This window comes from Streptomyces sp. NPDC029956, assembly GCF_055574655.1.
In genome coordinates this window covers 1-54,464 of record NZ_JBVHZJ010000003.1, presented here as the reverse complement: position 1 = coordinate 54,464, position 54,464 = coordinate 1, and the positions used below count along the sequence as shown (strand labels likewise).

The 54,464-nt window shown below is 71.0% G+C and carries 58 protein-coding genes and 1 tRNA gene (1 of these 59 running past the window's edge); 33 read left to right on the top strand and 26 right to left on the bottom strand.

The annotated features are described in order from the left end of the window. Positions 1-477, bottom strand: partial view of a DUF2617 family protein gene (locus ACZ4XX_RS02745; protein WP_468506197.1) — the 5' portion only. The gene continues 42 nt to the left of window position 1, outside the view; the window shows 477 of its 519 coding nt (coding positions 1-477); the start codon lies at positions 475-477; the stop codon falls past the left edge of the window. A 288-nt stretch (positions 478-765) separates the two neighbouring features. Then, positions 766-1,008 carry a hypothetical protein gene (locus tag ACZ4XX_RS02740; protein ID WP_468506196.1) on the bottom strand — a complete coding sequence of 81 codons (243 nt, stop codon included), beginning with the start codon at positions 1,006-1,008 and terminating at the stop codon, positions 766-768. Positions 1,009-1,108: 100 nt separating this feature from the next. Between ACZ4XX_RS02740 and ACZ4XX_RS02735 the strand changes: the two genes are divergently transcribed. Beyond that, entirely contained in the window at positions 1,109-2,278 is a 1,170-nt protein-coding gene (locus ACZ4XX_RS02735; protein ID WP_468506195.1) for a pyridoxal phosphate-dependent aminotransferase, read from the top strand. A gap of 78 nt (positions 2,279-2,356) precedes the next feature. On the opposite strand, the gene ACZ4XX_RS02730 is transcribed toward ACZ4XX_RS02735, so the two are convergent. Then, complete coding sequence (locus tag ACZ4XX_RS02730) at positions 2,357-2,893, bottom strand: type III secretion system chaperone family protein (RefSeq protein WP_073908242.1); 537 nt, start codon at positions 2,891-2,893, stop codon at positions 2,357-2,359. A 140-nt stretch (positions 2,894-3,033) separates the two neighbouring features. Here ACZ4XX_RS02730 and ACZ4XX_RS02725 point away from each other — a divergent pair, with 140 nt between their 5' ends. After that, on the top strand, positions 3,034-3,453 hold the full coding sequence (locus tag ACZ4XX_RS02725; RefSeq protein ID WP_468506194.1) for a hypothetical protein: 420 nt from the start codon (positions 3,034-3,036) through the stop codon (positions 3,451-3,453). 109 nt (positions 3,454-3,562) lie between these two features. On the opposite strand, the gene clpB is transcribed toward ACZ4XX_RS02725, so the two are convergent. Next, positions 3,563-6,163 (bottom strand): ATP-dependent chaperone ClpB, encoded by a 2,601-nt coding sequence (clpB, locus tag ACZ4XX_RS02720; RefSeq protein WP_468506193.1) that lies wholly within the window; start codon positions 6,161-6,163, stop codon positions 3,563-3,565. A gap of 122 nt (positions 6,164-6,285) precedes the next feature. Between clpB and ACZ4XX_RS02715 the strand changes: the two genes are divergently transcribed. Further along, complete coding sequence (locus ACZ4XX_RS02715; protein ID WP_468506192.1) at positions 6,286-6,690, top strand: pyridoxamine 5'-phosphate oxidase family protein; 405 nt, start codon at positions 6,286-6,288, stop codon at positions 6,688-6,690. A gap of 168 nt (positions 6,691-6,858) precedes the next feature. Here the strand turns inward: ACZ4XX_RS02715 and ACZ4XX_RS02710 are convergent, their stop codons facing one another. Next, entirely contained in the window at positions 6,859-7,179 is a 321-nt protein-coding gene (locus ACZ4XX_RS02710) for a Rieske (2Fe-2S) protein (protein WP_030323603.1), read from the bottom strand. After that, positions 7,176-7,439, bottom strand: a complete 264-nt coding sequence (locus ACZ4XX_RS02705; RefSeq protein ID WP_468506191.1) for a hypothetical protein — start codon at positions 7,437-7,439, stop codon at positions 7,176-7,178. The genes ACZ4XX_RS02710 and ACZ4XX_RS02705 overlap by 4 nt, the downstream gene beginning before the upstream one ends. A 107-nt stretch (positions 7,440-7,546) precedes the next feature. On the opposite strand from ACZ4XX_RS02705, the gene ACZ4XX_RS02700 reads away from it, so the two are divergent. Both ACZ4XX_RS02700 and ACZ4XX_RS02695 read left to right on the top strand, forming a co-directional pair. Further along, entirely contained in the window at positions 7,547-8,551 is a 1,005-nt protein-coding gene (locus ACZ4XX_RS02700) for a hypothetical protein (protein ID WP_030323607.1), read from the top strand. 44 nt (positions 8,552-8,595) lie between these two features. Further along, positions 8,596-9,069, top strand: coding sequence for a hypothetical protein (locus tag ACZ4XX_RS02695; RefSeq protein WP_468506190.1), 474 nt, complete (start codon positions 8,596-8,598; stop codon positions 9,067-9,069). Positions 9,070-9,168: 99 nt separating this feature from the next. Here ACZ4XX_RS02695 and ACZ4XX_RS02690 read toward each other — a convergent pair whose 3' ends face one another. From ACZ4XX_RS02690 to dnaK, 4 genes are read right to left on the bottom strand one after another with little or no spacing between them, the layout of a single operon-like run. Next, positions 9,169-9,612 (bottom strand): heat shock protein transcriptional repressor HspR, encoded by a 444-nt coding sequence (locus tag ACZ4XX_RS02690; protein WP_015034631.1) that lies wholly within the window; start codon positions 9,610-9,612, stop codon positions 9,169-9,171. A 4-nt stretch (positions 9,613-9,616) separates the two neighbouring features. Further along, complete coding sequence (gene dnaJ / locus ACZ4XX_RS02685) at positions 9,617-10,798, bottom strand: molecular chaperone DnaJ (protein WP_468506189.1); 1,182 nt, start codon at positions 10,796-10,798, stop codon at positions 9,617-9,619. 57 nt (positions 10,799-10,855) lie between these two features. Further along, a complete protein-coding gene (gene grpE, locus ACZ4XX_RS02680) occupies positions 10,856-11,503 on the bottom strand; it encodes a nucleotide exchange factor GrpE (protein WP_468506188.1) in 648 nt (215 codons plus the stop codon). Then, positions 11,503-13,347 (bottom strand): molecular chaperone DnaK, encoded by a 1,845-nt coding sequence (gene dnaK, locus ACZ4XX_RS02675; protein ID WP_397998709.1) that lies wholly within the window; start codon positions 13,345-13,347, stop codon positions 11,503-11,505. The genes grpE and dnaK overlap by 1 nt, the downstream gene beginning before the upstream one ends. Positions 13,348-13,621: 274 nt before the next feature. Between dnaK and ACZ4XX_RS02670 the strand changes: the two genes are divergently transcribed. The 3 genes from ACZ4XX_RS02670 (at position 13,622) to ACZ4XX_RS02660 (ending at position 17,585) form a co-directional block, all read left to right on the top strand. Further along, positions 13,622-14,110, top strand: coding sequence for a sugar transferase (locus ACZ4XX_RS02670; protein WP_468506187.1), 489 nt, complete (start codon positions 13,622-13,624; stop codon positions 14,108-14,110). Between the two features lie 107 nt (positions 14,111-14,217). Then, entirely contained in the window at positions 14,218-16,479 is a 2,262-nt protein-coding gene (locus tag ACZ4XX_RS02665) for a (Fe-S)-binding protein (RefSeq protein ID WP_468506186.1), read from the top strand. A gap of 215 nt (positions 16,480-16,694) precedes the next feature. After that, positions 16,695-17,585 carry a Yip1 family protein gene (locus ACZ4XX_RS02660; RefSeq protein WP_468506185.1) on the top strand — a complete coding sequence of 297 codons (891 nt, stop codon included), beginning with the start codon at positions 16,695-16,697 and terminating at the stop codon, positions 17,583-17,585. Between the two features lie 70 nt (positions 17,586-17,655). Here the strand turns inward: ACZ4XX_RS02660 and ACZ4XX_RS02655 are convergent, their stop codons facing one another. Both ACZ4XX_RS02655 and dcd read right to left on the bottom strand, forming a co-directional pair. Beyond that, positions 17,656-18,153 (bottom strand): phosphoribosyltransferase, encoded by a 498-nt coding sequence (locus ACZ4XX_RS02655; protein WP_030323619.1) that lies wholly within the window; start codon positions 18,151-18,153, stop codon positions 17,656-17,658. Between the two features lie 13 nt (positions 18,154-18,166). Next, positions 18,167-18,742 (bottom strand): dCTP deaminase, encoded by a 576-nt coding sequence (gene dcd / locus ACZ4XX_RS02650; protein WP_056653242.1) that lies wholly within the window; start codon positions 18,740-18,742, stop codon positions 18,167-18,169. Between the two features lie 402 nt (positions 18,743-19,144). Between dcd and ACZ4XX_RS02645 the strand changes: the two genes are divergently transcribed. Further along, positions 19,145-19,215: transfer RNA gene (locus tag ACZ4XX_RS02645), tRNA-Gly, on the top strand. A gap of 363 nt (positions 19,216-19,578) precedes the next feature. Here the strand turns inward: ACZ4XX_RS02645 and ACZ4XX_RS02640 are convergent. Further along, positions 19,579-19,938 (bottom strand): hypothetical protein, encoded by a 360-nt coding sequence (locus tag ACZ4XX_RS02640; protein WP_468506184.1) that lies wholly within the window; start codon positions 19,936-19,938, stop codon positions 19,579-19,581. A 1,142-nt stretch (positions 19,939-21,080) separates the two neighbouring features. Between ACZ4XX_RS02640 and ACZ4XX_RS02635 the strand changes: the two genes are divergently transcribed. Next, entirely contained in the window at positions 21,081-21,419 is a 339-nt protein-coding gene (locus ACZ4XX_RS02635; protein WP_468506183.1) for a MerR family transcriptional regulator, read from the top strand. 482 nt (positions 21,420-21,901) lie between these two features. Here ACZ4XX_RS02635 and trhA read toward each other — a convergent pair whose 3' ends face one another. Further along, positions 21,902-22,732 carry a PAQR family membrane homeostasis protein TrhA gene (gene trhA, locus ACZ4XX_RS02630; protein ID WP_468506182.1) on the bottom strand — a complete coding sequence of 277 codons (831 nt, stop codon included), beginning with the start codon at positions 22,730-22,732 and terminating at the stop codon, positions 21,902-21,904. A gap of 278 nt (positions 22,733-23,010) precedes the next feature. Between trhA and ACZ4XX_RS02625 the strand changes: the two genes are divergently transcribed. The 5 genes from ACZ4XX_RS02625 to ACZ4XX_RS02605 all read left to right on the top strand — a co-directional run bounded on the left by ACZ4XX_RS02625 (position 23,011) and on the right by ACZ4XX_RS02605 (position 26,002). Further along, positions 23,011-24,207: a PP2C family protein-serine/threonine phosphatase gene (locus ACZ4XX_RS02625; RefSeq protein WP_468506181.1), complete on the top strand. Its 1,197-nt coding sequence runs from the start codon at positions 23,011-23,013 to the stop codon at positions 24,205-24,207. A gap of 342 nt (positions 24,208-24,549) precedes the next feature. Then, a complete protein-coding gene (locus ACZ4XX_RS02620; RefSeq protein WP_468506180.1) occupies positions 24,550-25,104 on the top strand; it encodes a DUF5994 family protein in 555 nt (184 codons plus the stop codon). A gap of 4 nt (positions 25,105-25,108) precedes the next feature. Then, positions 25,109-25,318, top strand: a complete 210-nt coding sequence (locus ACZ4XX_RS02615) for a hypothetical protein (protein ID WP_037639349.1) — start codon at positions 25,109-25,111, stop codon at positions 25,316-25,318. A gap of 104 nt (positions 25,319-25,422) precedes the next feature. Further along, entirely contained in the window at positions 25,423-25,689 is a 267-nt protein-coding gene (locus ACZ4XX_RS02610) for a hypothetical protein (RefSeq protein ID WP_468506179.1), read from the top strand. Between the two features lie 40 nt (positions 25,690-25,729). Beyond that, entirely contained in the window at positions 25,730-26,002 is a 273-nt protein-coding gene (locus tag ACZ4XX_RS02605; RefSeq protein WP_468506178.1) for a hypothetical protein, read from the top strand. Between the two features lie 171 nt (positions 26,003-26,173). Here the strand turns inward: ACZ4XX_RS02605 and ACZ4XX_RS02600 are convergent, their stop codons facing one another. Continuing rightward, the gene (locus ACZ4XX_RS02600) at positions 26,174-27,004 is read right to left on the bottom strand and encodes a hypothetical protein (protein WP_468506177.1); all 831 of its coding nucleotides are present in this window, start codon (positions 27,002-27,004) and stop codon (positions 26,174-26,176) included. Between the two features lie 299 nt (positions 27,005-27,303). Here ACZ4XX_RS02600 and ACZ4XX_RS02595 point away from each other — a divergent pair, with 299 nt between their 5' ends. From ACZ4XX_RS02595 to ACZ4XX_RS02565, 7 genes are all read left to right on the top strand, one after another. Then, positions 27,304-27,852: a GNAT family N-acetyltransferase gene (locus tag ACZ4XX_RS02595; RefSeq protein WP_468506176.1), complete on the top strand. Its 549-nt coding sequence runs from the start codon at positions 27,304-27,306 to the stop codon at positions 27,850-27,852. Between the two features lie 11 nt (positions 27,853-27,863). Beyond that, positions 27,864-28,526, top strand: a complete 663-nt coding sequence (locus tag ACZ4XX_RS02590) for a M15 family metallopeptidase (protein ID WP_468506175.1) — start codon at positions 27,864-27,866, stop codon at positions 28,524-28,526. Positions 28,527-28,621: 95 nt separating this feature from the next. Further along, complete coding sequence (locus ACZ4XX_RS02585; RefSeq protein ID WP_468506174.1) at positions 28,622-28,822, top strand: hypothetical protein; 201 nt, start codon at positions 28,622-28,624, stop codon at positions 28,820-28,822. A gap of 679 nt (positions 28,823-29,501) precedes the next feature. Next, the gene (locus tag ACZ4XX_RS02580; protein WP_468506173.1) at positions 29,502-30,206 is read left to right on the top strand and encodes an ABC transporter ATP-binding protein; all 705 of its coding nucleotides are present in this window, start codon (positions 29,502-29,504) and stop codon (positions 30,204-30,206) included. Further along, a complete protein-coding gene (locus ACZ4XX_RS02575; protein WP_468506172.1) occupies positions 30,203-32,452 on the top strand; it encodes an ABC transporter permease in 2,250 nt (749 codons plus the stop codon). The genes ACZ4XX_RS02580 and ACZ4XX_RS02575 overlap by 4 nt, the downstream gene beginning before the upstream one ends. Before the next feature lie 123 nt (positions 32,453-32,575). Beyond that, positions 32,576-33,520, top strand: a complete 945-nt coding sequence (locus tag ACZ4XX_RS02570; protein ID WP_468506171.1) for an RNA polymerase sigma-70 factor — start codon at positions 32,576-32,578, stop codon at positions 33,518-33,520. 81 nt (positions 33,521-33,601) lie between these two features. Then, positions 33,602-34,795 (top strand): NAD(P)/FAD-dependent oxidoreductase, encoded by a 1,194-nt coding sequence (locus ACZ4XX_RS02565; protein ID WP_468506170.1) that lies wholly within the window; start codon positions 33,602-33,604, stop codon positions 34,793-34,795. Between the two features lie 28 nt (positions 34,796-34,823). On the opposite strand, the gene ACZ4XX_RS02560 is transcribed toward ACZ4XX_RS02565, so the two are convergent. The 3 genes from ACZ4XX_RS02560 to sigJ form a co-directional block, all read right to left on the bottom strand. Continuing rightward, complete coding sequence (locus ACZ4XX_RS02560; RefSeq protein WP_468506169.1) at positions 34,824-37,136, bottom strand: hypothetical protein; 2,313 nt, start codon at positions 37,134-37,136, stop codon at positions 34,824-34,826. Between the two features lie 53 nt (positions 37,137-37,189). After that, the gene (locus ACZ4XX_RS02555; protein WP_468506168.1) at positions 37,190-39,484 is read right to left on the bottom strand and encodes an FG-GAP-like repeat-containing protein; all 2,295 of its coding nucleotides are present in this window, start codon (positions 39,482-39,484) and stop codon (positions 37,190-37,192) included. A 320-nt stretch (positions 39,485-39,804) separates the two neighbouring features. Then, entirely contained in the window at positions 39,805-40,737 is a 933-nt protein-coding gene (gene sigJ, locus ACZ4XX_RS02550; protein ID WP_468506167.1) for an RNA polymerase sigma factor SigJ, read from the bottom strand. A gap of 150 nt (positions 40,738-40,887) precedes the next feature. Between sigJ and ACZ4XX_RS02545 the strand changes: the two genes are divergently transcribed. After that, positions 40,888-41,355, top strand: a complete 468-nt coding sequence (locus ACZ4XX_RS02545; protein WP_468506166.1) for a hypothetical protein — start codon at positions 40,888-40,890, stop codon at positions 41,353-41,355. Here ACZ4XX_RS02545 and ACZ4XX_RS02540 read toward each other — a convergent pair. Together ACZ4XX_RS02540 and ACZ4XX_RS02535 are read right to left on the bottom strand one after the other, a co-directional pair. Continuing rightward, the gene (locus ACZ4XX_RS02540) at positions 41,334-41,591 is read right to left on the bottom strand and encodes an LmrA/YxaF family transcription factor (RefSeq protein ID WP_468506165.1); all 258 of its coding nucleotides are present in this window, start codon (positions 41,589-41,591) and stop codon (positions 41,334-41,336) included. The two genes, ACZ4XX_RS02545 and ACZ4XX_RS02540, sit on opposite strands and share 22 nt — an antisense overlap. A 6-nt stretch (positions 41,592-41,597) precedes the next feature. Further along, positions 41,598-42,212: a DM13 domain-containing protein gene (locus tag ACZ4XX_RS02535; RefSeq protein ID WP_468506164.1), complete on the bottom strand. Its 615-nt coding sequence runs from the start codon at positions 42,210-42,212 to the stop codon at positions 41,598-41,600. 157 nt (positions 42,213-42,369) lie between these two features. Here ACZ4XX_RS02535 and ACZ4XX_RS02530 point away from each other — a divergent pair, with 157 nt between their 5' ends. The 4 genes from ACZ4XX_RS02530 (at position 42,370) to ACZ4XX_RS02515 (ending at position 44,537) form a co-directional block, all read left to right on the top strand. After that, the gene (locus tag ACZ4XX_RS02530) at positions 42,370-42,780 is read left to right on the top strand and encodes a VOC family protein (protein ID WP_468506163.1); all 411 of its coding nucleotides are present in this window, start codon (positions 42,370-42,372) and stop codon (positions 42,778-42,780) included. Between the two features lie 31 nt (positions 42,781-42,811). Then, complete coding sequence (locus ACZ4XX_RS02525) at positions 42,812-43,258, top strand: helix-turn-helix transcriptional regulator (protein ID WP_468506162.1); 447 nt, start codon at positions 42,812-42,814, stop codon at positions 43,256-43,258. 5 nt (positions 43,259-43,263) lie between these two features. Further along, entirely contained in the window at positions 43,264-43,893 is a 630-nt protein-coding gene (locus ACZ4XX_RS02520; protein ID WP_468506161.1) for a glyoxalase, read from the top strand. 143 nt (positions 43,894-44,036) lie between these two features. Then, positions 44,037-44,537, top strand: a complete 501-nt coding sequence (locus tag ACZ4XX_RS02515) for an iron chaperone (RefSeq protein ID WP_468506160.1) — start codon at positions 44,037-44,039, stop codon at positions 44,535-44,537. 76 nt (positions 44,538-44,613) lie between these two features. Here the strand turns inward: ACZ4XX_RS02515 and ACZ4XX_RS02510 are convergent, their stop codons facing one another. After that, positions 44,614-45,288 carry a DUF998 domain-containing protein gene (locus tag ACZ4XX_RS02510; RefSeq protein WP_468506159.1) on the bottom strand — a complete coding sequence of 225 codons (675 nt, stop codon included), beginning with the start codon at positions 45,286-45,288 and terminating at the stop codon, positions 44,614-44,616. Positions 45,289-45,729: 441 nt separating this feature from the next. On the opposite strand from ACZ4XX_RS02510, the gene ACZ4XX_RS02505 reads away from it, so the two are divergent. Continuing rightward, complete coding sequence (locus ACZ4XX_RS02505; RefSeq protein WP_055598357.1) at positions 45,730-45,933, top strand: cold-shock protein; 204 nt, start codon at positions 45,730-45,732, stop codon at positions 45,931-45,933. A 208-nt stretch (positions 45,934-46,141) separates the two neighbouring features. Then, positions 46,142-46,414 carry an SCO5918 family protein gene (locus ACZ4XX_RS02500; protein WP_383856918.1) on the top strand — a complete coding sequence of 91 codons (273 nt, stop codon included), beginning with the start codon at positions 46,142-46,144 and terminating at the stop codon, positions 46,412-46,414. Positions 46,415-46,542: 128 nt separating this feature from the next. Here ACZ4XX_RS02500 and ACZ4XX_RS02495 read toward each other — a convergent pair whose 3' ends face one another. Together ACZ4XX_RS02495 and ACZ4XX_RS02490 are read right to left on the bottom strand one after the other, a co-directional pair. Next, on the bottom strand, positions 46,543-46,902 hold the full coding sequence (locus tag ACZ4XX_RS02495; RefSeq protein ID WP_468506158.1) for a hypothetical protein: 360 nt from the start codon (positions 46,900-46,902) through the stop codon (positions 46,543-46,545). 161 nt (positions 46,903-47,063) lie between these two features. Then, positions 47,064-47,663, bottom strand: a complete 600-nt coding sequence (locus ACZ4XX_RS02490) for an MBL fold metallo-hydrolase (protein ID WP_468506157.1) — start codon at positions 47,661-47,663, stop codon at positions 47,064-47,066. 82 nt (positions 47,664-47,745) lie between these two features. Here ACZ4XX_RS02490 and ACZ4XX_RS02485 point away from each other — a divergent pair, with 82 nt between their 5' ends. Beyond that, a complete protein-coding gene (locus ACZ4XX_RS02485; protein ID WP_468506156.1) occupies positions 47,746-48,708 on the top strand; it encodes a GlxA family transcriptional regulator in 963 nt (320 codons plus the stop codon). Between the two features lie 48 nt (positions 48,709-48,756). Here ACZ4XX_RS02485 and ACZ4XX_RS02480 read toward each other — a convergent pair whose 3' ends face one another. Then, positions 48,757-48,942, bottom strand: a complete 186-nt coding sequence (locus ACZ4XX_RS02480; protein ID WP_468506155.1) for a hypothetical protein — start codon at positions 48,940-48,942, stop codon at positions 48,757-48,759. Between the two features lie 509 nt (positions 48,943-49,451). On the opposite strand from ACZ4XX_RS02480, the gene ACZ4XX_RS02475 reads away from it, so the two are divergent. From ACZ4XX_RS02475 to ACZ4XX_RS02465, 3 genes are all read left to right on the top strand, one after another. Beyond that, complete coding sequence (locus tag ACZ4XX_RS02475; protein ID WP_468506154.1) at positions 49,452-50,912, top strand: APC family permease; 1,461 nt, start codon at positions 49,452-49,454, stop codon at positions 50,910-50,912. Then, positions 50,909-51,346 (top strand): hypothetical protein, encoded by a 438-nt coding sequence (locus ACZ4XX_RS02470; RefSeq protein ID WP_468506153.1) that lies wholly within the window; start codon positions 50,909-50,911, stop codon positions 51,344-51,346. Before ACZ4XX_RS02475 ends, ACZ4XX_RS02470 begins: the two co-directional genes overlap by 4 nt. A 247-nt stretch (positions 51,347-51,593) precedes the next feature. Next, positions 51,594-52,553, top strand: coding sequence for a D-2-hydroxyacid dehydrogenase family protein (locus ACZ4XX_RS02465; RefSeq protein WP_468506152.1), 960 nt, complete (start codon positions 51,594-51,596; stop codon positions 52,551-52,553). 223 nt (positions 52,554-52,776) lie between these two features. Here the strand turns inward: ACZ4XX_RS02465 and ACZ4XX_RS02460 are convergent, their stop codons facing one another. Both ACZ4XX_RS02460 and ACZ4XX_RS02455 read right to left on the bottom strand, forming a co-directional pair. Further along, positions 52,777-53,133, bottom strand: a complete 357-nt coding sequence (locus ACZ4XX_RS02460; RefSeq protein ID WP_468506151.1) for a GntR family transcriptional regulator — start codon at positions 53,131-53,133, stop codon at positions 52,777-52,779. Positions 53,134-53,135: 2 nt separating this feature from the next. Then, complete coding sequence (locus ACZ4XX_RS02455) at positions 53,136-54,182, bottom strand: hypothetical protein (protein WP_468506150.1); 1,047 nt, start codon at positions 54,180-54,182, stop codon at positions 53,136-53,138. Positions 54,183-54,464: the final 282 nt, after the last annotated feature.

The window sequence follows — 54,464 nt, the reverse complement described above, 5'->3', positions numbered from 1 at the left end:
CACCACCAACTGCCCTTCCTGCGGGTAGGCGTGCCAGGTGCGCCAGCGCACCTGGCCCTCGTGGCGCTGCGCCAGCATCGCCGTGAAGGCGTGCGGGGAGCCGGGAAAGGTCCCCGCGAGCCCGTTGGGATGGTCGGCGACGAGTGCCAGCAACTCCTGCGCCCGGCCCGCGAAGGAGCCGTGCGAGAGCGTCTCGACACGGGCGGCGAATTCGTACTCCCATGCGCCGAAGCGCTTGGAGACACCGAGCGGCAGCGGGGTGCTGCTGCCCGGCATGCAGGCGACGGTCTCCGAGCAGCTGCGGTCCTCCTCTTCCAGGAGGACCTGGTGGGAGGCGCCGAGCAGCCTCAACTGCAGCTTGGCGCCGGAGAGTTCGAGATCGAGCACGGCGAGCGCGGGCAGCGGCTCGCGCCCGAGGGCCCAGGCCAGATCGGCCGCGCGGGTGTCGGTGTAGGAGGTTTTCAGGGTGGTGAGCATGGGTCGGCTCCGCAAACACGGTTTGACGGGTGGGCCGGGGGCGCCCCGGAGAAGGGTTCAACGGGAGTGGGGAATCGCCGACTCGGGTCCACACACGGTCCGAGGGCTGTCTCTGTCAGGAGCGAGAGAACCACGGACGCCGGACGACTCGCAGCGTTTTTACCCAACTTGCTGTGTTTTCCAACCCCTTCGGGGACCCCACAGTTCAATTGTTCAATCAGAAGTGATCGACAAGTCCCTGAAGATTGCCCACGTCACGTGCCACACGGCTGCGGAGCCGATCCGTGGTCAGCTTCCGCCGCCGCAGCCGCCACCGCCGCCACCGCCACCACAGGAGCTGGAGGACCCGCCGCAGGAGCTGGAGCCGCCGCCACCGCAGCTGCTCGCGCTGCCGCCGTCCACCCAGGTGATGCTGCCGTCGCTCGACCGCGAGCCCCGCCGCCGCGGCCCGCTGCTGCGGAACGCGCCCCGGAACATGGAGACGAGCCACATGAACACCGCGATGCCCAGAACGATGAAGAAGATTTCCATCAGTACTACCCCCGTTCTCTTGTGCGAGGGAGATTCCCGCCGCCGCGTCCCGTCAAAGCGCACTTGAGGAAGTCCAGAGCTTCGCCGCAGGATGGCCGTCATGACACGACCGCCGCTCAACCGCCGCCTCGCCGAGTTCGGGACGACGATCTTCGCCGAGATGTCCGCGCTCGCCGCCAGGACCGGGGCGATCAACCTCGGTCAGGGCTTCCCCGACACCGACGGCCCCGAGGAGATCCGGGAAGCGGCGGTCCGCGCGCTGCGGGACGGCCGCGGCAACCAGTACCCGCCCGGCCCCGGCGTCCCCGAGCTGCGGTCGGCCGTCGCCGACCACCAGCGGGACCGGTACGGCCTCGCCTACGACCCGGACACGGAGGTGCTCGTCACCGCGGGCGCCACCGAGGCGATCGCGGCGTCCCTGCTCGCCCTCGTCGAACCTGGCGACGAGGTCATCGCCCTGGAGCCGTACTACGACTCGTACGCCGCCTGTGTCGCGATGGCCGGCGGCACCCGGGTCCCCGTCACCCTCCGCCCCCACGACGGGGCCTACGTCCTCGACCTCGACGAACTGCGGGCCGCCGTCACCGACCGGACCCGGCTGATCCTCCTCAACACCCCGCACAACCCCACCGGCACCGTCCTCACCCGGGCCGAGCTGACCGCCGTCGCCGAGCTCGCCGTCGAGCGGGACCTGCTCGTCGTCACCGACGAGGTGTACGAGCACCTGGTCTTCGACGACGCCGAGCACGTGCCGATCGCGAGCCTGCCGGGGATGCGGGAGCGCACGGTCACCATCGGCTCGGCCGGCAAGACGTTCTCGTTCACCGGCTGGAAGGTCGGCTGGATCACCGCGAGCCCCGAGCTGACCTCCGCGGTCCGCTCGGCCAAGCAGTTCCTCACGTACGTGTCCTCCGGCCCCTTCCAGTACGCGATCGCCGAGGCGCTCCGCCTCCCGGCCTCGTACTTCGACACCCTCCGCGCGGAGCTCTCCGCCAAGCGGGACCTGCTGAGCGAGGGCCTCGCACAGGCGGGCTTCGCCGTCTACAAGCCCGCCGGCACCTACTTCGTCACCACCGACATCCGCCCCCTCGGCGCCGAGGACGGCTTCGCCTTCTGCCGCTCGCTGCCCGAGCGCGCCGGTCTCGTCGCCATCCCGAACGCCGTCTTCTACGACCACCGCGAGGCCGGCGCCCCCTTCGTCCGCTTCGCCTTCTGCAAGAAGACCGAGGTCCTGGAGGAGGCCGTCTCCCGGCTCAAGGGGCTGGCCTGACACCAGGCCGCACCCCCGCACACGACAGGAGCCCGTCCCCTCGGAAGGGGACGGGCTCCTGTCGTGTGCGGGGGAGGCTCAGGCCTCTTCGTCGCCCGCGGCCTTGTCCTCGGGGGACTCCAGGCCGAACTGCTCGACGACCCACTTGTCGAACTCGATGGAGGCACGGACCCAGCTGACCGTGGAGGACACGAAGTGCTCCAGGGCGACGCCGGTGCCGATCAGCATCTGGGCCTCACCGATGAGGCGGAGGGTGGCGGAGCCGTCCTCCTCCTCGTGCAGGTGGGTGTAGACCTTCGGCCACAGGGTGCGGCGGTTCCAGTCGTCGATCGCGTCGAGGATCTTGGCGCGGTCGTCGGCCGAGTGCGGGCGGTCGTAGAACGTCCGCACCGAGAAGACCTGCTGCTCGTCCTCGCCGCGGAACATGAAGTACGTGCGGAATTCCTCCCACGGCGCCGCGAGGTCGCCCTCGTCGTCGATGACGTACTTCAGCTCCATCTGTTCGAGGAGCTGCTTGACGAGGTCCTGGTCGGGGACGACGGGGCCCGCCGGTCCTGCGGCCTGAGGCTGGGGCTGGCCCCCGAAATTCGGAATCGAGGACGGGTCGATGCTCACCGTGTATTTCCCTTCGTACGGATGCTCGCCATCCTCCCCCATGCCGGGCGGTACGTGGCAAGTCCCACCTCCCGCGATCCGCTGCGGGCTGACAAGATCTGGTGCCCATGGGGGAGAAAACGGGGAATGAGCGCGGGCCCGTGAAGCCGCGCCCGTGGACCTGGGTCTGGGTCTCCGTCCTGGTGACCCTGGTCTGCGGCGGTCCGGTGGCCTTCGTGGTGTGGGGCGCGATGGCCTGGAGCGAGATCGGCGAGACGAAACAGGTCGACTGCTCCGAGGTGATGACCTTCGCCCGCGGAGAGCTCCCCGCGGGCGCCCAGGACGCGCGCTGCACGGCGGCCCACTGGCAGGACACCCACGCCACGGCCGACTTCCGGATGCCTCGCGCCGAGGTCGCCACGTGGCTGGAAGCGACCTATCCGACCGGTGAGCCCCCGTACTCCTGCCCGCGGGACCACTGCCTGAACGTGTCGTTCGACGAGGTGCTGTACGTGAAGGTCGAGGTCGCGTACGAGGACGGGGTCACCGCCCGCGTCCACGTGGAGGCCTTCGACACCTGACCGTGCCCCCGGCGGACGCCCGCCGTGACCCACGGCCGGGGGCACCGGCCAGGGGGCACGGCCCGGGGGCACGCCGGGAGCACGGCCCGGGGGGGGCACGGCCGGGCCGTCACGCGTCGGCGGCCGCCGGCCCCACGATCAGACCGTCCTCGAAGCGGTCCACGCGGACCGTGTCGCCGTCCCTGACCTCGCCCGCGAGGATCTCCTTGGCGAGCCGGTCGCCGATCGCCGTCTGGATGAGGCGGCGCAGCGGCCGGGCGCCGTACGCCGGGTCGTTGCCCTCCTCCGCGAGCCACTCCAGTGCCTCCTGGGTGACGTCCAGGGTGAGCCGCCGCTCGGCGAGCCGCTTCGCGAGCCGGTCGATCTGGAGGCTCGCGATCCGGCCCAGCTCGGCCCGGTCGAGGGCGGAGAAGACCACCAGGTCGTCGAGCCGGTTGAGGAACTCCGGCTTGAAGCTCGCCCTGACGACGTCCATGACCTGCTGCTTCTTCACGTCCGCCGGGGTCAGCGGGTCGACCAGGTACTGGCTGCCCAGGTTCGACGTGAGGATCAGGATGGTGTTGCGGAAGTCCACCGTCCGCCCCTGCCCGTCGGTCAGCCGGCCGTCGTCCAGGACCTGGAGCAGGACGTCGAAGACCTCCGGGTGCGCCTTCTCCACCTCGTCGAGCAGGACCACGCTGTACGGGCGGCGGCGGACCGCCTCCGTGAGCTGGCCGCCCTCCTCGTACCCGACGTAGCCGGGAGGCGCGCCGACCAGCCGGGCGACGCTGTGCTTCTCGCCGTACTCCGACATGTCGATGCGGATCATGGCCCGCTCGTCGTCGAAGAGGAAGTCCGCGAGCGCCTTCGCCAGCTCCGTCTTGCCGACGCCCGTGGGGCCGAGGAAGAGGAAGGAACCGGTGGGGCGGTCGGGGTCGGCGATGCCCGCGCGGGTGCGGCGCACGGCGTCGGAGACGGCCTGGACGGCCTCGGACTGGCCGATCAGCCGCCGGCCGAGCTCGTCCTCCATGCGCAGCAGCTTCTGCGTCTCGCCCTCCAGGAGACGCCCGGCGGGGATGCCGGTCCAGGCGCCGACGACGTCCGCGATGTCGTCGGGGCCGACCTCGTCCTTGACCATGCTGTCCTTGGAGGACTCCTGCTGGGCCTCGGCCTCGCTCGCCTCCTCCAGCTCCCGCTCCAGGGCCGGGATCTCCCCGTAGAGCAGCTTGGACGCGGTGTCGAAGTCGCCGTCGCGCTGGGCGCGCTCGGCGCGGCCGCGGGTCTCGTCGAGGCGTTCCTTCAGCTCGCCGACCCGGTTGAGGGACTGCTTCTCCTTCTCCCAGCGGGCGGTCAGGCCGCGCAGCTCCTCCTCGCGGTCGGCGAGGTCGCGCCGCAGCTTCTCCAGGCGCTGCTTGCTCGCCGCGTCCGTCTCGTTCTTGAGGGCCAGCTCCTCCATGCGGAGCCGGTCCACGGAGCGCTGCAGCTCGTCGATCTCGACGGGCGAGGAGTCGATCTCCATCCGGAGCCGGGAGGCGGCCTCGTCGACGAGGTCGATGGCCTTGTCGGGGAGGAAGCGGGAGGTGATGTACCGGTCGGAGAGGGTCGCGGCGGCCACCAGCGCGGAGTCGTTGATCTGCACCTTGTGGTGGGCCTCGTACCGGCCCTTGAGCCCGCGGAGGATCGCGATGGTGTCCTCGACCGTGGGCTCGGCGACCAGGACCTGCTGGAAACGGCGCTCCAGGGCGGGGTCCTTCTCGATCCGCTCGCGGTACTCGTCGAGGGTGGTCGCGCCGACCATCCGCAGCTCGCCGCGGGCCAGCATGGGCTTGAGCATGTTGCCCGCGTCCATGGAGGAGTCGCCGCCGGCGCCTGCGCCGACGACCGTGTGCAGCTCGTCGATGAAGGTGATGATCTGGCCGTCGCTCGCCTTGATCTCGGCGAGGACGGTCTTCAGGCGCTCCTCGAACTCGCCGCGGTACTTGGCTCCGGCGACCATCGCACCGAGGTCGAGCGAGACCAGCCGCTTGTTCTTGAGCGACTCGGGTACGTCGCCCTTCACGATCCGCTGGGCGAGGCCCTCGACGACGGCGGTCTTGCCGACGCCGGGCTCACCGATGAGGACCGGGTTGTTCTTGGTGCGGCGGGACAGCACCTGCACGACGCGGCGGATCTCGTGGTCGCGGCCGATGACCGGGTCCAGCTTGCCCTCGCGCGCGGCGGCCGTGAAGTCCGTACCGAACTTCTCCAGCGCCTTGTACTGCCCCTCCGGGTCGGGTGTGGTCACCCGGCGTCCTCCCCTGCTCTTCTCGAAGGCGTCGAGCAGCTTCGATGCGCTCGCGCCCTGCCCGTCGAGGATCTCACCGGCCGGGCCGCCCTTGGCCGCGATCCCGATGAGGAGGTGCTCGGTGGACAGGAAGTCGTCACCGAGCTCCTTCGCCCGACGGTCGGCGTCGGCGATGACCGCGAGGAAGTCGCGGGTGGGCTGCGGGGGCGCGACCGTGGAGCCGGTGACGCTCGGCAGGGCGGCGAGCAGCCGCTCCGCGCCGGTGCGCACGAACGCCTGGTCGGCCTCGACGGCGGCGAACAGGTCGGTGATGTTCTCGTTGTCCTGACCGGTGAGCAGCGCGAGCAGAAGGTGCGCCGGGGTCAGGTCGGCGTGCCCCTCGGACACGGCGCGGCTGCTCGCCGCGTTGATGGCGTCCCGGCTCCGGTTGGTCAGTTCGGCGTCCACGTGCGGTGCTCCTCCTGGGTTGCTTCGGGTCCTCTCCCTTTATGACTCATCCAGAGTACACAAAGTTGAGTCGATTGCGCTCAAGGTGTCGAAGGGAGCTCCGCCCCGGGTAGTTTCCGTGCATGGCGACCGACCCGAAGAACCCCTCCGACTCGTACCTCGGCTTCTGGCGCGAGTACCACATGTGCACCCTGACCACCCCGCGCCCGGACGGCACTCCGCACGTCGTGGCGGTGGGCGTCACCTACGACCCCGAGGGCGGATACGCCCGGGTCATCACCAACAAGCACAGCCGGAAGGTCGCCAACGTCCTGGCGGCGGGCGCGGACGGCGCGCGGGTGGCGGTCTGCCAGGTCGACAAGGGCCGCTGGGCCACCCTGGAGGGCGTCGCGCACATCCGTACGGAGGCGGAGGTGGTCGCGGACGCGGTGGGGCGCTACGCGGAGCGCTACGGGCGCACGCCGGCGGAGAACCCGGACCGTGTCGTCATCGAGATCGCCCTGACGCGGGCGATGGGACGCGCCTGAGGGACTCGGCCCCGTACGGAACGCACCGGACGGCCCCGTACGGAAACAGCCGGATGTCCCCGTACGAGGGCATCCGGGCAGCACAGCGGCGCCATCGCGTTTCAGGTCCGCGATGGCGCCGCTGTGTGGGGGAAGTGCCGGAGCGATCTACAACGACGGGGGAATCGCTCAGGCACTGCGGGGGGTGGCGGTGATGGTCTCGGGCTCGATCAGCTGGTGGTCCCGCTGGTCGAGGTTGACGAAGATCATGCCGTACCGGATGGCACAGCGGATGGGCTGTGGTGCGCCGCGGGGACGGCGGAGGCAGCGGTAGGCGCGGACATCCTCGTCCTGCTCCCGTGCCACCACGATCGGCTCTCCGAAGAGGGTGATCTTCAGCGCGTCGCCACGGTGGGGGATTGCCGTGGCGAGGTCGACGAAGTGCCACCCGGACCGGTAGGCCGAAGCCATCTCCCGGCGGAACCTGGGGTCGTCCGGCGGCACGGTCACGCCCCGGCGCCCCTGGAATCGATCTCCCAGGACGGCTCGCTGGGAGCGGCGAGCACGGCGTCCCGGGGAGAGCTCTCCCACGAGGGTTCGCCGGGTCCCGCCCACACGTCGTGCGCCGGGTTGCTCTCCCACGAGGGCTCGTCCGGTCCTGCCACGGAATGCGCCGGGGTGCTCTCCCACGAGGGCTCGCCGACGGCGAGTGCGCCGAGAGCAGCCGCCGCAACGGCTATGGCGCTAAGTGCACGAACCATCCTGGTCATGGCCGATCTCCACCTCTTTTGATCACTACCTCCCCCCCGCGAGTAAGACGATGGCTCACTCCCGACCCTTTCCACCAGCCAACCCGGGCATCATGTTCCTGTAATTCATGACCCTGAGGGGGGTGCAAATGAGGCGAGAATGCGACGAGTCCGGTCATAAGCACAGTCACGGTGAACTATGCGACGTGGGCAAGGAGCTCTATGCGAGTGCGCTCCGCACCGGCCGCATAGCCCGCGCAGACGCCGAAGCCGCCCCCTGCCTGAGGGAACTCTCCCTCCTGCACCCGGACCCGGACGACAGCCAGTGCCTGCGCCCCGTGCCGCCGTCGATCGCCCTGAACCAGCTCGTGCACCCCATCGAGCAGGAGATACAGGTCCGGCGGCAGCACGCGATAGCCCTCGCGGACGCTTTCGAGCCGTTCATGGCGATCCACACCCAGGATCCGTCCGGCGCCCAGGCCATCACGGTCCTCGAAGGCCTCAGCGTCATCAACGCCGCCCTCGACCGCGCCATCAACGAGTGCACCGAGGAACTCCTCACCATCCAGCCCGGCAGCGGCCGCCGCCCCGAGACCCTCGAAGCCGCCCTGCGCCGCATGGAACCGCTCCTCGACCGCGGTGTCCGGATGCGGACGCTCTACCAGCACACGGCACGGCACCATCCCGCCACGCTGGCCTACGTCGAACGCGTCGCGCCGTACGGACTCGAACTGCGCACCCTCGAGGAGATCGTCGACCGGCTGATCATCGTCGACCGCAAGGTCGCCTTCGTGCCCGCGCGCAGCGACCGCCAGGTCGCCCTCGAACTCCGCCACGAGGGCCTCGTCCAGTACCTCGTCGGTGTCTTCGACCAGTTCTGGCTGCACGGCGTGCCGTGGGAGGACGAGATCCCGTACAGCCCCTCCGTGGACGGCATAGGCGGCGTCCAGCGCTCCATCGCCAAACTCCTCGTCGAGGGCCACGTCGACGAGGCCATCGCCCGCCGCCTCGGCATGAACGTGCGCACCTGCCGCGCCCACATCGCCAAACTCGCCGCCGCCCTCGGCAGCGGCAGCCGGGCCCAGCTCGGCTACCTGATCGCGCAGTCGGGCATCCTCGAGGGAGACAACTGACCACCCAGACACCCGACCAGCGTCGAACGGGACAACTCACCACCGTGTACGTACAGATCGACCTCGACGGGCCCGCCGGGACCCTCCGCGTCTCCGGGCACGACCTGCCCACCGTGGAGCTCGTACGGGCCCCCGGGACCCGCCCCGACACCCACACGCCGATAGGCACCCGCAAGCCCGACCTGCTCGCGCTGGCGGTGGGCGGGGAACCCGCCGTCATCAGGCCGGCCCGCGCACGACTGCTGCGGCGCTCCTACCGGGTCGACGTCCGCGTCGACGGCGTCCGCTACCGGCTCGTCCCCTGCTCGTACGTGGACAGCCGGCTCACCCGGAACGGGAAGTCGCTCGGCACCCTGGAGTCCTCCGGCGACGGCAGGGTCGACGCCGACTGGAACCCGGCCGCCGCCCTCACCCCGCTCGACCACGCCGTCGGCACCGCCCTCGCCGCCGCGTTCGGCACGGGCGCCGCGCCCTGGTGGGAGACGCTCGGCGACATCGTGGCGGAGCTCACCCCGTAGCCGCCCGCAGGCCCGCGGCCCCGTACGCGCGTGAAGCCCCTTCCACAGCCGTGGAAGGGGCTTCACGCGTTCAGGAACCGCTCACCGCGCGGTCGGGGACTACTCGCCGCGCTTGGGACGCCAGACCACCAGCGCACTCGCCTGCTGCACGTCCTGGTACGGCACCAGATCGCGCCGGTACGAGGCGTGCACCTGGGCCTCGCGCTGCCGCATCGCCGCCGCCGCGCCGTCGACGGCGGCCGACAGCTCCGCGATCCGGCTCTGCAGCGCCGCGACCTGGTTCTCCAGCTCGATGATGCGCTTGATCCCGGCCAGGTTGATGCCCTCGTCCTGCGACAACTGCTGCACCTGACGGAGCAGCTCGATGTCACGGGCGGAGTAGCGCCGGCCACGACCCGCCGTACGGTCCGGGGAGACCAGACCGAGACGGTCGTACTGACGCAGGGTCTGCGGATGCAGACCGGAGAGCTGGGCCGCCACCGAGATGACGTACACCGGCGACTCGTCGGTCAGTTCGTACGGATTGCGTCGGCGTCCGTCCACCGGGTCACGCTCCCTTCGCGGCCTGGAACAGCTCCGCCCGAGGGTCCTCGGAGGCGGTCGCCTCGCGGTAGGTCTCCAGGGCGTCACGTGCCTTGTCGTCCAGCTCCTTCGGCACCGCGACCTCGACCGTCACGAGCAGGTCGCCGCGCGTGCCGTCCTTGCGGACCGCGCCCTTGCCCCGGGCGCGCATGGTCCGGCCGTTCGGAGTGCCCGCGGGCAGCTTGAGGGTGACCGCGGGGCCGCCGAGGGTCGGCACCTTGATCTCGCCGCCGAGCGCCGCCTCCGTGAAGGAGACCGGCACGGTGACGGTGAGGTTGTCGTCCTTGCGACCGAAGACCGGGTGGGTGTCGACGTGCACCACGACGTACAGGTCGCCGTTCTGCCCGCCGCGCTCCCCCGGTGCTCCCTTGCCGCGCAGCCGGATCCTCTGGTTGTCCGAGACACCCGCCGGGATGCGGACCTGCATGGTGCGGGAGGACTTCGCCCGCCCGCTGCCCTTGCAGATCTCGCAGGGGTTCTCGGCGATGAGGCCGCGGCCCTTGCAGTCCACGCACGGGTCGGTGAGCGAGAAACCGCCGCCGCTGCCGCGCGAGACCTGTCCGGTGCCGACGCAGGTCGGGCACACCCTGGGGGTGCCGTTCTTGTCGCCGGTGCCCGAACACGCCGTGCACGGCTGCTGGCTGGACATCCGCAGCGGTACGGTCGCGCCCTCGATGGCCTCGGTGAAGCTGAGCGTCACCTCGGACTCGATGTCCTGACCGCGTCGCGGCTGGGTACGGGGGCCCCCGCCGGCGCCGCGGTTGAACAGGCCGCCGAAGACGTCCCCGATGCCGCCGCCGCCACCGCCGAAGCCGCCGCCCGCGCCGCCCTGGGTGCCTCCGAAGAGGTCACCCAGGTCGAAGTTGAACGAGCCGCCGCCGGGGCCTCCGGGTGACCGGAAGCCGCCGTTCCCGAAGAGGGCGCGGGCCTCGTCGTACTCCTTGCGCTTCTTGGGGTCGCCGAGGATGTCGTTCGCCTCGGAGATCTCCTTGAAGCGCTCCTCGGCCTTGGCGTCGTTCTTGTTGGCGTCCGGGTGGTTCTCGCGGGCGAGCTTCCGGTACGCCTTCTTGATCTCGGCCTCGGTGGCGTCCTTGGGGACGCCGAGAACCTTGTAGTAGTCCTTCTCGACGAAGTCCTTCGTGCTCATCGACGTCCCTCCTTCCGGACTGCTCCGGGGTGTGTCACCGCTGTGCGGTCGGTCGCGCTACCCCTCTTCGGGGGCACCGCTCTCCTCGTCAGTGGACGACTTGGCATCGTCCTTGGCCGGTGCCGCGCCCGGCTGGGGCTCGGCGACGGCCACGCGGGCGGGCCGGATGGTCCGCTCGCCGATCCGGTACCCCGGCTGCAGGATCGCCACGCACGTCGTCTCGGTGACGTCCGGCGCGTACGAGTGCATCAGGGCCTCGTGGATCGTCGGGTCGAAGGGCTCGCCCTCCTTGCCGAACTGCTGCAGACCCATCTTCGCGACGACGGTCTCCAGCGATTCGGCCACCGACTTGAACCCGCCCACGAGCTCGCCGTGGTCCCGGGCCCGGCCGACGTCGTCGAGCACCGGGAGCAGGTCGCTCAGGAGGCCCGCGACGGCGATCTCCTTGACCGTGACCCGGTCCCGCTCCACGCGGCGGCGGTAGTTCTGGTACTCGGCCTGGAGCCGCTGGAGGTCCGCGGTGCGCTCCTCGAGCGCCTTGCGTGCCTGGTCCAGCTGCGCCAGCAGAGCTACGTCAGTTGCGTCCCCGGCCGGGGCCGCCCCCTCCGCCTTGTCGGCGGAGGCAGCGGCGGTCTCGGGCTCCTCGGGCGTGCCGTCGGCGGGGACTTCGGGCTTCTCCTCGAAGCCCGGGGTCTCCTCCGACATCAGGCAGCGCCGCCCTTCGGCTTGTCCTCGTCCACGATCTCGGCGTCGACGACGTCGTCGTCGGCCTGGGCCTGCTGGCCACCTGCATCGCCGCCCGCGGCCTGCGCGCCCTGGGCGTCGGCGTAGAGCGCCTGGCCGAGCTTCTGGGAGACGGCCGCGACCTTCTCGGTGGCGGTGCGGATCTCGGCGGTGTCCTCGCCCTTGAGCTTCTCCTTCAGCTCGACGAGCGAGGCCTCGACCTCGGCCTTGACGTCACCGGGGACCTTGTCCTCGTTGTCCTTGAGGAACTTCTCCGTCTGGTAGACGAGCTGCTCGCCCTGGTTGCGGGACTCGGCGGCCTCGCGGCGACGGTGGTCCTCGTCCGCGTACTGCTCGGCCTCCTGGCGCATCCGGTCGACCTCGTCCTTCGGCAGCGAGGAGCCGCCGGTGACGGTCATCTTCTGCTCCTTGCCCGTGCCGAGGTCCTTCGCGGTCACGTGCATGATGCCGTTGGCGTCGATGTCGAAGGCGACCTCGATCTGCGGGACGCCACGCGGGGCCGGCGGCAGACCGGTCAGCTCGAACATGCCGAGCTTCTTGTTGTACGCCGCGATCTCGCGCTCGCCCTGGTAGACCTGGATCTGCACGGACGGCTGGTTGTCCTCGGCCGTCGTGAAGATCTCGGACCGCTTGGTCGGGATCGTGGTGTTGCGCTCGATGAGCTTGGTCATGATGCCGCCCTTGGTCTCGATACCGAGGGACAGCGGGGTCACGTCGAGGAGCAGGACGTCCTTGACCTCACCCTTGAGGACACCGGCCTGGAGCGCGGCGCCGATGGCGACGACCTCGTCCGGGTTGACGCCCTTGTTGGCGTCCTGACCGCCGGTCAGCTCCTTGACGAGCTCGGCGACGGCCGGCATGCGGGTCGAACCACCGACGAGAACGACGTGGTCGATCTCGGAGAGGTTGATGCCCGCGTCCTTGATGACGTTGTGGAACGGCACCTTGCAGCGGTCGAGCAGGTCCGAGGTGAGCTGCTGGAACTGGGCTCGGGTGAGCTTCTCGTCCAGGTGCAGCGGGCCCTCGGCGGAGGCCGTGATGTACGGCAGGTTGATGGAGGTCTCGGTCGAGGACGAGAGCTCGATCTTCGCCTTCTCCGCGGCCTCGCGGAGACGCTGGAGAGCCATCTTGTCCTTGGCCAGGTCCACGCCGTGGCCGTTCTGGAACTGCGTCACCAGGTAGTCGACGACGCGCTGGTCCCAGTCGTCACCACCGAGGTGGTTGTCACCGTTGGTGGCCTTCACCTCGACGACGCCGTCGCCGATCTCCAGGAGGGACACGTCGAAGGTGCCGCCACCGAGGTCGAAGACGAGGATCGTCTGGTCGTCCTTGTCGAGGCCGTACGCGAGGGCGGCCGCGGTCGGCTCGTTGACGATGCGCAGGACGTTGAGGCCCGCGATCTCACCGGCCTCCTTGGTGGCCTGGCGCTCGGAGTCGTTGAAGTACGCCGGCACGGTGATGACCGCGTCGACGACCTTCTCGCCCAGGTAGGCCTCGGCGTCGCGCTTCAGCTTCTGCAGGATGAAGGCGCTCATCTGCTGCGGGTTGAAGTTCTTGCCGTCGATCTCGATCTTCCAGTCGGTGCCCATGTGGCGCTTGACCGACCGGATGGTCCTGTCGACGTTGGTGACGGCCTGACGCTTGGCCACCTCGCCGACGAGCACCTCGCCGTTCTTCGCGAAGGCGACGACGGACGGCGTGGTCCTGGCGCCCTCGGCGTTGGTGATGACGGTGGGCTCGCCGCCTTCGAGAACGCTGACGACGGAGTTAGTCGTGCCCAGGTCGATGCCGACCGCACGTGCCATTTCGGTTCCTCCAGCTGACGTACTTGAGTGGATCTGACTCAAGGATGCATGACGACGCGGACCGCGTCAACAGACCTGAGTGGAGGGGGCTCAACTCTTCGCCCTTTATCTCGCTCATACGGAGTCGAGCGCGCGTCGATCCCTGGTCGGACCGGGTGTCGCATGAGAGAGTCCGATCGCCCCATGTCGGGCAAACCAGCCATATCCCACGAATATCCCATGATTCTCGTTCGTCGCTCGGAAGGGTGTGGGGAATGCTCGGAAGGGTGCGGGAATGACGGCCAAGCGCACGTTCGACGTCATGGGCGGGCTCGCCCTCCTGGTCGCCCTGTCCCCCCTGCTCGCCGCCGTCGCCCTCTCGGTCGCCCTCGGCTCGGCCACCCCCGGCCGGGGCGTGCTGCGCCGCCGCACGGTGGCAGGCTTGGAGGGAGAACCCTTCACGATGCTGACCTTCCGCACGAAGAGCCCGCTGGCCGCGCTGCCGCTCCTCGTGCACGTCGTCGGCGGCCGGATGTCGCTGGTCGGACCGTGTCCACTGACCCCGGGCCACCGCGAGTGCGCGGGCGAGGGGCGCCGTCGGCTCTCCGTGCGCCCCGGACTGACCGGCCCGTGGCAGATCAGCGGACGCTCGGACCTGCCGTGGGAGGAGCGCGAGCTGCTCGACCTGCACTACGTGGACCACCACTGGCTGGGGATGGACCTGTCGATCCTGGCGCGTACGCTTCCAGCAGTCCGCAGACGGCGCGCGGCAAGGTTTGCCTGAGCGACACAGATCACCGCGAGCGCCGCTACAGCACGGGGCCCCGAACGGGTAATCTCAGCACGGACTCCATAAGTTACCGCTTAGTAGGCCCGCCCGAGGAGCCCCTCATGCAACTCGCCGCGATCATCGTGTCGATCGCCATCACGGTGGTGGCCGTCGCGCTGTTCGGCCGTGCCACCGTGCAGATCTACCGGTTCGTGCGCCTCGGGCAGCCCGTGCCCGCCGGCACCCGCACCGGAGACCCCACCCAGCGCACCGTGACCCTGGTCAAGGAATTCCTCGGCCACACCCGGATGAACCGCTGGGGCATCGTCGGCTTCGCGCACTGGTTCGTCGCGGTGGGCTTCTTCTCGCTGCTCCTGACGATCGTGAACGCCTTCGGCCAGCTCTTCCAGGCCGACTGGCTGATCCCGATCATCGGCGACTGGCTGCCGTACGAGATCTTCACCGAGTTCCTCGGTCTGATGACGGTCCTGGGCATCGTGACCCTCATCGTGATCCGGCAGCTCAGCAAGCCGACCAGGGCGGGCCGCAAGTCCCGCTTCGCGGGCTCCAAGACCGGCCAGGCGTACTTCGTCGAGGCCGTCATCCTGATCGTCGGCCTCTGCATCATGACGCTGCGGGCCCTCGAAGGCGTCCAGCACCACGTGACGAGCTGGGAGCCGGGCTTCTTCGCCTCGTACCCGCTGATCGCGCTGCTCGACAACCTGGACCTGAGCACCATCCAGCACCTGACCTACTTCGTCGCCGCGCTCAAGATCGTCACGTCCTTCACCTGGATGATCACGGTCTCGCTCAACACGAACATGGGCGTCGCCTGGCACCGCTTCCTCGGCTTCCCGAACATCTGGTTCAAGCGGAACGCCGACGGCTCCACCGCGCTGGGCGCGCTCCAGCCGATGACGACGGCGGGCAAGGAGATCGACTGGGAGGACCCGGCCGAGGACGCCGTCTTCGGTGTCTCCCAGGTCGAGCAGTTCTCCTGGAAGGGCATCCTCGACTTCTCCACCTGCACCGAGTGCGGCCGCTGCCAGTCGCAGTGCCCCGCCTGGAACACCGGCAAGCCCCTCTCCCCCAAGCTCCTCATCATGTCGCTGCGCGACCACGCGCACGCCAAGGCGCCGTACCTGCTCGCCGGCGGCGGCAAGGACATGGAGGGCAACGAGAAGGCCACCGAGGAGCAGCTCAAGGACGTCCCCGCGTCGGCGATCGCCGAGGCCGAGCGCCCCCTCATCGGCACCGCCGAGGAGAACGGCGTCATCGACCCGGACGTCCTGTGGTCCTGCACCACCTGCGGCGCCTGCGTCGAACAGTGCCCGGTCGACATCGAGCACATCGACCACATCGTCGACATGCGCCGCTACCAGGTGATGATCGAGTCCGCGTTCCCGTCCGAGGCGGGCACGATGCTCAAGAACCTGGAGAAGAAGGGCAACCCCTGGGGCCTGGCGAAGAAGCAGCGCGTCGAGTGGACCAAGGAGGTCGACTTCGAGGTCCCGATCGTCGGCAAGGACGTCGAAGACCTCTCGGAGTTCGACTACCTCTACTGGGTCGGCTGCGCCGGAGCCCTGGAGGACCGGGCCAAGAAGACCACCAAGGCCTTCGCCGAGCTGCTGCACATGGCGGGCGTCAAGTTCGCGATCATGGGCGGCGACGAGAAGTGCACCGGTGACTCCCCCCGCCGCCTCGGCAACGAGCCGCTGTTCCAGCAGCTCGCCCAGGAGAACGTCGCGATGCTGAACATGGCGTTCGGCGAGGACGACGAGGACGAGTCGACCAGGAAGCCGAAGTCGGCGAAGCGGATCGTCTCGACCTGCCCGCACTGCTTCAACACGATCGCCAACGAGTACCCGCAGCTCGGCGGCGAGTACGAGGTCATCCACCACACCCAGCTGCTCCAGCACCTCATCGACGAGGGCAAGCTGGTCCCGGTGACCCCGGTCGACGGTCTGATCACCTACCACGACCCGTGCTACCTGGGCCGTCACAACAAGGTCTACACGCCGCCGCGCGAGATCATGTCCGCCGTCCCCGGCCTGCGCCAGCAGGAGATGCACCGCCACAAGGAGCGCGGCTTCTGCTGCGGCGCCGGTGGTGCCCGGATGTGGATGGAGGAGCGGATCGGCAAGCGCATCAACAACGAGCGCGTCGAGGAGGCCCTGTCCCTCAACCCGGACATCGTCTCCACCGCCTGCCCGTTCTGCCTGGTCATGCTGACCGACTCGGTCAACGGCAAGAAGAACGAGGGCAAGGCCAAGGAGTCCGTCACCGTCGTGGACGTGGCCCAGCTGCTCCTCGAATCGGTGAAGACCCCGGTGGACCCGGAGCCGGAGCCGGCCGAGGAGCCGGAGCCGGAACCGGCGAAGTAGGACCCGGTACCACCCGGTACATGAGGGAGGGCCGCCCCGCGAGATCGCGGGGCGGCCCTCTTCGTCATGCCGGTCGCGACGACGGCCGCAGCCTGCCCACCGACCGTGTCACAGCCCACAGCGGATCCGCTCAACCCCCTAGGGGATGTCACAGCTCAGTGGCAAGGACAGGTCCGAGGAGCGCCCGCACGGCGGAAGCGGGTACGTTCGACGACGTGGCTGGATTCAGGAACGGACGCGGCCGGGACAACCGCCCCCCGCACAATCAACCGCAGCAGGCGCCGTACGGGCACAACGCGGCCCCGCCGCCGTACCCGCAGCAGCAGTGGCAACAGCAGCCACCGCAGGGGCACCAGGGGCGCCAAGGGCACCAGCAGGGGCACCAGCAGGGGCACCAGGGGCAGCCCTACGGGGAGCCCGAGTACTTCGGCGAGCCGTACGGCCAGCCGCAGCACCCGCACGCGGCGACGGCGAACAACCCGGGCCACACCCAGATGTTCAGCGTCGACGACCCCTACGGCAACGCCGCGACCCACCACGCCGGTGCCGCGCCCGTCCCGACGGGCCCCCGGCTCCCGTGGAAGGCGCTCCTCAGCGGCATCGTGCTGCGCCCGGCGGACACGTTCCTGCGGATGCGGGACCACGCCGTGTGGGGCCCGGCGCTGGTCGTCACCTTCCTCTACGGGCTGCTCGCGATCTTCGGCTTCGACAAGGCGCGCGACGAGGCCATCAACGCGACCCTGTCGACGGCGATCCCGTACGTCCTGATGACCGCCCTCGGCTTCGTCGTCGGCGGTCTGATCCTGGGCTCGGTGACGCACACGCTGGCGCGCCAGCTGGGCGGCGACGGGGCGTGGCAGCCGACGGTCGGCCTGTCGATGCTGATCATGTCGATCACGGACGCGCCGCGGCTCGTCTTCGCGCTCTTCCTGGGCGGCGAGAACGGCCTGGTCCAGGTGATCGGCTGGCTGACCTGGCTGGCGGCCGGGGCGCTCTTCACGATGATGGTGAGCCGCTCGCACGACCTGCCGTGGCCGAAGGCGCTGGGCGCGTCGGCGATCCAGCTGGTGGCGCTGCTGAGCCTGATCAAGCTCGGCACCCTCTGACGGCACGGAACACGACGCGAAGAGGCCCCCACCGCATCCGGTGGGGGCCTCTCTCACGCCGTGACGGGGCTCAGGCGTCGAGGACCTGGCCCTCGCGCTTGACGACGGGCGGCTCGACCGACCAGGGGAAGTTGATCCACTCGTCCGTCTTCTTCCACACGTACTCGCACTTCACGAGGGAGTGGGACTTCTCGTAGATGACGGCGGAGCGGACCTCGGCGACGTGGTCGACGCAGAAGTCGTGGACGAGCTTGAGGGTCTTGCCGGTGTCGGCGACGTCGTCGGTGATGAGCACCTTCTTGTCGCTGAAGTCGATCGCGTCGGGCACGGGCGCCAGCATGACCGGCATCTCCAGCGTGGTGCCCACGCCGGTGTAGAACTCCACGTTCACGAGGTGGATGTTCTTGCAGTCCAGGGCGTAGGCCAGACCGCCGGCGACGAAGACGCCGCCACGGGCGATCGAGAGCACGATGTCGGGCTCGTAGCCGTCGTCGGCGATCGTCTGCGCCAGCTCACGGACGGCGCGTCCGAAACCCTCGTACGTCAGGTTCTCGCGTACCTCACTCATGCCTGCGACCGCCTCACACCTGGGTCCGATGGAAGTTCATGAACGAACGGGAGGCCGTCGGCCCCCGCTGGCCCTGGTACCGGGAGCCGTACCGCTCGCTCCCGTACGGGAACTCGGCGGGCGAGCTCAGCCGGAACATGCACAGCTGCCCGATCTTCATCCCCGGCCAGAGCTTGATCGGCAGGGTGGCGAGGTTCGACAGCTCCAGGGTCACGTGCCCGGAGAAACCGGGGTCGATGAAACCGGCGGTCGAGTGCGTCACGAGCCCGAGCCGCCCGAGGGAACTCTTCCCCTCCAGCCGCGACGCGATGTCGTCCGGAAGGCTGATGACCTCGTAGGTCGAGGCGAGCACGAACTCGCCGGGGTGGAGGATGAACGCCTCGTCACCCTCGGGCTCGACCTCACGGGTCAGGTCGAGTTGCTCGACGGCGGGGTCGATGTGGGGGTAGCGGTGGTTCTCGAACACCCGGAAGAAGCGGTCAAGCCTCACGTCGATGCTCGAGGGCTGCACCATGGATTCGTCGTACGGGTCGATGCGTACCCGTCCGGCATCGATCTCGGCCCGGATGTCCTTGTCTGAGAGAAGCACGCCCCCACGATACGCAGAGGGCGCGGACCTGCCCCAATCGGCAGGCATCCGCGCCCCTGGCGCTGGTCAGCGCCGCCCGGACTCCACCGGCACCGCATGCCGCAGCCGCGCACAGCGCGGACACCGGATGAGCCGCCCTGGCCCGATCCGCCCGGCCCCGAGCTGCTGCAGCGGGAACGAAGCGGTACTGAACACATGCCCTTCGGCACAACGGACGACGGTGCGCTCCATCGAACCCATCAAGTCCCTTCCCCTACACACGTGGTGGACGGGAAGCCACATTAGGGGATCAACGGGACACCCTCCAGGCGGCACTCCGCACCCGAAACGGCGCAAGCTTCGCCTCAAGTGGCGCATGGGGTACAGTGTGCAACGATGCGGCACCGTTCATCGGGCCGCTGTGCGGATGTAGTTTAATGGTAGAACATGAGCTTCCCAAGCTTATAGCGCGGGTTCGATTCCCGTCATCCGCTCTTCTATGAAGCCCCAGGTCAGCGACCTGGGGCTTTGTCGTTGTCCAGACCCGTCAGAGCTGCCGTGTCATTCGCGTGCCATGCGGGACCTCATGCTCCGTCACCCGCTCAGGGCGAGGAAAAGGCCCGCCGCAGCCGCAAGATGAGAGTCACCGGACGAGGGAGAGCTGCGGCCCACGGGAGCCCACTCTGGACAGCGTCGATGACGACGACCGACGGTGATGCCCGGCGCCCCGGCAGCGGCCCGACCGTGACCCACGGGCGGACGTGAGCTGACATCCAGGCAGCAGGGAAGGCCCGATCGGCACCGGCCGGTCGGACCTTCCCGCGTATCGGTGGAAGGGCTTCCCCGAGGGCGTGAAGTCAGTGATCGGAGTAACTGAAGTCGCCCATGGTCCAGGCGCTGACGTCCGCGATCGAGACGCGGTACATCCCGCCTGTCTCCGGGATCCCCACCGTGCCCTGAAGGATCCGCGCCATGTGGAAGTGCAGATATGCGGGCGGCCCGTCCCCTCGTGTCGTAGCGGTGAAGACGGCGGAGAACTCTCCCAGGCGGGCGGAGTCGGCCAGGACCTCCGAGACCCGCTGCCTCCACACCGCTTCGGGCGCCAGTCGGCCGGTGACGACAGCTCCACCGGTGACCACCGTCAGGGACATCTGATTGCTCTGCCCGGACTCCACCAGCGTGGCAACGTCAACGAGCAGCTCGTCAGGCTTCGACATGAGAGCCGATCCTATTCACGGGTCGTCCCGTCCCCTCAACCGGTCGTGCCACCGGGCGAGAAGGGCCGCCACCGCCTTCCCACCTGAGGCACGCCGCGTAACCGAGCCCGCCACGACTGCCCGTCGGCCGGGGGCCAGCCGAAGCGGGCACTGTTGCGCGCGACGGCGACGGACCCTGCAGGGCGGTCGACGGCGACGTCAAAGCTCATCGTGTCCATCGGGTCCCCCTGGTCTGCGATCGCCAGTACCGGTCTCCACCTGTCCGTGGCGTGTGCGCGGATATGTGGTGGGCAACCCGGCCGGGACCGCTCCGCGACCCTTCGCATCACTGTTCGAGGTCGATTACCTGCCCACCAGGCACGCGAAAATCTATGTCGGCCGGAGTAGACATTGGGCAGTGGCGTGGCTATGGTTTCTCTCGTAGCCCAGAGAGACAACAGGGCCCGGCAGAGATGAACTGCCGGGCAAGCGGTACCAGCAGTACAAGTAGTTGCAGTACGCAGGACGGTGCGGCGGTGGAGTTCCGAAGCCAAAGATGGTGCAGGACGGCGACGGGACTGACGGCCGGACCGGGTGGCCCGCAGTGATCAGGGGCCGCCGGCACGGGACCGCGGTCATGGCAGGTGCGGTACCCGTGAGTGCAGTACGCAGTACCCAGCAGTGAAGGGTGAGCAGTACCCCTGGTGAAGGCGTCGACTGCGGACGCGCGCACCAGGAAGTTCGGCAGTGGGGTTCTAAGCCAGAGAAGACGCAGGACGGGCAACGGGGCTGGCTGCCGAAGAGTGGCGCTGTCGCAGGTCACTGAGCAGTTCGCATCACCAGCAGTACCCGCAGTGGATCAGTACCCGCAGTACGCAGTACCCCGTAGCAAGTAGTTGATCACCGAGGAAGAACGGAGGAACCCGCGCCATCAGGATCGCCCGGGAGGAAGTCGTGAACCCGGGTACCGCAGGACATCGATAGTGAGGTGGTCTCCGGTCAAGCAACCGCGATCCCCGCGCCCCCGACAGCAGCCAGGTCGGGCCCGCGGACACAGAACGCCGGCGCAGTATCAGGGCCGGCAGGTGGTGTAGTAGTTCCTTCGGGGCCCTGGTGCCAGTACGGCACCAGGGCCCCTCAATGCGTTTCCCAGAGAGGTGCAAATGACAGCAGATGACTCGTACGGCCGTCTCGACGACGACGACTACCCCGCCTACACCATGGGCAGGGCCGCCGAGATGCTCGGCACCACACAAGGATTCCTCCGAGCCATCGGCGAAGCCCGCCTCATCACCCCGCTGCGCTCGGAGGGCGGCCACCGCCGCTACTCCCGCTACCAGCTGCGCATCGCCGCCCGCGCCCGAGAACTCGTCGACCAGGGCACACCGATCGAAGCCGCCTGCCGCATCATCGTCCTGGAAGACCAGCTCGAAGAGGCCCAGCGCATCAACGCCGAATACCGCCGCGCCGCCACATCCGACGCACCACCCGCCTCGGCTTGAGGTGAGTCCGCCCGCCGTCGGCATCGACCGACGGATGCACCCCGAGGGACTGGCTGCGGATCACTCACGAGCGAGCAGAGGCCGCGCGAGGTCCGCCCCCATGAGAGCACTGCGCGTGGCCTGGTAGGCGTCGTTTGCCCGGTCGGCGCGGAGCGCTGGCACGTTCTTTTCGGCACGTCGAGCGTCAGTCCGCGCTGAGGGCGCCGACCAGCGTTCGTACGGAATTGCGCATCAGCCGTCGACGTCTCTCGAGACTGCTCCCACTCGGTCCGGGAGAGTTCGTACTCGACTTCACCGTGCTCGGAGCCCTCGATCCGCTCCGGCCAGTCTCTTGGGAACCGCGTCCCCATGCCGCCCGGTTCAACCGGAAGCCGGCATGCCGCGATCGTCACCGGGGGCGGACCGGGCCTGCCACCGATTTTCCGGCCGCCGGCAGCTCAGGGCTCACAGCAGGGCGGGCAGGCGTCGGAACGTCATCGTGGTCAGTGGGCAGCGAGGAAGATCGCGATGTAGTGGGCGGTGAAGGCTGCCACTGTCAACGCGTGGAAGACCTCGTGGAAGCCGAACCAGCGGGGCGAGGGGTTGGGGCGCTGGAGGGCATAGACGACCGCACCCGCGCTGTAGAGAAGCCCGCCGATCACGACCAGGGAGACCACAACCACCCCGCCACTGTGCAGGAAGTCGGGCAGGTACCGGACGGGTGCCCAACCCAGCGCCAGGTAGCAGGGGGTGTACAGCCAACGGGGAGCTCCGACCCACACGACGCGGAAGACGATGCCGACCGAAGCACCCGTCCAAACGATCCACAGCAGAACGGACCACTGGTCACGGGAGAGCAGGAGCACCGCAAGCGGCGTACACGTGCCGGCGATGATGAGGAAGATGTTGGCGTGATCAAGGCGGCGCAGAACAGCCTCACCGAGCGGCCCCCAGGTGCCGAGGTGATAGACGGCACTGGTCCCGAACAGCAGCCAGGCCGTCACGGAGTACACGGTGCAGGCCCACACGGCCTGCGGCGTCCCTGCCAGGCAGATGAGGACGATGCCCGCTGCCAGCGATGCGGGGACCATGCCGGCATGGAGCCAGCCACGCAGCCTCGGCTTGATCGGTTCCACCAGATCGGCCGCCCGCTCGACCAGATCGGCCACCGGGCGGGAGTCCTCGGCGGCCCCCTGGCGTGGCGATCTTGAGGGAAGGCCGGTCAAGTCGCGTCCTTTGACCGTCGGTGGGGAGGAGACACTGCGGGCTTCGGCGTCGTCTCGGGACACTGCTTCCCGTCCCGGATCGGACTGCTGGGTATCACGGGCAACCATGTGCACATGCTAGGAACCTGCCCGCACCGAGATCCCAGAGACCCACCTCATCACAGGTAGCCGGTCCAGCCGCACCCGGTCTCCCCGAGTGACTCCGGGTCCCTGTGCGCAGGCAGCGCGCGCTCGGGCCGGCTTTCGACGGCACCGGTGTGGCGCGCCCTGCCGTCGAGGCGCATCCTGGTGGCGAGACCGCCGGAAACGGGCCTCGCTCCCGTGCCCGCCAGGCAGCGACGCAGAGGCGTTGCGCAGCCCGTCCGTCGCCCTGCGAAGGGAGCGGGATGACAGTCGGATCGCCCGACCCCGATCGCTCGGAGAGCTTCGGAGAGGGGCTGCTGGGCGGGCTCCTGGACCGGGCCCATGAGCTGCCACCACATCTGGTCGGGCCGGTGCTCGCCGACACGGTGGCGCGGCTGGGGGGACGGGATCCTCAGATCCTGCTCCAGGACTACGGGCAGCAGAGACTGGTCCCCCTGCCGGGCGAAGGGCTGTCGGGCGGGGAACCACAGGTCATCGACGGCTCCGAGGCCGGCCGGTGCTTCCTCACCTCGCGCCCGGTCGAACTCGTGCTGGCCGACGGTGTACAGGTCCTGCTGCCGTTGCTGGACGGGGGCGACCAGTCGGGCGTTCTGGCCGTCACGATGGACGCCGTCGACGACGACGACCGCCGTCTGCTGCGCAGGATCGCCGGGCTGATCGCCGACATGATGCAGACCAAGAACGGCTACACCGACCTCTTCTTCCGCACCCGTCGCAGCGAACCGATGAGCGTCGCCGCCGAGATCCAGTGGTCGCTGCTGCCGCCCCTGTCGATGGTGACGCCGCGCGTCACCGTCGCCGGCGTTCTGGAGCCCGCCTACGACGTGGCGGGCGACAGCTTCGACTACGCCCTGAACGGGGACACCTTCCACCTCGCCATGATCGACGCCATGGGGCACGGTCTGGACGCGGCCACGATGGCCACCGTGGCCATCGGCGCGTACCGGCACGCCCGCCGGATCAGCATCGAGCTGTCCGAGATCTACCTCTTCATGGACCGGGCCGTGGCCGAGCAGTTCGCACCCGACCACTTCGTGACCGCGCAGATGATGCGGCTGGACACGAACACCGGCCACCTCCAGTGGGTCAACGCCGGTCACCCCGCCCCCCTTCTGATCCGCAGCCACCACGTCGTAGGCCGCCTGGACAGCCCCACGACCCTGCCGGTCGGGTTCGGGGGAGCGCAGCCGCAGATCAGCGAAGTGACACTCGACGCGGGGGATCGCGTCCTCTGCTTCACCGACGGGTTGATCGAGGAACACAAGAGCGGACAGGAGGAGTTCGGCGAGGCCCAGCTGATCGACTGGGTGAACCAACTGGAGCGGGCGGACCGAGAGGTCCGAACGGTGGTGCGGGACCTCTCCCAGACCCTCAAACGGGCACGGGGCAACGCCACTTCGGACGACGCCACGCTGGTCCTGGTCGAGTGGCGCGGATGACGGAGGGCCGTGCCGTGAGGAGCCGGTGGTCAGGTACGGGGGACCACCAGGAGGGCGAAGTGGTCTTTGTCGCCACGGGTGATGAGCCGTCGAGGCCTCATGGCCGGCGGGACACCGCCGTGGTCACACGGCACTCCGCGGCCTGCGGTCATGCCGGCGGCCATCGCCCGGACGGCGCGCCCGGTGGGAAATCACCTGGTCAGAGGGGCTCGCCCGACCGTTGGGCGGAGTACGCTGAAAGTACCGGGAGTAAGTCGAGCACCCGCTCCCACGCGGACGTCGTTTCCGGCGATCAAGACACTGGGCCGCCCTGCAGGGCGGCCCGGAGACGGGTCCGCGATCATGACCACCACCGTCGCACCCCTGCTTTCGGCGCGCCTCTCACTGACACCGAAGACCACCCTCGCCGGCCTCCTGGACGGCGCCTGGTGGCCTCGTACACATGACCTGGCCGTCGAACTTCCGCCTCTGGTCGACGCGCTGGAGGAGCACTTCGGACGCATCACACGCGTCGCGGTGAACCCCGCCCGCTGGCCCGTCGTCCCGCACAAGGTCGCCGCCACCGGGCACACCGTGCACATCGGCTGGTTCACCGAACAGGATCCCGACAAGATGATCCTGCTCTCCTACACCGTCGGCCGCTGCGATCTCCTGGTGGTCCCGCCCGAGACCGAACCCGCCGCAGCCGCCCGGCTCATGACCGCTGCCGCCCTCCCCGGCAGCGTCCTGGCCGCCGGTGCCCTGATGTCCGACGAGGCCGCGACCGGCCGCCGCATGCGGGACGCCCGAAGCAGTGAGGACGCCTGGGAGGCCGACGGCGGGGCCGCCCCGGCGCCCCCGCGACACCCGCTCATCGGTGCGCGGATGATCCCCATGCCGAGGCACCTGCGGAGGTGACCCCATGGAAACCCTGATCACGATCGCCGTCATCGCCCTGCTGATCGCGCTCGGCACGCGCCTGATCCACCGGCTCAACGCCCAGCACGACGAACGCATCGCCGCCCATCACTTCGGCGAACCCTTCCCGGCCATTCGCCGGCCACCCGGCCACAGCCACCCCACGCCGACGGAGCAAGCCGCCCGCCGCAAGGTGACGGGCACCTGGCCCTGATCGCCCAGACCATTCCTCCGGCCGAAGGCCGCGGGTGGGGCACCCGACACCCGGGACAACCCACCCGCCGGCCTCTCGCTCGCCCTCCGAAGGGACCACGCACCTTGTACCCCACCGACACCGCGACCCCGCCCTCGGCCGGACACGCCGAGATCCGTATCGTCGCCGCCACCCCCGAAGCCGCCCGCGCGGTCGCCCAAGTGATCCGATGCTCCTTCGCCGGGGCGGAACAACGCAGTTATCCCGTGCCCGAAGGCGGCACACGGCTCCACCTCACCGTCGACACCGGATCCGCCGCGGAAGCCGCCCTCTCCTGGCTCGCCACCAGCAGACCGTCCTCTCGGACCGGCACCCACGTCGACGAGGTGTGAGGAGCTTCGGCGTTCCTCACCCGCGTGAAAGGACTCGGTCATGGCGACACTCCGCGAGCGACAGGCCTACCGCGAACGGGTCCTGACCGCTCTCTACGAAGCCTCCGAAGGCAACCGTCTCCTCGGAGTCCCGGGGCGGAAACTGCGGAACGACCTCCGCATCCCGGAGGACGACCTGGCCGCCGCCTGCACCTACCTCGCCGGCGAGGACCTGATCACCGTCGACTGGGAACCGGGCAACACCCCCGCGATGGTCGCCCTGACCCACCAGGGAATCCGCCGTATGGAGGCCGAAGAGGAAGAACGCGGCTGAGCCGGACCGCCCACGGGCCTGCTCTCCCTCTCGGCCGGTCCAGCCCGCAGGCGTATGATGGAAGTGGATCGAGCACGCTCACGTGTGGCGATCCGGAAGGGCGGCCTCGGCGGAGTGAATGCGCTGGGGCCGTTGTGACGACCGCCGCCACGAGGCCCGCGCATCCGACCTTCATGTCGCCGCCCGGTGCTGGTGGCCCACCTCGCGCGCGAGGTCCAGCCCGAGGACGCGGTCGAGGAAGGCGAACGTCTCGAACTTGGCACCGGCCGGTACGTCGGCGCGCGTCGCCACGGTGCGCAGCGCGTCCAGGACGGCGGGGACGCCGAGATCATCAGCCAGCACGTCATGGGCGTGTCGCAGCACCTCGGCAGGCATCGGCCGGGACGGCTCCTGTGCCCAGTCGGCCACCAGCTGCCGCCAGTCCGCCAGCGTCCGCCGGGCCTCTTCGAGCGCGGTACTGGTGACGAAGACCGGCGTGCGGTAGGCGTGGCCGAGCATCAGCATCCTCATGGCCAGCGGATCGACGCCCTCCGGGGCGACGGCCCCCAGGAGGCCTGGGGACGGGAGGTGGGCACGGTCCGGGACGCCCCTCTCCCCCGATGCCTGGCCGACCTGGCCCACGTCGATACGGACCCCGCCGACCGCGTCCTGTGCCGTGGTCCCGCAGGCGTGGACGTGAACGTCTGCAGCGGCGCAGAGCGTTCCGTTCGGAGGGTGAACACCGACGGTGTCGGGCGGGTGGACGTCGAGGGCGGACAGGGAGCGGTCGAGCGCCTCGGTCTGCTCGGGCGGCAGGTCCGGCATGGTACGGAACGTACGGGACTGCAGGCCGTGCAACTCCGCGGTGCGCGCCAGTACGTCACCGACCAGGAGCGCCCGCAGGTCCCCCGGGCCGAACCCGACGTCGCCGGCCGGCAGGTGGACGCAGATGCTCAGCAGATGACGTCGTACGGAGGGAATCTCCATGAGATGGCCGGTACGGGTGTCGACGATACGCAGCATGATGCGGAGGCTAGTCGCGGAAACCGCCGGCACCGGGGAGGACCTGACCGGGCGCCCGACTTCGGCAGGGCATCGGGCGAAAACGTGCCCCGTCCGTGCCCTCAGCGACGGACGACAGCGGTCGACATGGGCGCGTCAAAGCCCTCGGCGAAGGCGGCGCCGTCGGCCGGTCCCGCCGCACGGTCCTGGGCCAAGGCGATCCGAAGCCGTACCGGTTGCAGACTTCCCGAAACATCGCCAGGCAGGAGCCGGGCTTCTCCGCCGATCGATCTCACCGGGCGTGGGATAGGTTCCCCGCCATGACGGAACCCGGAACCTTCGCCTGGCCGGCCGCCCCGATATCGACCGAACGGCTCGTGCTCCGCGAGTCCGAGGCCCGAGACCGTGCCGCGTTCGTCGAGCTGTTCGCCTCTCCGGAGGTCGGCACCTACATCGGCGGCGCCCGGCCTCGCGACGAACTCGAGCGCGCGGTGCCCGAAGTGCCCGGCCGACGCCCCGGCTGTTTCGTGGTCGAACTCGACGGAACGATGATCGGCATGATCACGCTCGACCCTCGCGACGCCGAGCGCCGGGGGCACGTCCGCCCCGAGGCCGGGGAGGCCGAGCTCGGTTACCTGTTCCTGCCGGCGGCGTGGGGACGCGGTTACGCCTTCGAGGCGTGCGCGGCCGCACTCGACTGGTTCTCCGGTGCGCGTCCCGGAGAACCCGTGGTGCTGGCCACCCAGAGCGGCAACGATCGCGCGATGCGCCTCGCGGCGAAGCTGGGCTTCACCGAGGTCGAGCGGTTCGAGGAGTACGGCGCCGAACAGTGGTTCGGCGTACGCCCCTCGGCCACGCCGGCCGGATGAAGGCCGGCGCCATGAGCGAGATCGTGCTGATGTCGGACCCGATGGTCGCCGCCGTTCCCGTGATCGAGTCCGGCGAACCCCTCGTGGACGTCCGCCTCGGCGGCCGGCTGCTCGTCGACACGCGCAAGCAGGACCCGGCGTACGCCTTCGCCCACCTGCGGGAAGGCGTACGGGAGCGGCTGCTCGTGGCGCAGACGATGCTGCCGGCGGGCATCCGGCTGCTGTTCGTCGAGGGGTACCGGCCCCCCTCCCTCCAGCGGGAGTACTTCGAGGAGTACGCCGGCCGGCTGCGAGCGGCCGACCCCGGCTGGTCCTCCCGTGAGATCCACTCGGCGGCGAGCAGGTACGTGTCACCCCCCGACATCGCGCCCCACAGCGCCGGCGCGGCCGTCGACCTCACACTCGCCGATGCCGACGGGCACGAGCTGGACCTCGGCACGCGCATGAACGCGGATCCGGAGGAGAGCGCGGGGGCCTGCTACACCCACGCCGCGAACATCACCGAGGAGGCTCACGCCAACCGGAAGCTGCTGGGCGCCGTGCTCACCGCCGCGGGGTTGGTGAACTACCCCACGGAGTGGTGGCACTGGTCCTTCGGGGACCGCTACTGGGCCTTGATCGCAGGAGAGAAGGCAGCGCTCTACGGCCCGAAGGAACTCGACTCGCGCAGCTGACCGACCAGCCCATCCCTCCTCACCCCCGGCAACAGGCCACACCCGCAGGCCGGATGTCGCGCCGACTGTCCTAGGGTGGGCGAGGAGGTGGGGGGATGGCAGGCGTGAACGACTGGCGGAACAACCCGCATTGGTATCTGGTGATCCTGGTCCCGTTGCTGACGGCCCTGGTCGTCGCGGACGACACCATCACCCGAGGTCTCCTGGCGTGGACGGTGTTCTCGGGTGCCGTGCTCTACGGTCGCGAGTGGGTGAAATGGAGCCGCCGGAAGGGTGCGGCCGAACGGTCCGGCTAGGTCCTGTCGGCTGATCAGGGAAGTCGCGGATCCCGAGTCGGAGCCGGGGAGTCGGAGTGGGGCGACGGCCGGCCGGACTCGTGGCGCCCTCCGGCGGCGGTCCCGGAGTCCGCTGAGCCTCCCGCCGGGGACCGCGCGTGCTCGGGTCTACGGGCACGTCTCCCCCTGAATTCCTCAGGGCGCAGGCGGAAGATCTCCGGAATATCTCCCTCCTCGATTCTTTCCAGCCGATGCGACCATTTCCATTCCCCTGAAGAGGCCCCACCGCACACATTCGGCCCGACCGAATGGCTTTCAAGTCAAACATCGCCGCGTTTGCAACGGAACACCTCACTCCCTTTTCGGTTGTCAACTGCCGAGCACAGCAATGGCGTTGCTGCCGCGCTTCAAACGTGCCCTGCGTCACGCGATTACTCTTCACCGCGGCGAAGCCGTTTCCCGAGACAGCGGTCGAGATCGATTGTCATTCTTGCCAAATCAATTTCTGCATGCAAATGTTGCCGTACCCGCAACGCCGGACGAGGGACATCCGTCGAATCACGGTGAAGTCCTGCGCGCCGACGAAAGAGGCGGGTCGGGGACAGGGCCTGAGCCTCAAGCCACGCCGTCCACCCGCGGTACGACCGCGGGAACAACCCACGCGTTGCGTCGTCCCGGCAGGCAGCAAGGAGGACAGCAAGTGGACACGGCACACGGCACGGAAACCACGCGACCCGTCCTGGAGATCGAGGGGCTGTCGCACTCGCTCGGCGCGAGGGAGCTGTTCGGCGATCTCTCGCTGACGTTGCGGGCCGGGGAATCCGTCGCGGTGACCGGTCCCAGCGGCTCGGGCAAGAGCACGCTGCTGTCCTGCGTCCTGGGCCTGGTCAAGCCGACCGCGGGGTCGGTGAGGGTACGGGGCACCGACATCGTCGGGTTACGACCCGCCCCCCTGGCCACCCTGCGCGCCCGGACGATCGGCATGGTCTTCCAGTTCGGTGAACTCCTCCCGGAACTGAGCCCCTTGGACAACGTCGTCCTCGCGGCGCTCCTGGCCCGCACCGACCACCGTGACGCGCGGGACAGGGCACGGAAGCTGCTCGACGAGCTCGGCGTACCGCAGGCGGCGACGAGCGACGAGCTGTCGGGCGGGGAACGGCAGCGGACCGCGGTGGCCCGTGCCCTGATCAACGAACCCGCTCTGCTGCTCGCCGACGAACCGACCGGCGCACTCGACACGGAGACGCGGGACCGCACGGCCGAGCTGCTCTTCGACCTGCCCCGGCGCTACGCCTGCGGGCTCCTCGTCGTCACCCACGATCCGCGCATCGCCGCGCGGGCCGACCGTACGCTCCGTCTCGAGGCGGGCGCCTTGACGTCGATCCCCTCGGGCGGCTCCGCATGACGCGCGCCGGGGACACCCTGACACTCGCACGTCGACTCCTCGCCGTCGGCCGTGTGGCGGGCCGCCGCACCGAGGCGGGAGGCGTGCGCTTCGCCGCTCTCCTGCTCGCCACACTCGTCCTCTCCCTCGCCGTCGGCAGCGTCGTCGCCGTCCATGCCGTGTACGCGGGCAAGCAGGAACGCAGAACGGCCAGGACTCCCGTGGGCGCCGTCGGAGATCCGGCACGCGCGACCGATGCGACGGTGTGGCTCGAGGGGTCGGACTCGCTCGAGGGCGAACGCCGCTTCAGCGTCGTCTACCTGTCTCCCCATCGAGGGGACGCACCCCTTCCTCCCGGGCTGGACCGCTGGCCGGCCCCCGGCCAGGCGGTTCTGTCACCGGCCCTGCTGAAGGCGGGCGCCGGCGAGGGCATCGACCACCGCTACGGCCGACTGGCGGGCACCATCGGCGAGCAGGGGCTGGACGAGCCGTCCGAGTGGTTCGCCTACGTCCGGCCGCGCGACGGCCTGCGCCCTGACCGGTTCAACGAGCTCGTCACCGGATTCGGTCCGAGGAACGGACAACCCACGGGCCTGGAACCGGGATCGGGCCGGCTCGACGAGAAGCCCGAGTGGATGTTCCAGGCCGCGGTCGTCGGCATGCTCGGCCTCCCGGCCGTCGCACTGCTGATGGTGGCAGCGCGTACCGGAGCCCACACCCGCGACCGCAGGACCGCTCTCGTCGCCGCGCTCGGCGGACGACGGCGGGACCGTGCGCTGATCGCCACCGGCGAGGCCGCGACCCCCGCCGCGCTGGGCGCGGTGGCCGGTGCCGCTGCCGTCGCCACCGCCCTGCTGCACGACATCCGCATCCCGCACACCGACTACGTCCTCTCCACCTCTCACCTGCGCCACTTCGGCCTGCCTGCGGTACTCGCCCCCTTCGCGGTCCTCCTGGTCGTCCTGACCGTCGTGGCACTGGCGGACCTCGCGCCCCGTCGGGGCGCGTCCGGAACGCGACCGCACAGCGCGTCCCGCAGTACCTGGCTGCCCCGCCTGGCCGTGCTGTGCCCCGTCGCCGTCACCCTGGCGGTGTGGGGTCCCGAGCTGCTCCCCTCGCAATCCGCGGCACGCACGCTCGCAAGCTGGGCGGGCATCGCCGCCACGATCCTCACCCTTCCGGCCGCCATCGCGGTCGTCACCGCCAAGGCCGGGAACCTGCTCACCCGCCGGGGGCAGCGGCATGATCTGCCCGGGACCCTCCTCGCGGGCCGGCGCACCAGCACGCATCCCGGGGGGACGGCCCGGCTCGTCAGCGGTGTCTCGATCGCTCTCGTCGTGCTGATGCAGGCCGTCGCGTGGCAGGGACTGTTCGGAGCGCAGGCCACCGAGGCGCGGCAGACCCTCGACCGCGTCGGCCACAGTGTCGTCACCGTGGGCGCCCGCGGCGACGTGACCGTGTCCGCCATGGCCGAGTTCCTCACCCGCGCGCAGGGGACCGGAGCCGTCCTGCTGGCTCCCCCGGACGCCGGCAAGGGCACGTACCTGACCCTGTACGCCGACTGCGCCGCCCTCACCGCACTGCGCCTGCCGTGCCCGGCGAACGAGACACGGGTCGACCGGCTGCCGGAGGACCCGCGACTGCGCGAGCTGATCCGGTGGACCCACCACGTGGGCACGACGCTGCTGATCCGCCGCACCGATGACCGGTCGCTGGCGGAACGCGCCGCTCCCGCCGACGGCGGTACGACCCTCGCGGTTCTGCGGCCGGACGGGCGAGCCCTCTCCGTACCCGCCCTCAAGAGCCTGTCGTACGAGGTGTTCCCGCGCGGCGCGAGCATCGGCGCACCGGGCGAGAAGCAGTACACCGCGGGCATCCCCAACCGCGACCAGGGCCGCTGGAGCGCCCTGTTCGGAATCGTCGGCATCGCGGTCCTCAGCATGACCGCGGGGCTCAGCGCCATGGCGGAGTTCCTCCGGCAGGGCCGGGCGCTCGCCCCCTTGTCCGTGCTCACCGGTGGGCTGCGCGTCTTCCGTACGACCGCGGCATGGACGGTTCTCGCCCCGCTGTGCCTCGCCGGAACCGCGGGCACCGCGGTCGCGGCCGCCCTCGCGTCGCCGGTCACCGCCGACGGCGAGTCCTATGTCGGCGGAGCACTGCTGCTGACGACGACCGGCGTCGTCCTCGTGGTGAGCGTCCTCCTGTGGTTCTGGGCCTCCCGCGTCGCGATCCGGCAGGCTCAGGCGTGGCGCCCCAGCGGAGACTGACGCCTCGCCGGCCCCGACCCGCTGGAAGGACCGCGGCCCGACCCGCTGGAAGGGCCGTGGCCCCGACGCCTCCCTGCCGCCGGCGGGTGGACGCGGCCCGTGTGCGGGCCCGATCATGGGGGAATGTCGCTCCGCATGTACGAGGCCGATCTGTTCGAGGGTTCCCGAGGGCGTCTGGAGGCGATCGCCTACCGGATGCTCGGGTCCGCCGGTGACGCCGAGGACGTCGTACAGGAGACGTATCTGCGGTGGCACGCGGCGGACCGGGAGCTGATCGAGACACCCGAGGCCTGGCTGACCAAGGTGCTCACCAATCTCTGCCTCAACCAGCTCACCTCCGCACGGGTCCGGCGGGAGACCTACGTCGGGCAGTGGCTGCCGGAGCCGGTGCTCGCCGGGGACCGGATGCTCGGGCCGGCCGACACCGCCGAGCAGCGCGAGTCGGTCTCCCTCGCGATGCTCACCCTCATGGAGCGGCTGTCGCCCAACGAGCGCGCGGTGTACGTGCTGCGCGAGGCCTTCGGGTACCCGCACCGCGAGATCGCGGAGATCCTCGACCTCACCGAGTCGAACTGCCAGCAGATCCACCGGCGCGCGAAGCAGCACCTCGCCACCGACCGGACGCGTACCGAGGTCGACGAGGCCGCCGCGCGCAAGGTCGTCGAGGAGTTCCTCGCCGCGGCCCTCAGCGGCGACACCGATCCGCTGATCCGGCTGCTCACCGACGACGCGGTCGGCGTGGCCGACGGTGGTGCCCGGGTTCCGGCCCGCAGGACCCCGGTCGTCGGCGCGCTCGGCATCGCGCGCTACCTGCGGGGGCTGTTCCGGCCGAGCGCCGCCAAGCGGACCATCGCAGGCGGCGACCCCGACCTGCACGCCGCCGTCGTCAACGGCGGTCCCGCCGTGCTGGTCTCGATCGGCGAGCGGATCGCCGGGGTCATCTGTCTCGACGCCACATCGGACGGTGTCGTCGCCGTCCATCTCCAGGTCAACCCCGACAAGCTGGAGCGTCTCACCCGCCGGTGGGCGGCCTCCGGCCCCCACAGCCCGCTCAGAGAGCTGTGGTGACCCACGTCACACTCGATTCCTGTCAGGGATCGTGCGGCCGTCCGGTTCAGGAGGTGAGTCCAACCGGATAGGGAGCCAGCCATGAAGCACCGCATCGTTGTCCTCGGAGCCGGGTACGCCGGAGCGATCGCCGCCGGTCGCCTCGCCAAGCGGCTGCACCGCGACGACGTCGAGATCACCCTCGTCAACGGCGAGGCCGAGTTCGTCGAGCGGGTCCGTCTGCACCAGCTCGCCAGCGGACAGGATCTGCCGAGCCGCCCGCTGCGCGACGTGTACGCGGGCACCGGCGTGGAGCTCCGGTCGGCGTGGGTCACCGCCGTCGACGCGGACCGCAGGACCGTCGAGCTCAAGGGTGAGCAGGGCGCCGAGACCCTCGGCTACGACACCCTCGTGTACGCGCTGGGGAGCACCGCCGGCGCCCTCGGCGTCCCCGGTGTCGCCGAGCACGCCCACGGCGTCTCGGGGAAGCAGGACGCGCTGCGACTGCGGGCGCGCCTCGGCGGGTTGGAGCAGGGCGGGACCGTGCTGGTCGTCGGCGGCGGCCTGACCGGCATCGAGGCGGTCACCGAGATCGCCGAGGCCCGCCCCGACCTGAAGGTCGCCCTCGCCGCCCGCAGCGGTGTCGGCGACTGGCTCAGCGACAAGGCACGGACCCACCTGCGCACCGTCTTCGACCGGCTCGGCATCACCGTCCACGAGGGCGCCGACATCGCCCGCGTCGAGGCGCACGGTGTCGTCACCGGTGACGGGCGGGAGATCCCGGCCGACGTGACCGTGTGGACCGCGGGCTTCTCCGTGCACCCGATCGCGGCCGCCACCACCCTGGAGGTGTCCGACACCGGACGGATCGTCGTCGACGCCACCATGCGCTCGGTCTCCCACCCCGACGTGTACGCCGTCGGCGACGCGGCGCTCGCCGAAGGACCGGGCGGCAGGCCGCTGCGGATGTCCTGCGCCGTGGCGACCCCGATGGCGTGGCAGGCCGCCGACTCCCTCGCCGCGCGCCTGACCGGCCGCAAGGTTCCGGAGAACTCGATCGGCTACGCCGCGCAGTGCATCAGCCTCGGACGTCGCGACGCCATCTTCCAGAAGGTGACCCACGAGGACGGGATGACGTCCACCGTCGTCACGGGCCGGGCCGGCGCCCGTATCAAGGAGCTCATCTGCTCGGGCGCGGCATGGAGCATCTCGCACCCGACGATGCTGGTGCCGAGCCGCCGCCGTCGCCTCGCGGCGGCCACGGAGCCGGCCGCGGCCCGCCTCGCCACCCGGTGACGAGGCGGGAGCCCCGGCGGTGTCGGTGTCAGTAGACGTCGCCGGGGCGGGAGACCGGCAGGGGGGTGTATCCGCCGGTGGGGGTGGCGAAGGGGCTGCGCCAGTCGCCGGTGCCCGCGTAGGGGTTCGGGTAGCCGCTGGAGTAGATGCCGATCAGGTCGGCGCGCCCGTCGCGGGGCGCGTGGTCGCCGGCGCCGATCAGTGTCGCGTACGCGTTCCAGCCGGCGCCGATGCGGGTGCGGGGTGCGAAGGTGCCGTCGCCCTTGCCGAGGTGGAGCCAGAGGACCCCGGTCCGGTCGCGGGCGAGGAGGTCGCCGTGGGCGGCGCCGCCGAGGTTCCCGGGGACGACCAGCTTGTTGTAGGGGCTCCAGCCTGCGCCGATCCGCTTGCGGGCGGCGAAGGGCTTGGTGGCGCTGCCCGTGCCGGGGTAGAGCCACAGCACGCCGGCCTTGTCCGTGGCGACCAGATCGTTGCGGCCGTCGCCGGTCAGGTCGGGGCCGGCCGCCAGCTGGTCGTAGATCTGCCAGCCGCCACCGATCCGGACGCGGGGCGCGAGTCCCTTGCCGTTGCCCTGGTGGAGCCAGAGGACGCCGGTCGTGTCGCGGGAGACCAGGTCGCCCGCGGGGGTGCCGCCGAGGTTGCCGGTGGCGGTGATCCGGTCGTACGCGTTCCACCCGGTGCCGAGCGGTGTCGGCGGCAGGGACGGCGGCCCGGGCTCCCGGAGGGTGTCCGTGAGGTACTGGCGCCCCTCGTACAGGCTGAGGCCGCCCTGCGCGTCGCGGACGAGGAGGTCGGGGGTGCCGTTGTCGTTGAAGTCGTGCGGCCGGACCTGCCGGGTGAGGGTGAAGGAGCCGGTGCGGACGACGTCGGGGCCGATGCCGTTGGCGGGCTGCGCCGTCATGGTCCACGTGTAGGCGCCGTTGACCGCGGGGGACCTGTCGTCGAAGGACCCGTCCCAGGTGAAGGTGAACGGTTCGGCCGGTGTGCGGGGCGCGAGCGCCGAGGTCCACGAACGTCCCGAGGCGGTGTGCCGGACGGTCAGGCTCACGTCGGCGTTGTGCCGGGCGAACGTCCACGAGGGCTTCAGCGATCCGCCCGCGCGGTCCAGGTCCACCGTTCCGGCCGGGGCGTTCTCGGTAGTGACGGCGAGGGCGGTCGGGATGCCGGTCGTCGCCAGGAGCGAGACGGCGGGCGGGGTTTCGGCGGTCGCGCCGGGCGAGATCCGGTACACGCCCTCGCCCCGGTCGAGCGTGCCGCCCGAGGCGAGCAGGGAACCGTCCGGGGCGGCGGCGAGGCCGGAGGCGTGCGCGAGGAGGGGGACGGTCTCGCCCGTCGTCAGCGAACGGGCCGTCACCTCGTGCAGGGGTGCGGTACGGGTCGACGCGCCGCCGCCGAGCGCGGTGTACACGACCCAGTCCCCGACGATCCGCACGGTCGTCCGGGCGTTCGTCTCCAGGTCGACCGGGCGCGGCAGGTCGGTGCGGGTGACCCGGGACCCGTCCCGCCGGACGCTCGCCAGCGTGGCGCCGTACTCCCCCAGTTCCAGCCAGGCGAGGTGGGTCGGGGACACGGCCGCGGGCTGGGGTCCGGTCTGGCCGTAGACGGGGTCGAACCTCTCCACCACCGACGCCGAGGCCACGTCCACGACGGCCAGCCTCTGGCCCCATACCCCGCCCACCAGGGAGTAGGAACGGACGAGGAAGGTGTCCGGCCCGGCGCTCTCCACGGCCACCAGCTCGTCCGCGGGGAGGCCGGGGACGGCGCGGTCGACGGTCCTGCCCTCGGCGTCCTTGCCGACGACGTGCAGCTCCCGTCCCGCGGGGGCGGCGGGGAACGTCCGGGTGACGAGCGAGGTGCCCTGGTGGAGCAGGGGCACGGGGGTGCCGGCGAGTTCGGTGGTGCTGTACGAGACGACCTCGCGGCCCGTCGTCATGTCGAGGTAGGTGCGCTTCGGCCCCTCGACCCGTACGACGAGGTCCGTGCCCTGGTTCGGCTCGTACCGTCCGGCCGGCAGCGGCGTCCGGGTCCCGTCGTACGCGACCCAGGTGTGGACGGTGGCGGTGCCCTCCGTGCGGATGGTCAGGAAGCCGGTCGGGCCGCTGGAGACGACGGTCGAGCCGGCGGGCAGGGAGAAGGCGGCGGCCGGGGCCTGCGCGGGCTTCGCGGCGGCGGGCGCCGGAGCGGTGCCGGCGGTGGTGACGCCGACGGTGGCGGTGCCGATGGCAGACGCCGGGGCGGTGGCGGTGGCGGGGCCGGTCGCGGCGAGGGCGACGGCCACCGCGACGGCGACGACCGTGCCGAGCCGACGACGGGTGGTGCGTCCCTGGAGCGGGAGGTTCACAGGGGTGGCTCTCCTTCTGGAGTGTGCGCTGCGGAAAGGGCGGTGGCGGGGCGTCAGTAGAGCTCGCCGCTCCAGTTCTCGAACCGGGGGAGGGTGATCCGGGCCGATCCGAGCGGAGTCCGCCACTGGCCCGTGCCCGGGTAGACGAGCATCAAGGGGTACTGGCCGACGACCTCCTTGAGCGCCATCAGGTCGTTGCGGCCGTCGCCGTCCACATCGCCCACGCCGACGACGCTCTTGAGCGCGCCCCAGCCGCCGCCGATCCGGGTGCGGGGAGCGAAGGTCCCGTCGCCCTTGCCGAGGTAGAGCCAGAGGACACCGGCCTTGTCACGGGCGACGAGGTCACCGGCCGGGCCGCCCGCCAGGTTCCCGGTGGCGGTCAGCTGGTTGTAGACGCCCCAGCCGCTGCCGATCCGCTTGCGGGGGGCGAAGGGCTTGGTGGCGCTGCCCGTGCCCGGGTAGAGCCACAGCACGCCGGCCTTGTCCGTGGCGACCAGATCGTTGCGGCCGTCGCCGGTCAGGTCGGAGCCGCCGGCGAGCCGGTCGTAGATCTGCCAGCCGCCGCCGACCCGGATCCGGGTCCCGAAGGGCGCCTTGGCGTCGCCCTTGCCCTCGAAGAGCCAGAGCGCCCCGGTCCTGTCCCGGGCGACGAGGTCGCTGTTGCGGGAGCCGCCGAGGTTCCCGGTCGCGGTGATCCGGTCGTACGTGTCCCAGCCGTAGCCGATCCGCGTCTCGAACGCGCTCTCGTAGCTGCCGAGACGGGTGATCTGCCCGGCGTCGTACAGCGAGAACCTGCTGTTCTCCCGGACGAGGACGTCCGGCGAGCCGTTGCCGTCGAAGTCGTGCGGCCGGGGCGCACGGGTGAGGGTGAAGGAGCCGGTCCGGACGACGGCGGGGCCGATGCCGTTGGCGGGCGTGGCCGTCATCGTCCAGGTGTAGGCGCCGTTGTAGGCCGGGTAGCCGTCGTCGAACGAGCCTTCCCAGGTGGCGGTGGGGTGGGTTCGTCCGCCGGGCCAGTAGGTGCGCGGTTCGGCGGTCCGGCCGGAGGCGGTGTGCGTCAGCTTCAGGGTCATGTCCGCGTTGGGGCGGCTGAGCGTCATGCCGGCCGTCAGCCGCCCGCCCGCGCGGTCGAAGTCGACGGTCCCGGTCGGCGGCGGGGCCTCCCCCTGCACGACCAGGGCGGTCGGCCGGCCGGAGCCGCGTACGAGGGTGGCGGCGGGCTTGCCGGTGGCCGCGTCCGGGGCGATCCGGTACAGGCCCTCGCCCTGTGCGAGGGTGCCGCCGAGGACGAGCAGGTTCCCGTCCTGGTCGTAGGCGGTCGACGACGCGTGGTCCAGGACCGCGAACGTCTCGCCGGTCGTCAGGGAGCGGGCGGTGAGCGCGTGGAGGGGATCGGCGCCCGTGTAGGCGGTGCCCCCGCCGGGCCGGGCGTACAGCGCCCAGCCGCCGAGCGGGCGGACCTCGACACCGCTCGCCTCGCCCGTGGTGGTGAGCGGGATCCGCTCGACGCCCTGCGTGCCGCGGAGCGCGAACGCCAGGACGGGGCTGTGGCTCCACTCGATCCACGCGAGGTGGTTCGTGGCCTGGGCGACGGAGCCGATGCGGGGCAACGAGTCGTCGACGGCGTCGTACGTCTCCGTCACCTCGCCGGTCGCCACGTCCACCACGCAGAGCCGCTGCGCGTAGGCGGGCGACTCGAGCCTGCCGTAGCCGATGACGATCCGGCCCGGCCCGGCGTCGTACAGGTCGTACTCCCACTGCCCGACCGGTGACGCGATCGGGCGGTCGACGGTCCGGCCGTTCTCCACGGAGACCAGGTGGTACGTCCACCGGCTGCCCTGGACGTAGCGGCTCATCACGAGCGTCGTCCCGATGACCCGGCGCAGGTGGTAGCGCTCGTCGGGGGTGCCGAGACCGGACGTGTCGATCACGACCGGCTCCGCCGCCCCGCTCATGTCGGTGAGCGTGTACACGTCCCCGTCCTTGGACGCGACCAGGTCCGAGCCCGTGCTGCCCCACTTGGGCCCGGCGGGGAGCGTGACGGTGGCGCCGCCCGCGTAGGGCGTCCAGCGGTGGACGGCGGTCTCCTGCTGCCAGCCGGTGCTGGTGAGCATGCCGGTCCGGCCGGCGCTGAGCAGCTTCGCGTCGTCGGGGATGTCGAGCGGCGCCTGCTCGTCCGCCGCCGCGGGAGCGGTGACGGCCCGAGGCCCGGCCTCCGTCCCGAGGGCCGGGGCCCCCGCTGCCGGGCCCGCCGCGAGGGCGGGGACGGTCAGGCCGCCGGCCGTCACCGCGAGGGCGACGGCGGCGGCGACGGCGAGGCGCCGACCGGCGGGGCTGTGGTGCTTCAAAGGGATTCCTCCCGAGTGCTGTGGTCGTGGCGTCCAGGCGCCACGACCACAGGACTCACGGCGGCCGTTCAAGGTTGTACGGACGTTCGTCGCTCCGACGTTCGGGAGCGTGGTCCGCCGCCCCGGACCGACGTTCGGAGCGTGGTCCGCCGCCCCGGACCGACGTTTCGGGAGCGTGGTCCGCCGCTCCGGCGACGTCCTGCTGCTGTGTCCGCCCAGGGCTCGCGGACCGCCTGCTCACCGCCCGCTCACGGCTCGCTCACCGCCCGCCCACGGTCCGCTCGCCCGTCCGTTGAGCGAGGGGACCGTCCCCGCCCGGCTCATTCCGACCAGGGCTGGAGCTTCTCCGGGTTGCGGACCGCCCAGATGTGCGTGATGCGGTCGTCCGCGAGGCCGAACGCCGCCACCGTCACGGTCGTGCAGCCGCGTCGGGCCACCAGGCCGGGACGGCCGTTGACCGAACGGACCTCGAGGGTCATGCCGGGCGCCATGTCGCCGATCGCGACGATGTAGCGGGCGATCTCCGCGGCACCGGTGATCGGACGGAGTGCCGCGCCGACCAGGCCGCCGCCGTCGACGACCACCGTGGCGTCGGGATTCAGCAGGCCGACGAGGGCCGCGATGTCCTGGGCCTCCCACGCCTGCTTGAAGTCCTTGATGACACGCGCCTGCAGACCGGTCGGCGGCTCCGGCGCCCGGGCCGCCCTGACGCGCCGGCGGGCCGACGAGGCGAGCTGTCGGCAGGCCGCGGGTGTGCGGCCGACGATGGTGGCCAGTTCGGTGAAGGGGTACCGGAAGACGTCGTGCAGGATGAACGCGACCCGCTCGGCCGGGGTCATGGATTCGAGGACGACGAGGAAGGCCATGTCGACCGACTCGTCGAGGGCGATCCGGTCGGCGGGGTCGGTACCGCCGCCGCCCGGACGGCCGTTCAGCCACTCCGTCGTGTCGGGCAACGGCTCCGGAACCCATTCGCCCACATAGCGCTCGCGCCGAGCCCGCGCCGAGCCGAGGACGTCCAGGCAGATACGGCCGACCACCGTCGTCAGCCAGGCGCCGGGCGCCTCGACGGCCTCCTGCTGCGGGCCGGACATCGCGTACCAGCGGGCGAAGGCCTCCTGGACGGCGTCCTCCGCCTCCGCCAGGGAGCCGAGCAGCCGGTAGGCGACATTGATCAACTGCCGGTACTCGCCCTCGGGTCGGGCGGGTACGGGCACGAGCCCGCGGTCCGGTTCCGTACGACTGACGCTCATGGTGGTGGTGTCCCCCCTCGTTCGATCCGCGCTCGCCATGATCGGTGAGACGCGCATCACTCCGTAACCCCGGTCCAGCGCCTCACATTCTCGGGGGCTGCGTCGTCGGACTGCCGAGAGAGCGACCGGCAGCGGAAGGACGGGATCATCATGGCCACGCGGACGACAGCGGGGACGGCGGCGGCGTCGACAGCGGACACGGCGGCGGCGGGGCGGGGCGACGGCCGGTTCGCGGGGTTCGTGCGCGTCTCCGTCGCCCTGCAGACGGCAAGCATCTTCTTCCAGGCCGTCACGGCCGGAATGGCGCTGACCTCAGAGGTCGGATCGACCGTGCACGACCTCGGATCCAAGGGCACGTACGCGATGTCGATGCTGTACCTGCTCGCCGCGATCCTGGCGTGGCGGCCGGGCGGGGGCCCGGCCCGGCCGGCCCTCCACGCGACCGGCTTCCTGCTCCTGGGGACCCTGCAGGTGGTGATGGGGGTCAATCACGTGATGGAGGTTCATGTTCCGCTGGGCGTGCTCATGTTCGGCCTGAGCGTGCTCGATCTGGGGCGGGTCCTGTTCCAGCGGATGCGCCCGACGGCGGAGGCCGCCTACGCGGACTCTCCCTCCTGAGCCGGGGCCGCCCGCACGACGGCCGCGGCAGCCCGCGCCGCGGCCGTCACCGGATCGGTGCTGCGGGCGGCACGGCCCAGCATGAACGCGCCCTCCAGCAGGGCGATCACCGAGCTCGCCGTCTCGTGCGCCGCGGGCTCGGTGACGCCTCCGGCCCGGTAGAAGGCGGCGAGGCCGTCCGTCCAGCTCGTCGGGGCGGTGTGGCGGGACGCAAGGTCGCCGGGACGGAGGATCACAGGCCGCTACACCGCCCCGAGCCTCGCCGCGCCGAAGGAGACGTCGAAGCGGTCGCACCAGACGGTGACGCTGGAGTAGTCGGCGACGTCCACTCCCGCCGGCACCGGGTAGTTCTGGTCACCCTTGTTGCCCTTGAGCCTGCCGAGGCTGACGTACCTGCCGTCGTCGAAGACCCGCCAGCCGGCCGTGCCCTCCTTCACCGGGGCGTCGGTCAGCCAGACGCGCAGGTCGGGGCCGTTGCTGGTGTCGAGGTCCTCCAGGCGGAGGACGTGCGAGCCGTCGGGAAGGCGGACGAGCCTGGCCGTACCCGTGGTCGCGTGCTCGTGGCTGATCAGGTCGCCCCGGGCGACCTCCTTCGGGTCGCCCGGGCGCGCGGACCCGGCCGGGGTCCCCGACACGGTCGGCTTCGCCGCGCCCCCCGGGGCAGCCGTGGCGGACGGGTTCGGCGGCGCGGTCGGGAACGCCTCGTGCACCGTGTCGTCCTGCCACAGCTTCCACGGCTGGAACCAGTACACCCCCGCGCCCAGCACCGCCGTCAGCGCCACCAGACCGGCTGCGAGCAGCCGCCGGCGCCCGCGCCGACGCGTCCGCCCAGGATCGTTCCCCGTGCCGCCTGCCACCGTCCGTACCTCTTCCTCTCGGGATGCCCCATCTTCCTTCCCCCGTCATGCACATGCGGCGCGGACTCCTCGTACCGGAGCGATCGGCTCGCGAAGACCGGCCGCATTCGTCAGGAATCGAGAAGCGGGGGCGTGAGCGCCCAACTAGCTTGTGGGCATGGACCTCACCATTCACACCACCGTCCTCCCGCACGAGGATCCCGACGCCTCCCTCGCCTTCTACCGCGACGCCCTCGGCTTCGAGGTGCGCAGCGACGTCGGCCAGGGCAGGACCCGCTGGATCACCGTCGGACCCGTCGGACAGCCCGGTACGTCGATCCTGCTCGCGCCGCCCGGCGCCGACCCGGGGATCACCGAGGCCGAGCGGCGCACCATCGCCGAGATGATGGCCAAGGGCACCTACGGCTGGATCCTGCTCGCCACCCCCGACCTCGACGCCACCTTCGAGAAGGTGCAGGCCGGGGACGTCGAGGTGGTCCAGGAGCCCACCGACCAGCCGTACGGCGTGCGGGACTGCGCCTTCCGCGATCCCGCGGGCAACCTCGTCCGCGTCCAGCAACTGCGCTGAAAGGATTCCCCTCATGTGTCATCCTGCGTGGATGAGCGCACTGACCGAGGCGCAGCGCCTGAGTGATCTGGCGCGGTTGCGCCGCGTTCGCGACCGGATCGACCGGGAGTACGCACAGCCGCTGGACGTCGAGGCGCTCGCCCGCGGGGTGCACATGTCCGCCGGGCACCTCAGCCGCCAGTTCAAGCAGGCGTACGGCGAGGCCCCGTACTCCTACCTCATGACGCGGCGCATCGAGCGGGCCATGGCACTGCTCCAGCGGGGCGACCTCAGCGTCACCGACGTCTGCTTCACGGTCGGCTGCTCCTCCCTCGGCACCTTCAGCACCCGCTTCACCGAGCTCGTCGGCGTGTCGCCCAGCGTCTACAAGCGCCAGGTCGCCGACGGCGAGGCCGGCCTGCCCTCGTGCGTGGCGAAGCAGGTCACCCGACCGGTCAGGAATCGAGAAGCACCGGTGACGGCCCCGCAACTAGCGTGATTCTCATGAACGCCATCGCCTCCGTCACCCTCGAGGTGGCCGATCTCCCGGCCGCCGACCGCTTCTACGCCGCCGCCGGTCTCGGCGCCCATGTGAGCCTGCGGGCCTCCGACGCGCCGACCACCGGGTTCCGCGGCTTCTCGCTCTCCCTCACGGTGGACCGGCCGGCCGACGTCCGGCACTTCGTCGACGCGGCCCTGGCCGCCGGCGCCACCTCGCTCAAGCCCGCGTCGAAGTCCTTCTGGGGCTACGGCGGCGTCTTCCGGGCCCCGGACGGGACCATCTGGAAGGTCGCGACGTCGAACAAGAAGGACACCGGTCCGGCCACCGGCCGCGTCGACTCCTTCGTCCTCCTCGTCGGAGCCGCGGACGTCGCCGCCAGCAGGGCGTTCTACGTCGAGCACGGCCTCACCGTCGGGAAGAGCTTCGGCCGCAAGTACGTCGAGTTCGCCGCCGCCGAGGGCAGCCCGGTCAAGCTCGCCCTGTACGGGCGCCGCGCCCTCGCGAAGGACGTCGGCGTCCCCGTCGACGGCGAAGGGTCCCACCGGATCGTGCTCGGCGGCGAGGGAACCGGCGCCTTCACCGACCCGGACGGGTTCACCTGGGAGCCCGCTCCCGTGACCGCCGCGTCCTGACCCCGCGTCCTGACCCCGTCCCCGCACACCCCGGCCCCTTACCCCGACCCCTTACCCCGGCCCCGTGCCCCGGCAGGTCCGAAACCCCACCCCTCCCGTACGCAGTAGCCATCCCCAGCCAGCCTTGTGAGAGGAACCCCGTCATGTCGAACACGCGGTCGTCCACCAAGAGCACCAGCACCGGCACCAGCGCCGCCAAGGGCAAGAGCGAAGCGAAGTACGACGGCTTCACCGAGGAGGAGCGCGACGCGATGAAGGAGCGCGCCACGGAGCTCAAGAGCACCGCGCGGCGCGGCTCGCGCTCGGCCAAGGCCGACGGGGAGGCCGATGTCCTGGCGAAGATCGCCGAGATGACGGACACCGACCGGGTCCTCGCCGAGCGGCTCCACGCGATCGTCAAGGAGCACGCGCCGGACCTGGCGCCGAAGACCTGGTACGGCATGCCCGCGTACGCCAGGGACGGGAAGGTCGTCTGCTTCTTCCAGAGCGCGCAGAAGTTCAAGAGCCGCTACGCCACGCTCGGCTTCAGCGACCTCGCTCAGCTCGACGAGGGCACCATGTGGGCGACCAGCTACGCCCTGACCGAGCTCACCGTCGCCGACGAGACCCGGATCGCCGCGCTCATCACGCAGGCCGCCGGCTGACACCACCGGCGGGGCCGGACGGCTCCGGGCGCACCCCGTTGCGCCCTTCGCCCCCGATACCGCCGTAGCCCCCCGGTCAGCGGTTCGGCGTCGGGGTCGCGCGGGTCACGCGCAGGCGGTACGTGGCCGCCGCCAGCCAGCACAGGCCCAGGGCCGCGCCGGCCGTGAACGCCGTCACCGTGACGGCGGAGGCCGCGAAGCCGGCGAGCACCAGGGCCGGAGCGATACGGGAGGTCAGTGCCCGGACGCGGTCGCCGCGGGCGGCGAACGTACGGGCCAGGACCAGGAAGGCCACGCACAGGGCGAGGTGGCCGACCATGCCGGCGAGCATGTGGACGGCGCCGTGCGTGCTGAGCGTGGACGTCTCGGGGGCGCCCGCGGGGAACCCGGCCCCGGCGTCGGCGGGGAAGACCGCGGCGGCCGCGAACGAGGCGCCGAAGACACCGGTCGGCACCGGGACCCAGGTGGCACCCGGGCCGCCCGCCAGCGTGCGGCGCAGGCCGATCGCGCCGGCGCCGATCAGGACGGCGGCCAGCAGGAAGTTCGCCGTCTGGATCCACCCCGCGTCGCCCAGGGCGAGCTGACTGAGCGCGTTGCGGCCGAAGGAGAAGCCGTCCCGTGTGAGCCCCTGGGCCACGCCCACGGCGAGGAACAGCGGGCCCCCGACGATCCCGCCGAGCAGCAGGCGACGGGCGCCCGCCCCGGAGGTGGAACGGGCGGCGCGGACAGGGGTGTTGAGCGTGGCGGTCATGGTCGGGCCTTCCTCGGGCAGGGGAGTCGGTCGCTCCGGTGTCACTGTCACGACCGGCCCGAGGGCAGCCGGTCATCGACCGGCCCGTGTGACCTGAGCCACACCGCCGACGCCTCCCCGGACCCCCTGCACCCCGTGCTCCGCGCGGGCAGATTTCCGAGATCGTCCCGTGAGAATTCGCAGCTACGCGCGGTGAAAATTTGTCATGTAAACACACGGGATGCGACGGGGAGAAATCTTCACCCCGCACGCTCCGCCCCATCGTGCTACTGTCGATATCAGTTGCAGTTGTGGGTCCCGAACGTACGAGTGCCCTTCCGGTTTTTCCGGCGCTGGGCACCCTTTTTCATTTCCGGGCTTTTTCCGGACGGGGCGATCATCGCAGCGACACGGAGCACACACAGTGTGGGCTCCGAGCACTGCCCCGAAGGAGAATTTGGCATGGCGACTGGCACCGTGAAGTGGTTCAACTCGGAAAAGGGCTTCGGCTTCATCGAGCAGGACGGTGGCGGCCCCGACGTCTTCGCCCACTACTCGAACATCGCGTCCTCTGGCTTCCGTGAGCTGCAGGAAGGCCAGAAGGTGAGCTTCGACATCGCGCAGGGCCAGAAGGGCCCGACCGCCGAGAACATCGTCCCCGCCTGACACCCGGCGCTGACGCGTAGTACAAGCTGACGAGCTGAGGCCCGCACCTTTGGGGTGCGGGCCTCAGCTCTTTGCAACCCGGAGAACCCCGGTACCTCAGTACCGTGAAGTACCTCGTAGAACCGCTTCGTACCCTTCAGTACCCCTCATCGGCTGCGGGAATTTCCTGGCCGGCCCCCTTCTGGACCACTTCTCCGCAGGAGTCACCATGCGCTGTGTCATCGCCCGCTTCCCGTTCGAGCTGACCAAAGCCGGCGTGCTCGAATCCATGAAGGGTGTCAAGCCCGAGCCCGCCATCGGCGACGTCGTCGTCATCGGGCGGCGCCAGTACCCCGTGAAGCAGGTCGGCGAGGTCGTCACCCGCCAGGACCGCCGTGACTTCAGCGCCGGCGAGGTCGTGCGGGCCATGACGAAGCTCGGCTTCACCTGCCTCACGGTCACCGCCGAGGAGCAGGCCTCGCCCTCCGAGACGACCTTCTGACCGGTCGACGACTCCGAACGGTCGGCGACTCCGAACGGTCGGCGACTCCGATCGGTCGGCGACTCCGAACGGTCGGCGACTCCGATCGGCCGACGACTCTGATCGGTCAGTGACCGGTCAATGACCGATCAGTGATCGAAGTAGCTGAAGTCGCCCACCGTCCAGGCGCTGACGTCCTCGAGGGCGACCCGGTACATGCCGCCGGTCTCCGGGATGCCCACCGTGCCCTGGAGGATCCGGGCGAGGTGGAAGTGCAGGTGGGTGGGTGGCCCGTCCGCGCGTTCGGAGGGGCTGAAGATGCCGGAGAACTCCCCCAGGCGGGCGGAGTCCGTCAGGACCTCCGACACGCGCTGTCGCCACAGGGCTTCCGGGGCCAGTCGACCGGTGAGGACCACACCCCCCACGACCACCGTCATGGACATCTGATTGCTCTGCCCGGACTCCACCGTGGCGGCAATGTCAACGAGCAGCTCGTCAGGCTTCGACATGGAAGTCCATTCTAGGCGGCACGCCGGCCCCACGGCCGTACCGCGGTCGGACCTGGGCAGCACACCGACCGGATCCAGGCAGGACCGCGACCGGATCCAGGCAGGACCGCGACCGGATCCGGGCAGGACCGCAGTCGTGACCGCCTCCGCCCGGCCGCCCGCTACAGCGGCGCCGTGTCGTCCGCCGGGAACTCCGGGCCGTGGCCCGGGACGATCACGTCGGCCGTGGCCAGGACGCGGAGGCGGGAGTCCTTGAGGACCGTGTGGTCGGGGGCCACCGGGTCCTCCACCGGGCCGTTCGGCCGCCACCACAGGTCGCCCACGAAGGCGACGACGCCCGTGTCGGTGCCGGCGAGCAGGGTGATGTCCTCGGGGCTGTGGCCGGGGGTTCGGATCAGCCGCAGCGACGGGGCCAGCTCATGGCCCTCCGCGTCGCGGTCGGTCCACTGGTCGTTCTCGTAGATCGCCTTGTGGTCGTGGACGCGGGCCCGGCCGAAGAGACCGACGTTCATGGTGTTGTCGGGATGGTGGTGGCTGAGCACCACGTCGGTGATGTCGTCCGGCCCCAGGCCGAGTTCGGCGAGCGGGCCGAGGATCCGGTCACGGCTCGCCACCATGCCGGGGTCGACGATCACATGCCGGTCGCCGTCCCGCACGTACGAGACGGTGGCGGCGACCCCGGGGCCCGTGGAGAGCGTGTATCCGGTGGTCAGGATCGTGTAGGTGGCGGTGCGGGCGCTCGGTGCGTCGTGGTTCGTCATGCCCCCAAGTCTTCTGCGTGGCACGCATCTTCACGAGTGGCCGTACTGCCACCGATCGCGGGAATCGTGCCAGACTCGGCCCATGCCGCCCTTCGTCACCGTCGCCGCCTACGCCCCGCACAGGGTCGGCATGCTCGGCGCGGGCATCGTCTCCGAGGTGTTCGACGCGCGCGGCGGGGGCCTTCCCCTCTTCGACTTCGCACTCTGCACCGACCGGCCGGGAAACGTCCGCACCGACGTCGGGCTGCCCCTCGTGGTCGAGCACGGTCTCGACCGGCTGGCCGCCGCCGACCTCGTGATCGCCCTGCCCTGGGCCGAGTTCCGTACGCCCCCGGGGCCCGCCGTGCTCGACGCGCTCACCGCCGCCCACGCGCGCGGGGCACTCGTCGCGGCCCACTGCGTCGGCGCGTTCGCGCTCGCCGCGGCCGGGCTGCTCGACGGGCGGCGGGCCACCACGCACTGGCGGTTCGCCGGACTCCTGGCCGAACGCCACCCGGACGTCACCGTCGAACCCGACGCCCTCTACGTCGACCAGGGCCCCATCGTCACGGGCGCGGGCGCCGCCGCCGGCTTCGACCTCTGCCTGCACCTGCTGCGCCGGGAGTACGGGGCCACCACGGCCAATGCCATCGCCCGGGACCTGGTGCTCCCCTCCCACCGGGACGGCGGCCAGGCCCAGTACCTCGCCACGCCCGTACCCGAGGACAGCCGGGACGACCGGCTCACCGATGTCCTCGCCTGGGCCCGGGAGCACCTCCACGAGCCGCTTCCCGTCGCCGAGCTGGCCCGCCGGGCGCTGATGAGCCGCCGCTCCTTCGCGCGCCGCTTCGCCGCCTCCACGGGCACCACCCCGCACGCATGGCTGCTCTCCCTGCGGTTGAGCCGGGCCGAGGAGCTCCTGGAGACCACGGACCTGCCGGTCGAGGAGATCGCCCGCGCGGTCGGCTTCGGGAGCGCTGCGGTGCTCCGCGCGCAGTTCGTCCGCCGCCGTGGTGTCCCGCCCCGGTCGTACCGCCGTTCCTTCACCCGTACGCCCACCGTCTGAGGCTCGTACGCCACCGTCGAGGCTCTCGTACGCCCATCGTCCGGGGGTTCAGACGAGGGCCGCGGCCGTCAGGGCCAGGGCCGAGCCGGCGAAGACCACTGTGTGGCGGACGTTCTGGAGGGTGCGGGTCCAGGCGGGGAGGGCGCCCTCGGCGGCCGCGAGGAAGGCGGGGACGTCGACCCGGAGGAGCTCGGGGGCGCCCTTGCGCCGGAAGGCGGCGCGGACGGACTTCACGGCGCCGAGCCGGCTCTGCAGGACCGCGATGTCGGCGAGGAAGGCGATCGGGGGAAGACCCAGGTGAGGGTGGTTCCCCAGGGGCTGCCCAGCAGGTTGAGGACGGCGGCGGTCAGCGACGCGGCGGCGAAGGCGCCGGGCGCCCACCACTCGTGGCCGCTCGCGTCGAAGCGGAGCCTGTTCTCCTCCAGGACTGCCGGGCGGACGCCCTGGCGCTCCAGCTCGGTGACGGCGGCGGCCTTCGCGACGGCGCGAGCTGACGACTGCCGGGCTGAGAGGTGACGGGCTGACGACTGCCGGGCTGACGGCTGCCGGGCTGACGGCTGCCGGACCGGCGAGCTGACGGACTGACGGACCGACGAGCGGGGGCCTGACGGACCGACGGGTGCCGGACCCGGTGCGCCCGGTGCGCCCGCGCCCCTGGGTCCCCCGTCCGGACGCCCTCCGCTTGTGGGAGACCGCCGCACGACCGAATTTGGGCTCATCGTGCGAGCAGAGGGAAGGCGCCCATGAGCAGCATCGACACACCGGCCGACGTCCCCAGACCGCGGGCGGCGACGCGGCCCGCACCCACCACCCTCACCTGGGTGACGCTCGCCCTGATGACCACCGCGTCGGTGGCGAGTCTGCGGGCCGCGCCCACCATGGCCGTCTACGGCCTGGCCTGCGTGTTCCTCTACCTCGTCCCGGCGATCGTGTTCCTGCTGCCGACCGCCCTGGTCTCCGCGGAGCTCGCCTCCGGCTGGAACGGCGGCGTGTACCGGTGGGTCTCCGAGGGGCTGTCGAAGCCGCTCGGATTCCTTGCCGTGTGGTGCCAGTTCGCGATGACGATCTTCTACTACCCGAGTCTCCTCGGGTTCGTCGCGTCCACCATCGCCTACATCATCGATCCAGCGCTCGCCAACAGCGGCCCGTACACCGCGATCGTCATCGTGGTCCTCTACTGGTCGGGCGTGTGGGTCTCCTCGCGCGGCACGAAGGCGCTGGCCGGACTCGCCAGCTGGGGCCTGATCATCGGCACCCTGATCCCCGGCACCGTGCTGGTCGTCCTCGGCATGGTCTTCCTCGGCCAGGGCAACGCCTCGGCGGCCCCCATGAACGCCTCGCACCTGCTCCCGCAGTGGACGGGCCTCGCCAGCCTCGTGCTGATCGTCAACAACTTCCTGTCGTACTCCGGCATGGAGATGAACGCCGTGCACGTCTCCTCGCTCAAGGACCCGCCGAGGGAGTACCCCAAGTCGATGTTCCTGGCGATGGGCCTGGTGCTGCTGATCTTCATCCTGCCGGCGCTCGCCATCAGCTGGGTCGTCCCCGCCGACCAGCTCAGCCTCACGGCCGGCGTGATGCAGGCCTTCGACGCCTTCTTCTCGTACTTCAACATCGGCTGGCTCACCCCGATCGCCGCCGTCGCGCTGATCTCCGCGTCCCTGGGCGGCATGCTGACCTGGCTGGCGGGACCGTCCAAGGGCCTGCTCGAGATCTCCCGCCAGGAGGGCTACCTGCCGCCGTTCCTGCAGAAGCTGAACAGGTTCGGCATCCAGCAGAACATCCTGGTCACCCAGGGCGTCGTCACCACGGTCATCGCCCTCGGGTACGCGCTGATCCCGAACGTCTCCAGCGTCTACTGGATCTTCTCGGTCATCACCACGCAGGTGTACCTGATCGTCTACCTGCTGATGTTCGCCGCCGCGATGCGGCTGCGGAAGACCCAGCCCGACCATCCCCGCGGCTACCGCGCCCCCGCGCTCGGCGTCCTGTGCGTCGTCGGTCTGCTCGCCTCGCTCGCCGCCCTGTGCATCGGCTTCGTCCCGAGCTCGCAGTTCGGCAGCGGAAGCGTCTGGGCGTACGTCGCCATCGTCGGCGGCGGCCTCGTCATCCTGGGCTTCGTGATCCCCTGGGCCTTCCTCAAGTTCCGCAAGCCGAGCTGGAAGACGGCCCCCGCCACCACCTCCGAGGGAGAGCAGGCATGAGTCCCACCCGCTTCGCCTCCGAGCACAAATGGGTCTACTGGGGTGCGATCGTGATCCTCGTCGGCCTCGTCATCACCGGCCTGGTCCGGTACGAGGCGGTGAAGACGAACAACGAGACCGCGTCCAAGGCCAACCAGCTCCAGGACGAGCTGGTGAAGGCCGGATACCCGGCCCCCGACACCGAGACCCTCGAACTGGTCCTCGGCACCGACGGCGGCCCGGTCTGCGAGGATCCGGGCAACGCCCTCAAGACGGCGCTGTGGAAGATCCAGCAGGGGAACGGCGCCACCGGCCCCGGGATGCGTCCCGTCATCACCGATTCCAAGGCCGTCGAGGTCGAGCGGATCGTCCTCCAGGTCTACTGCCCGGACGAGGTCGACGACTTCGTGGACTCCCTGAACGACCTCAAGACCGACGACACCGTCCGTCGGTGAGGTGCGGGGCCCGACTCGACCTGATTCAGACAGCGACCGCCCGGGGCCGGGGGGGGGTGCCCCCCCCCGCCCCCTGACCCTGGCGATTCTGTCCGCGCTCAAGTGCGTTTTGCCTTCCGTCCAAACTCCCAAGGCGGCCTCCTTTCAGGGGGTGGCGGGCCCACCCCAACCCGCCCTCCCCCCCCCCCCCCCGGGGGGGGGGGGGGCCCCCCCCCCCCCCCCCCGGGCCGTGCGCGATCATGCCGTCATGAAGCTGCGCTGCGCCGTACTCGACGACTACCAGGGCGTCGCCCTGACCTCAGCCGACTGGAGCCCGCTCGCCGACCGCGTCGACGTACGCGTCCTGCGCGAGCACCTCACCGACCGGGACGCGCTCGTCGCCGCCGTCGAGGACTGCGAGATCCTCGTCGTCATGCGGGAACGGACCCCCGTCGACGCCGCGCTCCTGGCCCGGCTCCCCCGGCTCCGGCTCCTGATCACCTCCGGGATGCGCAACGCCTCCGTCGACGTCGCCGCCGCACGCGCGCGCGGGGTCACCGTCTGCGGCACCGCGAGCAGTTCCGAGCCGCCCACCGAACTCACCTGGGCCCTCCTCCTCGGCCTGGCCCGCCACGTACCGGCCGAGGCGCGGGCACTGCGCGAGGGCGGGCCCTGGCAGTCCACCGTCGGCGCCGACCTGGCGGGCCGGACCCTCGGTCTCGTCGGGCTCGGCAAGATCGGTGCCCGGATGGCGCGGATCGGCCTCGCCTTCGGGATGGACGTGCGCGCGTGGAGCCCGAACCTGACGGAGGAGCGGGCCGCCGAGCACGGCGTACGGTGCGCGAAGGACAAGCGGGAGCTGTTCACGGACAGCGACTTCGTCTCGCTCCACATGGTGCTCTCGGACCGGACCCGCGGGCTGGTCGGTGAGCCCGAGCTGCGGGCGATGCGCCCGCACGCGTACCTCGTCAACAGCTCCCGGGCCGGGCTCGTCGACGGCGGTGCGCTGCTGCGGGCACTGCGCGAGGGGTGGATCGCGGGGGCCGGGCTCGATGTCTTCGAGACGGAGCCGCTGCCCGCGGACGATCCGCTGCGGTCCCTGCCGAACGTGCTCGCGCTGCCGCACCTCGGCTATGTGACGGAGGGGAACTACGGGCGGTACTTCGGGCAGGCGGTGGAGGACATCGAGGCGTTCCTGGCGGGTGCGCCGGTACGCGAGTTGGGCTGAGCCGGGCGGGCGGTCGGGGCGGGCGGACCGGCGGTGATTCGGGCCGGGCGGGCTCGGCGGTGATTCGGGCCGGCTCGGGCCGGTCCGGGGCAGGCCGGTCCGGGGCGGTCCGGGGCAGGGCGGTCCGGGGCAGGGCGGTCCGGGGCAGGGCGGTCTGGGGCAGGGCGGTCCGGGGCGGTCCGGGCCTCTCGTCACGCCGGGCCCGCCCGCGCGGTGCCGTGGCCTAGGCCAGGCTCGTCCGTGCCAGTTCCAGGAACTCCTCGTCCGTCAGGCCCAGTTCGCGGGCGTCCGTCACCGCCTCGCGGAGCCGGGAGACCAGGCGGGCGCGGTCGGGGGCGGTGGCGCCGGGGACGATGAGGGCGCCGCGGCCCCGGCGGAGTTCGATCAGTCCCTCCTCGCGGAGCCGCTGATAGCCGCGGAGGACGGTGTGGACGTTGACGCCGAGGGAGTCGGCGAGTTCCCGGGCGGCCGGGAGGCGCTCGCCGGGTGCGGCGGAGCCGTCGGCGAGGGCGCCCCGGACACAGGCGGCGATCTGGTCGCCGAGGGGCACGGCGGAGGCCGGGTCGACACGGAAGAGCACGGTCAGACCTTCCCATGCCGTGCGGCGAGCGCGTTGAGGAGGGCGGCGGCGGTGTGCGCGTCGGGCACGGTGACCGCGAACTCGCGCCCGCTGTTCCGCCGTACGACGAGGGCCTCGCCGGAGTGCAGGACCACGCCCGTTCGGCCGGCGCGGACCCGGTAGCCCCAGCCGCCGTAGTCGGCGAGCACCGCGGCGGTGTCGAGCTCCCGGACGCTCGCGCCCGCGACCTCGTCGAGCGGCACGCGCACGCGTGGCCGGGAGACGAACGAGGGCCGGACGGTGACACCGCGCCGGTCGACGGTGACCCGGACCCGGGCGAGGGCCAGCCCCGGCACGCCGACGACCAGTCCGAGGAGCGCGAGCAGGGCGCCTGGCCAGGGCGCGAGGACCAGGCCGACCGGGACGGCGACGAGAGCGAGCGCCGCGAGGACGGTCAGCGGCCGGGAGGAGGTGGCACGGGTCCAGCCGGCGACCTCGCTCGCGCCGAGCGTCAGCCGGGGTGCGTCGGGCTCGCCCTCGGGGACATCCGCTCCTTCCCGGGCCGGTACGAGGCGGGTCAGCGCCCAGCCCGCCAGTGCGCAGAGGGCGGCGGCGGCCGCGCCGAGCGCCAGGTCGGTGAGCGGGGAGACGACCCGGGACGGGTCGACGGCGTCCAGGTTGTCCCGCACGAGGAGGGCGAGCAGCGTTACGGCGAAGCCTGCCGTCGCCCATGCGCCCCAGAGCGCGGTGCGGCGGACGAGCGCCGTCCAGCCGGTGCCGAGTCCGACGAGCAGGGCGACGCTGATGACGGTGAACGCGGTGCGGCCGGTGAAGCCGTCGGCGCGGCCGCCGTCGCCTCCGGAGAAGTGGGTGGCGAGGGTGTCGGGGATCCGGTCGTCCCAGACGGCGAGCAGCGTCAGGTGGGCGACGAGGGCGAGGACGAACGGAAAGGCGGCGAGCGCGCGGAGGCGGCGTGCGCCCGGAGTCGGCGGGGTGGCGGGTGATGCCGGAGTCGCGGGTATGCCGGGTGTGCTGGGCGTGGCAGGTGTGGACGGCCTGGCTCGGTTCATGAGAAACCCTCCCTTGTTCGCATCAGGATAGAACAACTTGTTCGCACTTCGCTAGAACAACTCGTCTCTTCTTCCGGATGCGAACCCCGCAGACGCTCCGCGGCTCGGTGGCCGACCCGCAGAACCCGGTCGAGCGGGGACGCGGAAACGCCGACGCGGGGGGGGGGGGGGGGGGGGGGGGGGGGAAGGGAGGGGGGGGGGGGGGGGGGGGTGGTGGGGGGGGGGGGCGGCGGGGGGGGGGGCCCACTTCCAAGAAAAAACGCTCGTGGGTGTGTAAGGGGT

Excerpts from the sequence above, each read along its gene's own strand:
- ACZ4XX_RS02475 (WP_468506154.1), top strand. The coding sequence starts at position 49,452 with ATGAGCAGCATCGACACACCGGCCGACGTCCCCAGACCGCGGGCGGCG.
- ACZ4XX_RS02700 (WP_030323607.1), top strand. The coding sequence starts at position 7,547 with ATGACCCTGAGGGGGGTGCAAATGAGGCGAGAATGCGACGAGTCCGGT.
- ACZ4XX_RS02740 (WP_468506196.1), bottom strand. The coding sequence starts at position 1,008 with ATGGAAATCTTCTTCATCGTTCTGGGCATCGCGGTGTTCATGTGGCTC.
- ACZ4XX_RS02655 (WP_030323619.1), bottom strand. The coding sequence starts at position 18,153 with ATGAGTGAGGTACGCGAGAACCTGACGTACGAGGGTTTCGGACGCGCC.
- ACZ4XX_RS02495 (WP_468506158.1), bottom strand. The coding sequence starts at position 46,902 with ATGTCGAAGCCTGACGAGCTGCTCGTTGACATTGCCGCCACGGTGGAG.
- ACZ4XX_RS02735 (WP_468506195.1), top strand. The coding sequence starts at position 1,109 with ATGACACGACCGCCGCTCAACCGCCGCCTCGCCGAGTTCGGGACGACG.
- ACZ4XX_RS02490 (WP_468506157.1), bottom strand. The coding sequence starts at position 47,663 with ATGACGAACCACGACGCACCGAGCGCCCGCACCGCCACCTACACGATC.
- sigJ (WP_468506167.1), bottom strand. The coding sequence starts at position 40,737 with ATGAGCGTCAGTCGTACGGAACCGGACCGCGGGCTCGTGCCCGTACCC.
- ACZ4XX_RS02565 (WP_468506170.1), top strand. The coding sequence starts at position 33,602 with ATGAAGCACCGCATCGTTGTCCTCGGAGCCGGGTACGCCGGAGCGATC.
- dnaK (WP_397998709.1), bottom strand. The coding sequence starts at position 13,347 with ATGGCACGTGCGGTCGGCATCGACCTGGGCACGACTAACTCCGTCGTC.
- ACZ4XX_RS02515 (WP_468506160.1), top strand. The coding sequence starts at position 44,037 with ATGTCGAACACGCGGTCGTCCACCAAGAGCACCAGCACCGGCACCAGC.
- ACZ4XX_RS02715 (WP_468506192.1), top strand. The coding sequence starts at position 6,286 with ATGGCGACCGACCCGAAGAACCCCTCCGACTCGTACCTCGGCTTCTGG.
- ACZ4XX_RS02505 (WP_055598357.1), top strand. The coding sequence starts at position 45,730 with ATGGCGACTGGCACCGTGAAGTGGTTCAACTCGGAAAAGGGCTTCGGC.
- ACZ4XX_RS02520 (WP_468506161.1), top strand. The coding sequence starts at position 43,264 with ATGAACGCCATCGCCTCCGTCACCCTCGAGGTGGCCGATCTCCCGGCC.
- ACZ4XX_RS02575 (WP_468506172.1), top strand. The coding sequence starts at position 30,203 with ATGACGCGCGCCGGGGACACCCTGACACTCGCACGTCGACTCCTCGCC.
- ACZ4XX_RS02500 (WP_383856918.1), top strand. The coding sequence starts at position 46,142 with ATGCGCTGTGTCATCGCCCGCTTCCCGTTCGAGCTGACCAAAGCCGGC.
- ACZ4XX_RS02465 (WP_468506152.1), top strand. The coding sequence starts at position 51,594 with ATGAAGCTGCGCTGCGCCGTACTCGACGACTACCAGGGCGTCGCCCTG.
- dnaJ (WP_468506189.1), bottom strand. The coding sequence starts at position 10,798 with ATGAGCACGAAGGACTTCGTCGAGAAGGACTACTACAAGGTTCTCGGC.
- ACZ4XX_RS02510 (WP_468506159.1), bottom strand. The coding sequence starts at position 45,288 with ATGACCGCCACGCTCAACACCCCTGTCCGCGCCGCCCGTTCCACCTCC.
- ACZ4XX_RS02470 (WP_468506153.1), top strand. The coding sequence starts at position 50,909 with ATGAGTCCCACCCGCTTCGCCTCCGAGCACAAATGGGTCTACTGGGGT.
- ACZ4XX_RS02620 (WP_468506180.1), top strand. The coding sequence starts at position 24,550 with ATGACCACCACCGTCGCACCCCTGCTTTCGGCGCGCCTCTCACTGACA.
- ACZ4XX_RS02545 (WP_468506166.1), top strand. The coding sequence starts at position 40,888 with ATGGCCACGCGGACGACAGCGGGGACGGCGGCGGCGTCGACAGCGGAC.
- ACZ4XX_RS02595 (WP_468506176.1), top strand. The coding sequence starts at position 27,304 with ATGACGGAACCCGGAACCTTCGCCTGGCCGGCCGCCCCGATATCGACC.
- ACZ4XX_RS02570 (WP_468506171.1), top strand. The coding sequence starts at position 32,576 with ATGTCGCTCCGCATGTACGAGGCCGATCTGTTCGAGGGTTCCCGAGGG.
- ACZ4XX_RS02525 (WP_468506162.1), top strand. The coding sequence starts at position 42,812 with ATGAGCGCACTGACCGAGGCGCAGCGCCTGAGTGATCTGGCGCGGTTG.
- ACZ4XX_RS02665 (WP_468506186.1), top strand. The coding sequence starts at position 14,218 with ATGCAACTCGCCGCGATCATCGTGTCGATCGCCATCACGGTGGTGGCC.
- ACZ4XX_RS02455 (WP_468506150.1), bottom strand. The coding sequence starts at position 54,182 with ATGAACCGAGCCAGGCCGTCCACACCTGCCACGCCCAGCACACCCGGC.
- ACZ4XX_RS02705 (WP_468506191.1), bottom strand. The coding sequence starts at position 7,439 with ATGACCAGGATGGTTCGTGCACTTAGCGCCATAGCCGTTGCGGCGGCT.
- ACZ4XX_RS02605 (WP_468506178.1), top strand. The coding sequence starts at position 25,730 with ATGGCGACACTCCGCGAGCGACAGGCCTACCGCGAACGGGTCCTGACC.
- ACZ4XX_RS02635 (WP_468506183.1), top strand. The coding sequence starts at position 21,081 with ATGACAGCAGATGACTCGTACGGCCGTCTCGACGACGACGACTACCCC.
- ACZ4XX_RS02600 (WP_468506177.1), bottom strand. The coding sequence starts at position 27,004 with ATGCTGCGTATCGTCGACACCCGTACCGGCCATCTCATGGAGATTCCC.
- ACZ4XX_RS02670 (WP_468506187.1), top strand. The coding sequence starts at position 13,622 with ATGACGGCCAAGCGCACGTTCGACGTCATGGGCGGGCTCGCCCTCCTG.
- ACZ4XX_RS02485 (WP_468506156.1), top strand. The coding sequence starts at position 47,746 with ATGCCGCCCTTCGTCACCGTCGCCGCCTACGCCCCGCACAGGGTCGGC.
- grpE (WP_468506188.1), bottom strand. The coding sequence starts at position 11,503 with ATGTCGGAGGAGACCCCGGGCTTCGAGGAGAAGCCCGAAGTCCCCGCC.
- ACZ4XX_RS02615 (WP_037639349.1), top strand. The coding sequence starts at position 25,109 with ATGGAAACCCTGATCACGATCGCCGTCATCGCCCTGCTGATCGCGCTC.
- ACZ4XX_RS02640 (WP_468506184.1), bottom strand. The coding sequence starts at position 19,938 with ATGTCGAAGCCTGACGAGCTGCTCGTTGACGTTGCCACGCTGGTGGAG.
- ACZ4XX_RS02625 (WP_468506181.1), top strand. The coding sequence starts at position 23,011 with ATGACAGTCGGATCGCCCGACCCCGATCGCTCGGAGAGCTTCGGAGAG.
- ACZ4XX_RS02590 (WP_468506175.1), top strand. The coding sequence starts at position 27,864 with ATGAGCGAGATCGTGCTGATGTCGGACCCGATGGTCGCCGCCGTTCCC.
- ACZ4XX_RS02585 (WP_468506174.1), top strand. The coding sequence starts at position 28,622 with ATGGCAGGCGTGAACGACTGGCGGAACAACCCGCATTGGTATCTGGTG.
- trhA (WP_468506182.1), bottom strand. The coding sequence starts at position 22,732 with ATGGTTGCCCGTGATACCCAGCAGTCCGATCCGGGACGGGAAGCAGTG.
- ACZ4XX_RS02530 (WP_468506163.1), top strand. The coding sequence starts at position 42,370 with ATGGACCTCACCATTCACACCACCGTCCTCCCGCACGAGGATCCCGAC.